Genomic DNA, 54,432 nt, shown 5'->3' on the forward strand with positions numbered 1-54,432 from the left:
AAGGCAACGTTTTCCTAAAGCCAAGATTTTAGTTTTAGAAAAAGGTATGTTACCCCAAGGAGCAAGTACAAAAAACGCAGGTTTTGCATGCTTTGGTAGTCTAAGTGAGATTATAGACGACCTAAAGACGCATTCTGAAGACGACGTTATTGAGCTTATTAAGAAGCGCGTTGATGGATTAAAATTACTTCGAGAGACCTTAGGGGACAAAGCTATTGATTACCAAAACTTAGGTGGTTATGAATTATTCTTAGAATCTAATGAGGAACTTTATGAGACCTGCCTTAAGAACCAAGACCTTGTCAATAAGCTTTTACAATCTGTTTTTAAAGATAATGTGTTTTCATTAAAAGATAACAGTTTCAATTTTAAGCACATCAAGTCTAAATATAGTTTTAATCAATTTGAGGGCCAGATTAATACTGGTAAAATGATGGAGGCTTTATTAAGTAAAGCACAAAAAGCAGGTATTAAAATATTGAATAATTGTACAGTTAAACAATTTGACGACGATAGAAATAGTGTAAAAATTGAAACTGATAATTTGAAATTTTCAACTAAAAACCTACTCATTGCAACCAATGGATTTGCTTCAAAATTGATAGAACAAGCCGTAAAACCAGCAAGAGCTCAAGTTTTAATTACAAAACAAATTAAGGGCTTGCATATTAAAGGGACTTTTCATTTAGACGAAGGCTACTACTATTTTAGGAATATTAATAATCGTATTCTATTTGGAGGTGGCCGAAATTTAGATTTTAAAACCGAAGAAACTTCTGAATTTGGTGAAACAGAAGTTATACAAAACAAACTCGAAGAACTTTTAAAAACTACAATTTTACCAAACACTAATTTTGAAATTGACCACAGTTGGTCTGGTATTATGGGTGTTGGTAAACAAAAGAAAGCCATTGTTAAACAACTTAGCAATCATGTGTATTGTGGAGTGCGTTTGGGCGGAATGGGTATCGCTATTGGTAGTTTGGTGGGAAAAGAATTGGCATCTTTGTTAGAATGAGTATAAAGCAAAAACTACATGGTAAATGCCAAGACTTTTTAAACAATCGTTTAGAGGTAATTCAACACACTATTTTAGATATTCAAAATTCGTTAGAATCCGAAACAAAGAGTAGTGCTGGTGATAAGCATGAAACTGGGAGAGCGATGCTTCAGCTAGAGCGCGAAAAGGCAGGTCACCAATTGGCCGAACTTCAAAAAATAAATGAGACGCTTCATAAAATAGAAGTTAAATCAAAACACAGCAATGTGGCTTTAGGAAGCCTTGTAATAACCTCTAATCGCAATTATTTCATAGCGATCAGTGCAGGTGAGTTGACCTTAGAGGGTGTAAATTACTATGCGATTTCTACTTTAACACCGATAGCACAATTATTACTTTCAAAACAGGTTGGTGATACGGTTCAATTTAGAGACACAAAATTTACCGTCACAGAAATTCAGTAGAAAAACGTTAAATCATTTTCTCTTTTTCACATTCTAACTTAACTTAACAGTGTAAAAATTGACATATGAAACGTTACTTATTTTTCTTCTTATTTTTCTGTTTTGTAGTAATTGGATTTTCACAAAACACCTCTAAGGTTGATTTTGTTATTAAGAATTTAGGAATTAATGTAGATGGTCATTTTAATTCGTGCTCAATAACAACTAAATTCAATGAGACCAATTCACAGTTAGAAAGTATTTCAGGTTCAATTACGGTTTCTTCAATAGAAACAGGTATTGAAAACCGCGATGAACATTTACTCGAAGAAGATTATTTTAATTCAGAAAAGCATAAGCAAATTATATTAAAAAGTGAATCTGTAACTAAAATATCTGCAACGGAATACAGCGTCAAAGCAAATCTCACAATAAAAGGAATCACTAAAGCAATTAATATAAATGTAAATGTCGAAAACATAGATGGCAGCAACAAGACATCTTCTAGTTTTGAAATAAATCGCAAAGATTTTAAAGTCGGTGGTAGTAGTTTTGTGATGAGTAACACTGTAAAGATTAATATAATTTATTATCAGAAATTATAGATGACAATCCTAAATTTTGACGTCATAATTATTGGTGGTGGCTTGGCAGGATTAACAAGCGCTATTAATTTGGCGAAAGCAAAATCTAAAGTTTTACTTATAGAGAAGCATACTTATCCAAAGCACAAAGTTTGTGGAGAGTATGTGTCTAATGAAGTTCTACCATACCTAGAATCTTTGGGTTTTAATCCCTTTGAATTTGGTGCGAAAATGATTTCTAATTTTGAATTAACAACGCACAATAACAAAAGTATATCTGCAAATTTACCATTAGGAGGTTTCGGAATGAGTCGCTACGAAATGGACTTTCAATTGTACAAATTAGCATTAAAAAATGGTGTTGAGGTCTTTAGCGATACGGTGAGTAATGTCAATTTTGAAGGAGATATGTTTCATGTTGAAACTAAATTAAATAGAATATTAAATTCAAAAATTGTCATTGGAGCTTTTGGTAAACGCTCTAATTTAGATATAAAATTTCAACGAAAATTTATTACCAAAAAGGCCCCTTATTTAGGCGTTAAGATTCATGTTTCAGGAGACTTTCCAGAAGATAAAGTCGCGCTTCATAATTTTAAAGGGGGCTATTGTGGGGTTTCAAAAGTTGAAAATGATTGCATCAACCTATGTTATATTACCGATTTTGAAGCCTTCAAGAAATATAAAGATATTGATACGTTTCAGAACGAAGTGCTTTTTAATAATTCAGCTTTAAAAGCTCTATTTAAAAACTCAAAACCAGAATTTGAAAAACCATTAACGATTAGTCAGATTTCATTCGAAACTAAAAACCCAGTAGAAAATCATATTATTATGTGTGGTGATACAGCAGGCATGATTCACCCTCTGTGTGGCAACGGAATGGGAATGGCAATTAGAAGCGCGCAATTAGCATCGCATTTGATTATTGATTATCTTCAAGGAAAAATTAAAACGCGAGAAACTTTAGAAAGCGAATATGTAAAACACTGGAAAAAAACTTTTAATTTAAGACTAAAAGTAGGTCACACCATAGCGTATTTATTCAGACAAGATTGGTTAGCGCCAAAACTATTGAGATTGCTAAGTTGGTTTCCTTTTTTAATACCGCAAATAATAAAAATGACGCACGGTAAACCTATGACTGTAAAATGAGCTTATTTATAGATACAACGTATCGTAGTGACGAAACCGAAATCATGGATGACTTTACCATGAAGGGAGAACTAATGCGAGATACATTAGATAAATTAGGAAGTATTAATAAATGGCTTGGTGGTAACAGCATCACTTTAGACGGTATAGATCAGTTATTAAAAGGACACTCTAAAAACAAAAGATATACCATCATAGACTTAGGTTGTGGTCATGGAGATATTTTAAGATTGGTTGCTGATTTTGGAAGAAAAAAAGACTATAATTTTAAGTTAATTGGTATCGATGCCAATCAAGATGCTATTGATTACGCTAATGAATTATCTGTAAATTATCCAGAATTGTCCTTTAGAAATGAAGATATTTTTTCAGAAGAGTTTCAGGAAATCAATTATGATATTGCATTAACAACATTGTTTCTGCACCATTTTAAAGAAGATGAAATAATAACCTTATTATCTAGTCTTTCAAATAAAGCAACCATTGGTGTCGTTGTAAATGATTTACAACGAAGTGAAATAGCTTATGGGTTATTTAAATTATTGGGTATAGTTATTTCGAACTATATGATAAAACAAGACGGGTTAACGTCTATTCTTCGTGCTTTTAAACGTGAAGATTTAGAACGTATCTCGCAAAAATTAAATTTTAAATCACAAATCAGTTGGAAATGGGCATTCCGTTACCAATGGTTAATTAGAACTTAGATGGCAGTAAAAATAACGGCAGTTGCAAAGGAACTGCCCAAATATACTAGAGAGACAAAAGACATTCTACCATTCGTAGAATTATGGCTAGATGGCCAAGAAGAGCGTTTTAAGCGCAAGGTCTTAAAGATTTTTGAAAATGCAGCGGTTGATAGACGGTATTCTATTATGAATCCAGAAGAGGTGTTTTTAAATACGTCTTTTGAAGAAAAAAATGACATCTATACAAGAGAATCGATTAAGCTAGCAGAAGCAAGTTTAATAAAAGTATTAGACAAGGCGAATTTAGAACCTACAGAGATAGATTATATCATTACGGTGAGTTGCACTGGCATAATGATTCCGTCATTAGACGCTTATCTTATTAACAGTCTTAAAATGAAACAAGACATTGTACGCTTGCCTGTTACAGAAATGGGTTGTGCTGCGGGTGTTTCAGGAATATTATATGCTAAAAACTTTCTAAAGGCCAACCCGAATAAGCGCGCTGTAGTTATTGCGGTAGAGTCGCCAACAGCAACATTTCAACTCAATGATTATTCAATGGTAAATATTGTGAGTGCCGCTATTTTTGGAGATGGTTGTGCAAGCGTTATTTTGTCGTCTTACGAAGATGAAAAAGGACCTGAAATTAAGGACGAAGCCATGTATCATTTCTTTGATGCAACACACATGATGGGCTTTAAATTAAGAAATACAGGATTGCAAATGGTTTTAGATCAAACGGTGCCTCAGACCATTGCAGAACATTTCCCAAAAATCATTCATCCTTTTTTAGAGCGAAATGATTTAACAATAGAAGACATTGATCATTTGGTGTTTCACCCTGGTGGAAAGAAAATAGTACAAACGGTAGAAGATTTATTCGGGGATTTGGGGAAGAACATAGATGACACAAAAGAGGTATTACGATTATATGGTAATATGAGTAGTGCGACAGTATTATATGTTTTAGAGCGTTTTATGGATCGTAATTTACCAAAAGGGGACAAAGGTATTATGCTTAGTTTTGGACCAGGTTTTTCTGCACAACGAATCTTGTTAGAATGGTAATATGAGTAAAGAATTTAAAGACAAAAATTATTGGGCACTCATCTTAGGTGGTAGCAGTGGTTTAGGGTTAGCTACAGCAAAAAAATTAGCGAAGCATGGTATGAATATTTGTATTGTGCACAGAAATTCTAGAGTACAAGAAGACCAGATTAATCGAGACTTTGATATTATTAGAAACGAAGGTGTTCAGTTTAAGTCTTTTAATTTAGATGCTTTTAAACCTGAAAAGCGAGCATTCATAATTAACGAATTAAAAACAGTTTTTAGGGAGCATGCAAAGGTGAGAATTTTGGTACATAGTGTGGCAAAAGGAAATTTAAAACCCATGATTTCAGATGATAGTCCTACACTTAAAAACGATGATTTTGCTTTAACGATTAATGCTATGGCGATCAGTCTCTACGATTGGACAAAAGTCTTGTTTGACACTAATCTATTCGCCAAAGATTCGCGAATAATAAGCTTTACAAGCGAAGGAAATACTAAAGCTTGGCAAAATTACGCAGCAGTTTCGGCAGCTAAAGTAACGTTAGAAGCAATTACAAGAAACATAGCTTTAGAATTTGCACCTTATGGCATAAAAGCAAATTGTTTACAAGCAGGTGTTACAGATACCTCATCATTGCGAATGATTCCTGGAAGTAATAAGATTATAGAACATACTTTAAAACGAAATCCAAATAAACGCCTAACGCTTCCAGAAGACGTTGCAAATGCAGTTTATTTATTAAGTAAAGATGAAGCCGCTTGGATTACAGGAGCTATTATTCCTGTTGATGGTGGTGAACATTTAAGTTAAAATGAAAACAAACCAAATCATACAACTTTTGCCCTATCAACAACCATTTCTATTTGTAGATGGTATCGATAGTATTTCAGAAAATGAAATTATGGGTCATTACACATTCAAAAAAGAAGAAACCTTTTATGAAGGTCATTTTAAAGATAACCCAATAACACCAGGAGTGATTCTTACTGAATGTATGGCACAAATTGGTTTAGTTTGTCTCGGTATTTATTTATTGAAGGATCAAATTAGTGAAGCTACAAAACCGCAAATAGCATTAACTTCACATCAAATGGACTTTTATTTACCTGTATTACCAAATGAAAAGGTCACAGTTATTTCAGAAAAACAAGTTTTTAGGTTTAATAAATTGAAGTGTAAAGTGAAGATGCTCAATGAAAAAGGAGAGTTGGTATGTAGGGGTGTTATATCTGGAATGCTTAAAGTATGAAAAAAAGAGTAGTCATAACGGGATTAGGAGTTGTTGCACCAAACGGAGTTGGAGTGACTGAGTTCACTAAAGCTTTAAAAGAAGGCAAATCAGGAATCACATTTCATCAAGAACTGAAAGACCTAAATTTCTCTTGCCAAATCGGTGGAATTCCTAATATTTCAGACGAATTAAAATCGCAATATTTTACAGATTTACAACTCAGAGGTTTCAATAGCTCAGGTATTTTATACGGTTGCATAGCAGGAATAGACGCCTGGAAAGATGCTGGTTTTGATATGAATGCTGAAAGCGAACTCGATTATGACACAGGTCTTATTTTCGGTACAGGAACGTCTGGTGTTGAGAAATTTCGTGAAGCTATTTATAAACTAGACGATAAGCAGGTAAAACGTTTAGGCAGTACTGTTGTTGTGCAAACTATGGCAAGTGGAATTAGTGCTTATCTAGGCGGAATGTTAGGTTTAGGCAATCAGGTCACCACAAATTCTTCGGCGTGCACAACAGGTACAGAGGCTTTATTAATGGGTTTTGATCGTATACAAGCAGGTAGGGCGAAGCGTATGCTCGTTGGTAGTTGCAGTGATCACGGCCCTTATCTTTGGGGAGGTTTTGATGCCATGCGTGTTATGACTTATAAGCACAATGAAAACCCAGAAAAAGGATCAAGACCAATGAGTGCAACAGCATCAGGATTTGTTCCTGGAAGTGGTGCAGGTGCTTTAGTTTTAGAATCTTTAGAAAGTGCTTTAGAACGTGGATCTAAAATTTATGCTGAGGTTTTAGGTGGTGAAGTTAATTCTGGTGGTCAGCGTCAAGGAGGTACGTTAACAGCACCAAATGCGCAAGCTGTGCAACGCTGTATTAAGAAGGCACTTGAGAATTCAGGTATAGAGCCAAATAAAGTTGAAGTTGTTAATGGCCATTTAACAGCAACGTCTAAAGATAGTTTAGAAATTGAAAATTGGACCAAAGCTTTGGGCAGAAAAGGAACTGAATTTCCTTATATCAATTCTACAAAATCTATGATTGGTCATTGTCTGGCTGCCGCAGGATCTATTGAATGTGTTGCTAGTGTTATTCAATTAAAAGATCAATTTGTTGCACCAAATATTAACTGCGAAGACTTACACCCAGAAATTAAAAATTTAATTACTTCAGAGTCTATTACAAATCAGGCAATTGAATACGACTTTAACGTTATAGCCAAAGCTAGTTTTGGTTTTGGAGATGTTAATGCATGTGTTTTATTTAAGCGTTATATAGCGTAACTTTGCTTAACAAAGCAAAGCCATGACTAACGACCAATTAATTATTAAACTAAAAGCTATTGTCGCTCCATATGTACAAGATGAAGCCGCATTTGCAACCCTTAACGAAAACACAGATTTTGTAAAAGATTTGAAAATTAATTCAGCTAATCTCGTAGATATTATCTTAGATATTGAAGATGAATTTGATATTAGATTAGAAAATGAAGACATGGAAAAAATGCTTGATGTTAAAGCTGCCATGGAAATTATCAACACAAAGTTAGTCGCATAATGATAGGCAATGATATTGTTGACATTTCAGAAGCTAAGCAGTCTTCTAACTGGGAAAGACCTCGTTTTTTAGATAAACTCTTTACACCTCGTGAGCAACAATTAATTAAAAATTCTGATAATTTGTTTCTAATGGTTTGGAGATTATGGAGCATGAAGGAGTCTGCTTATAAATTATACACACAATTAAACCCAAGTCGTTTTTACAATCCAAAACAATTTGAATGTGAGATTAACGACTCAGAAGGGGAAGTTATTTATAAAGATTTTAGGTGTTATTTAAAGACTAAGACAACGTCTCAATATATTATGTCAGAAGCGCGTTTAGATGTTAAGGATATGATTTCTGAATCTATAAAATTAGATGATAGTTCACCAAAAAATCAAAGCGAAGCAGTTAAAAACAAATTATTTTCAAGAATAGCTGAACACTACATAATTTTAAAAAAAGATTTAAAACTTATAAAATCAGAATTTGGGATACCAGAGGTGTATTACAATTCTAAAAAATTAAATATTAGCATATCGATAAGCCATCATGGCAATTGTGGTGCTTATGGGATTTTACAGGTATGAAACGGTTACAGAATATTATAGAGGTTATCATAAAATTCAGAATAGCAATAATTATTATTCTAGCTATTTTAATAGGTCTTTCTGGCTATCAAACACTTCAGAAATTACGTGTAGATAATTCCCTTTCTATTTGGTTTTTAGAAGACGACCCAAGTTATAAGGCTTATATAAATTTTCAAGAAAATTTTGGGTCTGATGAAATTTTCATCGCTATGTTACCTGTAGATAACTCTATTGGAGAAAGCGAAATGGAAGCCTTGGAAAATTTACATAAGCAAATTGAAGCATTGCCTTATGTTAAAACAACGTTCAGTTTGGCAAAGGCTAAATATCCTATTTATGCCAATAATAAAATCAACTTTGATGATTTATATACTAATAAACGGAGTGAGAAAGGCTTAAAAAGCTTGTTTTCAAAATTGCCAAACATTACTTTCCAATTGGTAACTAAAGACTATAAAAATCAGTTTTTTTATATCCAATTAAATCCAACACCTACTATAGAAGAAAAGCGCCAAGCTATTGCTGGTGAAATACGGACAATTATAGAAAAACAATATTCGGATTATTATTTAACTGGTCCGCCTGTTTTAAATGAAGCTTATAGCAAAGGTATCTATAAAGAAAGTTTAACCTTTGGTATTCTAACAGTGCTTGTTATTACACTAATGCTTTTGTTCTTGCTGCCAAGTAAACGTTATTTAATAGTTTCACTCTTATCAGTAGCAATACCAGTAAGTTTGTTGTTTGGTCTTATAACATCTTTAGGATTTGCTTTGAATATGATTTCTATGCTTATCCCAACCATATTGATGGTATATAGTGTTAGTGACGCGGTTCATATTATTAACATCTACCATAAAGAAGGACTAATAAATAAATCATTGTCTAAAGCTGAACTTTTAGCAGTGGCAGTTCGCAAAAGTTTTACACCTTGTTTTTATACAACGCTCACCACTTTTGTAGGTTATTTTGCACTGTATTTATCACCGTTACCAGCCTTTGTGAATATGGGTGTGTTTACCTGTATTGGTTTGGTGCTTAGTTTTATTTTAGTCTATATTATAACCATTATAGGCTTTAGTTTTATGACTTTAGATTTTAAAAACGTCAAACCTGTTTTAAGTGTAAAAAAATATTCTCAAAGGCAATTTATAGAATGGCTCAATGGTATTACATCACACTATAAAAACACAATTATTATAGGTTTTACAGCGGTACTTTTATTTGGCACATATTCTATATTTCAAGTGAAAGTAGATACCAATTCGAGAAACCTTTTAGCTGAAGGAAAAGCAAAACAAGATTTAAGAACAGTTGAAGTTGCACTCGGCGGAAGCAATAGATTACAGATCAATATTTCTACTGCTAATGGCGACGTTATATTAAATAAATATGCAATTAAACAGCTAGAGGTTTTTCAAAATAAATTAGAAGACAACCCTTTAATTTCTAGTCCGGTTTCGGTAATTACGATAAAATCGTTTTTAGAAAAACGGACTCCAGTTTTATTTCAATCTAATGTATCCCAAGACAAAATAAAAACTACGTTAGCCAAATTAGATGTTAATGATAACAGTTTCTTTAAATTATTTTCTGAAGACTTAACCACTGCTGGTTTCACATTAACGTTAATGGAAATGAAAACGTCTGAGCTCGAGCAGGTTCTTGATGATGTAAAACGCGATTTCGAAGCCTCTTTTGATACTTCTGCTTTCAATCTTAAAATCAATGGATTTGCGGTTGTTTTTTCTCAATTAAATAAGTTCATTTTAGAGACACAGTTTAAATCATTTTTTGCGGCATTCTTTGTGGCCTTTTTGTGTCTTTTGGTTTTTATAAAAAGTCTAAAGACCACGCTTTTAGTCCTTATCCCAAACCTTCTACCACTAACCGTATTGGCAATTTTCATGAGTCTTTTAGATATTCCGTTAGATGTAACAACAGCGATGATTACACCTATAATGTTGGGAATAGCTATGGATGATACGATTCATTTAGTGTATAAATATAGGCTGAGTAAAACCGTATCAGGTTCACCCGAATTACGAATGAATAATGCGATGCGTTATACAGGAGGTGCTTTAATTTCTACAACCATTGCATTAGTTGGTGGCTTCTTAATTATAGCTTCGAGTGCTACACCATCTGTTAGAGACTTCGGGTTGCTTTGTTCAGTAACTGTTGCTATTGCTTTAATTACGGATATCTTTTATTTGCCTGCGCTTTTGAAGAAGTTTGATAAATAGTTTATTTATCAATGTTGAAGTGTATTAACCTTTCTTTTTGTAACTCAGAATTGTGCTCAATAAAAACAGATTCAGAATTATACTCAGCCTCAACCAACCAAGAATTGCCATTAAAATAAGTGTGTTTTACAATCGCTTTTAAATCGGATTGTTTTACGATTTTAAGCTGATGTGCATAAACTATTCCGTAGGGTTCAATAACATTAAATTCGCCAAAAAATGATGCTATTAAAGGTGATTTAGGATTTTTATAAATTTGCTGAGGTGTATTCTTTTCAATAATTTTTTTGTTGTGAAGTACAATTATTTCGTCTGCAAAGCCAAGCACATCATTTCTGTCGTGTGTGGCAACAATACAAACGATATTATTTTCTTTGAGATAATTAAAAACACTCCGTCTTAATGATTGCTTTTGAAAATTATCAATATGACTAAACGGTTCATCTAATAATATGATTTCGGGTTGTTTAGCCAATGCTCTAGCTATGGCTACGCGTTGTTTTTGTCCGCCACTAAGGTTTTTAACCTTTGTTTTAGCAAAGGCTTCGAGTTCTACAACTTTTATGAGTTCTTCTGTGCGTTTTTGTTTTTCTTCAGGATAAAAGCGAGACAAATATTTTCCTATGTTTTCTTCAACAGTAATAAATGGCATTAGGTCAAATTCTTGGGCGACATACTTCATGAAGTCGTAGCCGATTACCAGATTGTATTTTGGACCAAGAATTTCTTCATCTTTCCAAAAGATTTGCCCTTGTTTTAAATCGGATTCACCGTAAATAAGTTTGAGTAATGTGCTTTTCCCTGAGCCACTTTCACCAATAATAGCTAGGTTTTCACCTGCTTTAACATTAAAGTCAATTGCATTGAGAACAGTTGTTTTAGAATATCCAAATGTGACATTTTTAACTTGTAACATTTTACAAAAATACCACAAAAAAACCGCTTGATTTCTCAAACGGTTTTTTTAATAGTTGTATTGAAACTTATTTTTTTATAAACTTTCGCCTCATGCTTTTTCCTTTAGACTCTAGTCTTAAAAAATAGATTCCGCTTGTTAAATTAGAAACTTGCAAGGCATTTGATACTAATTTTTGACTATGAACTTTTCGTCCATTGATATCAAAAATGGTAGCTACTCTGTTGGTTAAATTTGCAGAAGTTTCTATCGTTAAAATATCATCTACAGGATTAGGGTAAATTACCATATCATTTAAGGTGTCGTCTTCAATATTTAAGAATGAACCTTCTACAATAGTTTCTGTACTATTTATTGTAGGATTAGGTATAAAATCTATTATGCCTGATGGCCAATAAACAGTAATATTATTAATAGTCGTTTCTGTACCAATACCAAAGTGTGTATTTAAACTGCTCATAAATTCAAAACCTTCACCACTTCTTACGTCTCTTATCTGAGTACCTGCACTTGTTGTGATTTCAACTCTAGCACCAATACCGTTGATATTACTCACTGTCCCTACAGTATTTATTTTTATCCAATTATTAGCATTAGTATTATTAATATGTATTTGACCACTTCTAAATACGTCTAAGAAACCGTCATTGTTAGCATCTCCAATAGCACCAGTAGGCGGTACGTTATCTGAATAATTAGTAAATGTAAAATCACCATCATTAAATAGAATGTCACCGTTAGATAAAATATCTACGAAGCCATCATTATCAAAGTCGGCAGGTGCATTTTCAATACCTAATTGTGCATCTAATACGCCAGACCCTGCAGTTACATCTGTGAAGGTACCATCACCATTGTTTCTCATTAATTTAGAATCTCCATTGGAAGTACTACTTGCGCCTACATAGACATCCATATGCCCATCATTATTAAAATCTGCCCATGCAGAAGACCATGTTTGTACGTTGTCCCCAAGGTTAGAAGAGTTGTTGTGACCAATACCAGGATAATTTGTATCGTACCATCCGTTACTGTCTGCAATATTTGTAAAAACACCATTGCCATCGTTTCTCCATAATTCGTTTGTGCTTATCGTTGTAGAACCACCACGACATTTCGCTATGAATAAATCCATATCTCTATCGTTATCAAAATCAATCCAAACCGTTCCATAGTTTCCACCACCAGGAGTTAAGCCTAAACCGTTAGGTACAACACCAGTACTTTTACCTTGGTAGAAGTTTAAACTACCAGAACCGTTATTTATATAATAAACATTTGCTTGCACATCGTGGCATACAAATGCATCGAGGTTACCATCTGTATTAATATCTACAAAATTTGAACGTTGTGAGAATACATATTCACCACCAGATATTTCTGTATATGAAGTTCCGCTACTATTAGCTTGCATAAATGTTACTCCACTACCAGAACCATAGAGTAAATCATTATAGCCGTTTTTATCAAAATCTCCTGCTGCTAAGCTCCAAGTCGGTAAATTATCTGCTGAAGTTGTAGTGATGTTAGTCGCATTAAAACCACCTGAAGATAATTGATAATGTACGTTTATATTAGTTGAACCAATAGAGACAATATCGTCTAAAAAATCACCATTAAGATCTACCAAAGCAATGTCATAACTTCCGGTTGTTGCAATGGGGTTTGCCGTAAATGTAACTGGGTAACTAGATAAATCTGTACCTGTTGTAAAACTGGCAGTTTCCCAATTACTAAAACCTTCAACTAAGCAATTTGCTCTTATATAAACAATATAATTCGTTTCTTGTGTTAAACCAGTGAAATTAGAAAACATGTTAGTTGTGGTTGATCCAGATGCTGGGACACCACTTGATGCTAACTGTATTGCAACCTCCCAAGATGTTTCATCGCTACCAATAACCCAACTTACTTGAGCGTTATTTGCAGTAACACTACTTGTTATAACATTTGATACACTTGGGCAAGCAGGAGGAATAGACGAGCTGATTGTTGGAGAATCTATACAAAACCCCCAACCAAAGGACGTATTGTCATCGTAAAAGATACGGTATTTAAAGTTTTGTAATTGGTTCGGTGTAAAAGATATAATATTTAAATTTTCACTAGTATATGCACCAGGTGTACTAGTACAAAAATCGTCAGTAGCACTAGAGTTGTCTGGAATTGTATTTCCCCAATTTACCCATTGGTTATTATCTGCATCCCAATATTGCAAACTTAAAGTTTGATCACTTTGATAGATATTATAAACATAATTGAAAGTAACCAATATATTTGTTTCACTAACACCTGGTGCAGCAGAAAGATCTATTACTGGTGATTCTGCTGCAATATTATTTACTGACGAGCCACCTGCATCATCATCATTAAAAGAAAAAGAAGACGAACCACCTATTGTGGTTGGGTCTGCATCTAAATAATCTGAATCGTAAGAGCCAGATAACGACCAATTTTCATTTGGCCAGCTAGCAGGTTCATTAATTACTTGTGCTTTAGCGGTAAAGCAAAACAAAGCAAAAGCAAAAGTAAGGAGTAATAATTTTTTCATAGTATTTAATTTAATTGCAGTCGGTATTTAAGTTGTCTATCCACTCTTCAATAAGGTTAACACCTTCAACATGTCTTAATGTTCTTCCTAAAAGTGGCATCCTGTAAGATTGTTCTAATGAGTTTAGTCTAAAATGTAAAACGGAATTACGAGCATCTCCAGGTTCTACAATACGTGCAAGCCCCTCTCCAAGATCTGTATCTGGATCTACGCAAACACCCATATTACTTGAGTCTTCTGTATCGTTATAATCAAATCGTAATGGACGATAAGCGCAATGTGTTTCTTCAGAATGGCAGTGCGCACAGTTAATGTCTAAATAAGCTCTAACTCTTAATTCTAGTGGCTCTGTAGTATTATTATAATCTGGTATGCGAGCAATTGCACCTGGCAATGAATTTTCTAAATACCCGACACTAATCAATTTATCTAATTGATTTTCTGGGCCATTAGAATAGTCATAGGTTAGGTTTAAATTTCTTGGTTTTGGTCCAATAGGTTGTGAAACCTCCATCACTTTATGGCATGTATGGCATTCTGGGCCAGCAGGTATTCTGTATTGCACAGAATTTAAGTCACCATTTTCTAGCCACTGTAGATCAACAAAACTACCACTCAAATCTAAAATTGTTGCATTTTGTTCTTCATTCCAAACATAGTTTGCGAAAATCCAACCATCACTTTTTTTAATCATTAAACGTGTTTCTAAAATACGCGTTTCGTTATTTGGTACCGTATTATCGTAATAAAAGTTCTTAATCAATACAGCACCAGTTGGGAAATTTAAAGGAACATCATCATTGATGTAAGTTGCTTTTGAATTGTTTGGCATCCAAACAAAACGCTTCTTTTTAGCGTAATCACTAAAGAGTTTGGCATTTAACGTATATGGCACTACACCATAATTAGGATTTAATTCTTTTATATCTCCTTGAAAAAAGTTGTATTCTGCAAGTGTTTGATAAGGTACATTCTCTAAATTAAAGGACACAGTTGATGTAGAAGTAATAGTTAGAGCAACAGTTTCTGTTTGGCAATTATTTAAAGTGTCGCAAATGGTATATTCAAAAGAATCTTCACCTGTAACATTTGGGTTAGCAGAATAAATGACAATGTCATCATTTGGATTATTAGGGGTGTTATTAGGGTCACTAATAATAGCCAAACCTTTAGACGGGTTGGTTATGGTTACACCACCGTTATTTGGAATATTTAAATCATTTTGAAATATGAAAATCTCAATAGTTGTGTCTTGGGATAATACGACAGAATCTTGCGTTGTCTCAATAATTAACGGAGTCATAGAGTCATCCGTTCCACATGAAAACATGAACAGAAATGAAAGTAAAAATAAGTTAATTGCGTATTTTTTCTTCATACAATTATACACACTGTATTAATTAAACAACTAAGTAGATAAAAACCCTACTAATTATTACAATTTATTATCAAAACTAGTGTTTTTTTATTAAAACACTTAAGTTCCTTAATATGACTAAAGTCAGGTACTTTTAACTTTTATTTAAACGTATTATATTTTAGCAGAAAGAAGCGATTTAAAATCCTAAATCTTACGTATTTATTAAAACGAAAGTATAAATAAATTAGAGGCATTGGAGCTAAGAAAGCTATCACTTTGTTTTTTTTATGTAACATTGGTTTTAACTTCACGAGATACCTAAAATATTTTTCGGGTGTCATTAAAAAATGCATAATACTTTTTATAGGATTCTTTATTTTTGGCCTTTCATAAGATATACCAACCTGGTTGTCAGCTACATTTTGATAAAATCCTTTGCTTAATGCTTCTAAAAATTTAAGCTTTCTGTTGTTTTGAAAAAGTCCAATTTTTAGCGCTAGTTTTGAAATAGATTCTTGCACAAGGCTAGTGTCATAACATATAGATTCTAAATCCACTAAAAGAGACTTATGTAAATCAAACATCTCTTTTTGGTGATCTTTTATGTGGTTATCATAGAGCCATTTTTCTTCTGGCTTGTGGTACTCTAAAGTGAAATCTTTAACATCTAAACTATAACCCAATACACTGCCATGATCTGCAGCAGAAAACTGTTCATAAAGCTGCATATTAGCCATTAAAACTTTATCGTTATAATTTGTATATGGCATTACCGAAAAATTAAGACCATAACGTTTCGTTTTTGGTTCAATATTGTAAATCTCACCTAAACCAAGGTAATAACCAGTGATAGAAATTTCTTTCTGAAAGAATTTATATAGTGACTCTTGCATGGTTCCACCCCATCCAATATCGACTAATGCGATCCCTTCATTTTTAATATCGGTATTAAAAGATTCTAAATATGTTTTAAAGGCTTTATGGTTTGATGCTCTGTGTGAATCGTAATACGTTCTAAAAGTTTTATTTGTTTTAAGTTGCTTAATTTCTGTTGATTTAAAAAAACCGTTAATTGTAGTCTTACTGTCAACATTGAGTTCGTTAACAATTTGTCTTTTTAACTTTACAGGACAATTAAATGTGACCAAAAAATCATCTATTGATATGTTACTATGTTTTTTACTGAGATAGCCAAACTTTTCTATTTCAATATCTTGTAAAGAAAATTGTAATGAGGCTTGTCTAGATATTTTTAAATAATGTGTATTTATTTTCTGACTTTTATCTATAAGTGTGAATTCTTGATAAGAGTCGAACAGCTTTTTTAGATATTGACCTTCTCTAGAAAGGAAATATAAATTTTTTATATTTTCCTTTTTGCATGTCTCATACATACGCTCAACAAATACGTGATAAAAAACAATGTATTCAGTATAGGGTATAGCAGAATTTTTATTGGTTAGTTTATAAAGATTATTTATAACATGCTTTAGCTTCTTCTTATCATTACCAAAGTTGTTACGTTTATTCTTTTTTAAATATTTTTTGTGCGGAAGGTGATAAGCGTTTAAGCCATTTTTTGTAGCATTAGCGTAATCACTTCTAAGATTGTCACCAATCATCATTGCGTCACCAGCGTTAATTGATAACTCAGATAATAGTTGCTTATAAATATCGCCTTTATGTTTGCTTTTTTCTAAAGCTGCTGAGCTATAGATACCGTCAAATAAATCAATAATACCATGATGTTTTAGTAACTTTTCAAAAAGTGACTTAGAACCGTAAAAATCTGAAACAAGATAAACTTTACCTCCATTAGATTTAAAATACTTTAACGTGTCTAATACATCTTGGTTAATATATTGAACACTACTTTCTGCTCTTACATCAGCGTCTTCGAATAGATTTATAAAGGCATTCTTCTGTTCATATTGTATAACATTAGAATTTATAAGACGTTTACAAATTTCTTCTTTTAAAGCGTTATATGGAATTTCAAAATCTATTTTATCTAATTTATCTACGAGGTAACGTATAGATTCTTGTCTAATAAAGTAAAGCTCATCAATAGACATAGGTAGGCCTAATTCTCTAATCATTAGTTTAGCCCATATTCTTAATGCATAATTAGGGTGAACCTTTCTATGAACGATAGTGTCATAGTAGTCTGTAAAAAGAAACTTAATGTTCTTTTCTTCAAGTTGTTTATGTAGTTGGTTAAGTGACAAAAGATTTAATTTGGTTAATAGCTAAAAAAGGGATTCTATCCTTTTACTTTTTCTTTGGTTTTACTTGGTAATATATCGAAACCCATAGTGTATAATGTAAAACCAAAAATATCAGCATATTGCTCTATGGTTTTACTGACAGGTGTTCCGGCACCATGACCAGCATCAGTTTCTATTCGTATTAAAGTTGGGTTGCTACCTGTTTGCTTACTCTGTAATTGTGCAGCGAACTTAAAACTATGCGCTGGTACAACTCTATCATCATGATCTCCGGTAGTAATCATTGTTGCAGGATATTCTACACCTTCTTTTACATTATGCACTGGGGAATAACCTTTAAGATATTCAAACATTTCTTTACTGTCTTCTGCGGTTCCGTAATCATAAGCCCAACCTGCTCCGGCAGTAAACGTATGGTACCGTAACATATCTAAAACACCAACGGCTGGTAATGCGACCTTCATTAAGTCTGGTCGTTGCGTCATAGTCGCGCCAACTAATAAACCACCATTAGAGCCACCTCTAATCGCTAAATAATCTGACGACGTGTATTTTTCTGTGATGAGATATTCGCCAGCAGCTATAAAATCATCGAAAACATTTTGCTTTTGCATTTTTGTACCTGCTTTATGCCAAGCTTTTCCATATTCACCACCACCTCTTAAATTCGCAACAGCGTAAATACCACCTTGTTCCATCCAAACGGCATTTGCAATACTAAAACCAGGTGTTAAAGGAATATTAAAACCACCGTAACCATATAGAATAGTTGGGTTTCTACCATTAAGCTCTAAGCCTTTTTTATGTGTAATAATCATAGGTATTTTAGTACCATCTTTAGATGTATAAAATACTTGCTGACTCTTAAAATCATCAGAATTGAAATCTATGCTAGGCTTTCTATACAATTCAGAAATCCCTTTTTCGATATCATATTTATAAATACTTCCTGGAGTTATGTAATTGGTGAAAGAATAATATAATTCTGATTCTTTTTCTTTTGCACCAAAACCACCAGTACTTCCAACACCAGGTAATATAACCTCTCTTATAAATTTACCGTCATAATCATATTGTAATACTTTTGAAACTGCATCTACCATATAATTAGCAAAAAAGTAACCTCCACCAGTAGATGGACTCAGTACATTTTTGGTTTCTGGAATAAAATCTACCCAGTTATCTGGCGAAGGATTAGACGCATCAACCGTAACTATTTTTTGGTTTGGTGCATTAAGGTTCGTCATTATGAAAAGTTTTGAACCTAAATTCTCAATAATATTTGAATCTGAATCAGTGTGGCCTAAAATTTCAACTAATGTTGAATTAGGAACCGTTAAATCTTTAATGTATAGTTTATTTCCTGAAGTTGATATTCTTGGTGTAATCACTAAATATTTGTTATCTTCTGTAACTCCGCCATAAATGTAGCGATGCTTTTCTTTGGCGCTGCCTCCGTAAATTAATTGGTCTTGAGATTGTTGAGTACCTAATTTATGATAATATACTTTGTGTTGGTCTGTTTTGGCTGAGAGCTCGCTCCCTTTTGGTTTATCGTAACTAGAATAATAAAACCCTTCGTTTTTATACCAAGACATACCACTAAACTTTATATCTACTAAAGTGTCTTCAATAACTTCTTTTGTTTCTGCATTCATTATTAAAATTTTACGCCAATCACTTCCACCTTCAGAAATTGCGTAGGCTAAAATTTTACCATTTTTTGAAAAACTCATGCCTCCTAATGAAATGGTACCATCTTCTGCAAATGTATTCGGGTTTAAGAAAATTTCTGCTGTTTTAGAATCTGTACCAGTTTTGTGCCTGTATATAACAGATTGATTTTGTAAACCGTCATTTTTAGAAAAATAGGTATAACCACCTTCTTTATAAGGAGCGCTAATTTTTTCGTAATTCCAAAGTTTAGTAAGGCGCTCTTTTAGTTCTGCTCTGTAAGGAATATGTTCTAAATAATCTAAAGTAACATCGTTTTGAGATTTAACCCAAGACTCTGTTTCCTCACTCCTGTCATCTTCTAACCAGCGATATGGATCTGCAACAGTTTCGCCAAAAAAGATATCTGTGGTATCAACTATTTTTGTTTCAGGATAATTAACGTTAAGAGTTTTCAATTTTTCTGTTTCATTTTTACAAGAAACAAAAATACTGAGTACTATAGTAATTAGAAGTATTTTTTTCATAGTTCGTATCTTGAAATAAAACAATGCTGAATTAAAATATAAGTACTTAAATCTTAATTTCTTAAATACTTGAATAAAACAATAGAGCAATATATGTACAAAATCAACTAAAAAATCAATTAATTAGTTGAAATACAAAATTTTACTGCTATTTGGAAAGTCTATAAAATGCTTTAGACTAAAGATTTACTAACCAAGTATTCAGCGATTTGTACTGTGTTTGTTGCAGCTCCTTTTCTAAGATTATCGCTTACAATCCATAAATTTAGTGAGTTGGGTTGAGAACCATCTCGTCTAATTCTACCAACAAATACATCGTCTTTTCCATTAGCATACATTGGCATTGGGTACACATTTGCGTCTAAATTATCTTGTACCGTAACTCCGTCAGTATTGTTAAGTAGTTCTCTAACTTCATTGAGGTTAAAATCTTCTTCAAATTCTACATTTACGGCTTCGCTATGTCCACCAGCTGTAGGGATTCTTACCGCAGTTGCCGTAATAGCAATCGCACTGTTATCTAATATTTTTTGAGTTTCTCGAACCAATTTCATTTCTTCTTTAGTGTATCCGTTTTCTTCAAAGACATCACAATGTGGAATTGCATTTTTATGAATCGGATAAGGATAAGCCATTTCTCCTTCTACACCAGCAATTTCATTTTCCATCTGCTCAACTGCTTTTATACCTGTACCAGATACAGATTGGTAGGTGGATACAACGATACGCTTTATTTTGTATTTTTTATGAAGCGGAGCAAGAGCCATTACCATTTGTATTGTAGAGCAGTTAGGATTTGCAATAATTTTATCATTTTTTGTTAATTCAGCAGCATTAATTTCTGGAACAATAAGCTTTTTTGAATGATCCATTCTCCAAGCAGATGAATTATCAATTACAGTTGTACCAACCTCAACAAACTTTGGCGCCCATTCTAAGGATGTTTCACCTCCTGCAGAGAACAGAGCAATATTTGGACTTTTTTCTATAGCGGCAAACAAACTAATAACGGTATAATCTTTATCTCTAAATTTTATTTTTTTCCCAACAGAGCGTTCTGAAGCGACTAATAATAATTCATCTATTTGGAAGTTACGTTCCTCTAAGACTTTAAGCATAACACCTCCCACTAAACCTGTTGCACCAACAACTGCTATTTTCATTTGTATTCCATTTAAAATAATGACGATAAAAGTAAGTATTAATTACAAGTAATATTTTAAAGAATTATTAAAAAAAGAACCGCTTCAATAACTTGAAGCGGTTTAAATAATAAAATATATAGTGTAGCGGTGTCGCTACATGTTTTATTTTTTTAGAGCATCTCTAATTTCAGTTAATAAATCAACCTCAGATGGTCCTGCTGGTGCAGCTTCTGCTGGTGGAGTTTTAGTTTTGTTATATGCTCGTACAATTATAAACATTACTAAACCAACAATTAATAAGTTAATTATGGTATTAATCCATGCACCGTAAGCAATAACCGCAGCACCTGCTTCTTTAGCAGCGGCAAGCGACACATATTCAGTTCCGTCCATAGCATAATGAAGATCTTCAAAATTCATTCCGCCAGCAAAATGACCAATAAAAGGCATAGCAATATTAGAGACAAAGCCATTAATAACAGCGCCTAAAGCACCTGCCATAATTACCGCAACGGCAAAATCAATCACGTTTCCGGTCATGATAAAATTCTTAAATTCTTTTAACATAATTTAGTGTTTTTAATAGTTAGTTGATGTTAGTTGGACACTAAAGTAGTTAAAAAAGTCACAATTTTTAATTACACGATTGTTATTTTAAGAATATGCGACTTACACGTTGTGATATCGAAGTAAGAATTTCATAAGAAATTGTATTAGCAGATTCAGCCAATTGAGATGCTTTGTGATTAGAATCAAATACAATAACTTCGTCTCCTTCTTCACACGAAATACCTGTTATATTAACCATTATCATATCCATACAAACGTTTCCGATGATGGATGCTCTTTTGCCATTAATTATTACAAATCCTTTTCTATTACCATAAATACGACTTATTCCATCCGCATGTCCAATTGGTATAGTAGCTGTTTTTTCAAATTTTTGAGATTTGTAGGCCCTATTATAGCCAACAGTTTCATCTTTTTCAATAGTATGAATTTGAGAAATTACAGATTTTAAACAAGCTATAGGTTTAAGGTTCGCGTCTTCTTTTGTAGAATTACCAAAACCATAAAGTCCAATGCCACAGCGTACCATGTCAAAGGTTGCTTTAGGGTAATTTAAAACACCAGAAGTATTACAGATATGCATCCATGGTTTATAACCAATTTTATTCTCAAATTCTGAAGCAATTGTTTTAAAAGTTTCAATTTGCTTAGTCGTAAACGTGAGTTCATTTTCATCTTCGCTAGCTGCTAAATGAGAAAACACCGATTTTGCTATAATAGAGGTAGTCGCTTTTAATTTTGAAACAATATAATCTACATCATTTTCTTGAAACCCTAAACGATTAAGACCTGTATTAAATTTAATATGCACAGGATATTTCGACTGCGATTGCTCTTCAGCAATTTTTATAAATTCAGTTAAAATCTTAGTACTATAAATACTAGGTTCTAAACAGCGATCAATAATCATTTTAAAATTTGTTGATTGTGGGTGTAAGACTAAAATAGGTGTGGTAATACCAGCATCTCTCAGAATAACACCTTCTTTTGCGTAGGCAACAGCAAAATAATCGACTTCTAATCTTTGAAGATGTTTAGCAACTTCTACTGAATCACTCCCGTAAGCAAAAGCTTTTACTACAGCTAAAAATTTTGTTTTTGGTAGTAATTTTGATTTTAGATAATTGAAGTTATGAGTAAGTGCACCTAAATCAATTTCTAATATAGTTTCTAAGGCTTTAGGCATCAGGCTTTTTTTCTTTAGAATCTATTTCTTCAGCTTCATTCACTTTCATTTGTCTTACTTTGTCGCGCACCATACTTTTATAATATGCTGCTCTGCTTAGTGGCTCATATTCATCTACTTCTCCAAGTAAAACTAAATCATCGCTTTTTGATTTTCTATAACTGTATTGTGCCAGATTACCTGTTTTTGTGCAAATAGCATGTACTTTAGTAACATATTCTGCAGTTGCCATTAGGTATGGCATTGGTCCGAAAGGATTACCTTTAAAATCCATATCTAAACCAGCAACAATGACTCGCACACCTTTATTGGCTAAGTCGTTACAAACACGTATTATTTCGTCATCAAAGAATTGTGCTTCGTCAATACCAACCACATCACAGCCATCAGCTAGTATAGGAATGTTAGCAGCAGCAGGCACAGGTGTAGAACGAATTTCATTTGCATCATGAGAAACGACCATACCTTCATCATAACGCACGTCAACAGAAGGTTTAAAAATTTCAACCTTTTGTCTAGCAAATTTTGCGCGTTTCAATCTACGTATCAGTTCTTCTGTTTTACCAGAGAACATAGATCCGCAAATCACTTCTATCCACCCAAATTGTTCTTTAGGATTTACCGTATTTTCAAGAAACATTTCGTAATTTTAGCACTAAAACGTAGTATTAATTCGTTTGTATAAAGGTCAATCAAATTTATCAAAAATCAAAAGCAAAATGAAAAAGAAATTAGAATCAGAATTAGTTAGTATAGCACATAGAATTCTAAAACTGAAAGGTAGAGAAGATGTGGATAAGATGCATGACGAGGTTTCAGTATTATATGAAAAACTTACCGTCCTAAAGTTTGCACAAGAAAATTTTGAAGATGATATGCCAACTATAGGTAATGACTCTTCGTTTTTTGATATGTTAGATACCGCGTTTAATAATAAGGTAAGCGATAATATTGAAGTTGAAAATAAAACATACATCAATTTAGATGAGAATGAAGATGATGGTATTATAGAGCCTGTAATGGAAAAGATCAAAGATATGGTAGCACAAATGCCTGAGGAGACTCAGCAAGTAGATGCTCTTATAGAAAAGACTTTTACTAAGGAAGCTCCAACCACCATAGAATTTGAAAACATATCATCTGATTTTGCAGAGATACCTGAATTTGAACCTATAGAAGATGCTCAAAAAAGAGAAGATGAATTAGGTAAGAAATCCCTAAATGATAAATTAAAAGGAAAAAGTCTGCAGATAGGGCTGAATGATAAATTAGCATTTATTAAGCACTTATTTGATAGCCAGAGTGAAGATTATGACCGTGTTATTTCTCAAATTAATACCACGCATTCGTTTTCAGAAGCAAAAAAATTAATTTTAGAAATGATTAAACCAGATTATAATAATTGGGACGGTAAAGAAGAATACGAAGATCGATTTATTGAGATTGTAGAAAACAAATTCAACTAAATTGATGAGAATAAAGCAAATTATGTATTGGCTAAGCACTGCTGTATTATGTAGTATTTTTTTGTACTCAGCTTTTATGTATTTTACTAATACTGAAATGGTAAAAGGCTTTTTTGAAAACTTTAGTTATCCAACATACATCGTAATTCCTTTAGCAGTTGCAAAAATTATAGGTGTAGTAATCGTGCTTTGGAGACCAAGTCAATGGCTTATAGAATGGGCTTATGCAGGCCTCTTCTTCAACTTAGTTTTTGCTACCGCTGCACATCATTATGCAGGTGATGGTATTTTAGGTTTTTCACTATATGGCTTAATTGTTATTTTACCTTCTTATTTTTTAGGTAAATATATTAGAGTCTAACAGTTTATATATAACCACCCAATTATAGAATCGAGTCCGTTTATTTTTAAGATATAATAATAGGTACCTAATGGCATTACTTTATCTTGCTTAAGAATTCCCATATTTGCTCTTCCATTCCAAGTATTATTATAGTTACTAGCTTCAAAAATTTTAACTCCATATCTGTTGTATATTTTGAGTCTATTCTGTAGATAATCTTTTACACAAGCCATTATCTATGATAGCAGTTGCCGTATCTTCATTATTAGCGGAGTCTCTGTCTTTTGTGCCTAAATTGATTATTGTTATTGTAACTTCTTCTCCAATTGAAACTTCAGGAGGGAACACATCTTTTAGAACTTCAATATTAGCATCACTTGGGTCTTCTATTACTGCTAGAGTTGCACTGTTTTGGGACGTATCGATATTAAAAGTATCTGTAAAATTATTAGTATCGTTTAGGTAAGAACCAACAATATTTGAGGTTACCAACACAGCAAATGTGCAAGTGTTTACTCCTTCTGGAAAGGATAAATCCATAGCACCAACAGGGGCATCTCCTGTTGTTCCTAAGTTTACACAGTAGATGCACAATATTAAAAATAGTTGTGTTAATGTATCTTAAAAGATTGTAAATTTGATTAATAGAAACGTATTTTATGAAGCTCTACCTAGTACCAACACCAATAGGGAATTTAAAAGACATCACTTTTAGAGCTATAGAAGTTTTAAAAGAAGTCGATTTAATTTTAGCTGAAGACACAAGGACTTCAGGTAAACTTTTAAAACATTTTGAAATTACTACACAAATGCAAAGTCACCATATGCATAACGAGCACAAAACGGTGAATCATCTCATTGAAAAATTAAAATCTGGCGTAACCATTGCTGTCATTAGCGATGCTGGTACTCCAGCTATTTCAGATCCTGGTTTTTTATTAGTTAGAGCATGCGTAGAGCATAATATTGAGGTAGATTGTTTACCAGGCGCAACTGCTTTTGTTCCTGCTTTAGTTAATAGCGGATTGCCAAACGATAAGTTTGTTTTTGAAGGATTTTTACCTGTAAAGAAAGGTCGTCAAACAAGATTATTGTTATTGGCAGGAGAAACTAGAACCATTATTTTTTATGAAAGCCCACATAAGTTAATTAAAACTTTAGGACATTTTTGCCAGTATTTTGGAGAAGATAGACAAGTCTCAGTATCTAGAGAAATAACAAAACTTTACGAGGAAACTGTCCGTGGAACGGCTAAAGAAGTCTTTGAACATTACACTAATAAACCACCAAAAGGTGAGATTGTAATTGTGGTTGCAGGAAAGAAATAAACCTATAATGAGTATTTAATTAGTTTTACGTAAGTTAGAGTGTCAAGCTTTTTCGCTTGTTGTATCGAGAACTTTTTAATATGGAAGATCTACTTCACAATATAAGTCAATGCACAATATGTAAAGCACATTTACCTCTTGGTCCAAGACCGGTTGCAACTGCACATATAAATTCTAAAATTGTAATTATAGGTCAAGCACCAGGAACTAAAGTCCATGAATCTGGAATTCCATGGGACGACCAAAGTGGAAAGAAACTAAGACAATGGCTCAATGTTACTGACGAGCAATTCTATAACACCGAAAACTTTGCGATTATACCTATGGGATTTTGTTATCCTGGGAAAGCAAAAACTGGAGACTTACCACCAAGGCTAGAATGCGCACCACAATGGCACGAGCAATTATTAGATAAAATGCCAAAGGTTGAGTTGATAATTTTAATTGGCGCTTATGCGCAGAAGTATTATTTAAAAGATAAAGCGAAGCGAACATTAACGGAAACGGTTGGAGATTACAAATCGTATTTACCAAAGTATTTCCCGATTCCGCATCCATCACCTACTAATCGTTTTTGGAGAAGTAAAAATCCCTGGTTTGAGGAGTTGATTGTTTCGGAGTTGCAGAAGAAGATTGGGTATTTGATAAAATAAATGTTATTGAAAACCCACATGAAACACAAGTAAGATCTGTTCTATTTATTCCAATTGATTATATTATCTCTTTTTGTGTTCTTCTCAAAACTTTGAATCTCCTTTATAGTTGCCTCAGGGTATAATTTTTTATGTTGCTTTAACCTGATAAGTTTACCTAAACTTAAAACGTTACATAATCCGATTATCAAGCTAGATATAGCACCAATAATTAAATAAGTTTCCATTTTCAAATAATTCTTAAGCTAAAGTAAATAACAATATAGTATCTGTTAAGATATGAACATTTATACTTTAGACTTGTTATTTAATGCAAGCTATGACTAGGGTTTATTCTAAAAATGACGGATAAACTCTTTGACATATCAGTGAAATTAATTCATCTTATTTTAATTTTGTTGTCACATGGCTCTAATGCTTGAAATTAGCTCATCCTATCTATGCTATTGTGAAAAATTGTAGTTTTTCATAAAGTTAAATCATAGATTAGTAGTTCTTCGTTTAAAATTAGACTTACTGTTTTTAGATATTATGTAGCATTGTTATCTTTAATTTTAAGAAAATGACAATAAAAAACCTTCGGTATTTATAAAAGGTTCAATCTAATTTATCTAAAAGCAAAGCGCTCTAAAACTTTAATAAACAACTTAAAATGATACGTTCTTGTACTACAAACTTTTATAAAAATTAGATTTTGTATCTTTATAACTCAATAAGAAAAGCTAAATATTATGTATAAATATGCTTGTATACTGCTTATTGCATGTCTTTTGCAATCCTGCAGTAAAGATTCTGAAGTTAATGATGATAACACTATCATTCTTGAATTTAGCCCATCACCTATTGCATTAAACGAAATTGATGCTTCATTTGCTAATGATATAGCCTACGGTCCTGATGAAAGAAATACTTTTGATATTTTTATGCCAACTTCTGATGAGCCCACAGCTTTAGTTATCTACATTCATGGAGGTGGCTTTTTGGGAGGGGAAAAGGAAAATGCTTATGAGCCTCTTTGGAATGACAGCTGGGATGTGCCTAGTGAAATTAGGATATTATTAAGCCAAAATATTGCCTTTGCTTCTATCAATTACCGCTTATTGGCATTTGAAGGAGATCAAGAAGGAGTGCTCAAATCATTGAACGATAGCAAACGTTGTCTTCAATATATTCGTACAATTAGTAATGTGCTCAATATCGATTCAAATAATATTGTTCTTTGCGGTAGTTCTGCTGGAGCAGGTACTTCGCAATGGTTAGCTTTTTCAGATGATATGGCCGATCCAGATAACGAAGATCCCGTTTTGAGAGCATCTACAAGAGTTAAGGCTATAGCCGTAAAGGCAACTCAGGCTTCTTACGATTTACTGCGTTACGAAACAGATATCTTCTTAGAGTATGATTTTAGTTGGTTGTCTTATTTTCAGATCGATCCTAGTATGAAAGCGAGATTTATGTCTTTTTATGGGATTAATGAGCTCTATGAATTTAATTCAGATGACATTACATCTTACAGACAAAAAATAGATATGTTGGCCATGTTAAGTGAGGATGATCCAGAATTTTGGGTGTCTAATCCTCAAAGTCCAACTGTAATGCCAACACAATCAAATATATTAAACCATCATGGTTTTCATGCTAGAATATTAAAGCAATTTGGCGATAATGTAGGGGTCCCTAATGTGGTTTACTATGCTGATTACGACGATCCGACTGGGGAGGGGTTTGTGGAGTTTATGATTAGAAAAACACAAGAAGACTAGTTCTTTGCATGTTGTAATTTTTGCTACGCTGGATAGTAATCCAAGTTGTTTTCGTGTTTTATAGCTATCGCATTATAAAAACGAATTCAACAAATTCAAACTTAGTAGACGAACTAACTAAAAACTGAAAACTAATACTGCAATCCATCATGTTTCCCAACTTCAAAACCATGTTTCCCAAGGTATTGGTCACCACTTTCAATCGCACTTTCTTCCATAGTTGTTCCCATAGAATCATTCCAACGGTTTAGATATCCAAACAATGAAATAACACCCAACATTTCAACAATTTCTCCTTCATCCCAATGGTCGTATAGGCGTTTTTTAATATCAGCATTCACAGCATTGGGTAGTATAGAAGCTGCTAAACTAAAATCTAAAGCAGCACGTTCAGCATCAGAAAAGGCAGCATGTGTTCTGTATTCCCAAATATTATCTAACTGCTCTTGTTCTGCACCATAACGTTCTGCAGCTCTAATTGCATGGGCTTGGCAATAACGACAACCAGTTGAGTTACTGCTTACCCAAGCAATCATACGTTTTAAGGCTGAAGTTACACGACCTTCATTAGCCATAACCGCCTTATTTAAATTAATAAACGCTTTAGATATAGCAGGTCTACGTTGCATAGTTAACACCGAATTCGGACAAAACCCAAGGGTTTCATTAAAAAATTCTGCCAATTTTTTTGTTTCTAAATCGTGGTCTGCAGACAACGGAGTTACTAATGCCATAGTTGTTTTTTTAGTAGTATTTTTGAATGTACAAGATAATAGTTCTAACTTTTAAATTAAAAGAAAATGGCTGATAAAATTACAACACACTGGCAAGGAGGATTAACGTTTGAATCTGATAATCCTAGTGGTAAATCGGTAAAAATGGATACAAATATTGAAGGTCAGGACGAGCGTTTCGGACTGTCTCCAAAAGCCTTGATGTTATCCTCTCTAGCAGGCTGCTCTGCATTAGATGTTATTTCTACCTTAGATAAAATGAAACATGGAATAGATGATTTTAAAATTGAAGTTTCAGGCGAATTAACAGACGAACATCCAAGATATTATCATTCTGTTGTTGTAGACTATCACTTTTATGGTTCTGACTTAAGTAAGAAAAAATGCGAACGCGCAGTAGATTTATCGGTTGAAAAATATTGTGGTGTTATGGAAATGTTTAGACGTTTTGCAAAAGTTGAAACAAACATTTTTTATCATATAGCTACAAAATGATAATTATTAACCAAACTCTTATTAAGTAGCTTTGGAATTTATAATTTTAAAAATTGAGATTTATTTTCACAGAAAATCATGCGTTGGACTCTAAAACCAAAACCAAAAGCTTCAAAAATTGAAGACTTAAAAAAATCACTTCAAGTAGATACTACGGTTGCAACACTATTATTACATAGAGGTATTGAAACGTATGAAGCTGCTAAAACGTTCTTTAGACCAAGCTTTGAAGATCTTCACGATCCATTTTTAATGAAAGATATGGATGTAGCCGTGGCACGAATAGAAAAAGCGATTGCTCAAGGTGAAAACATAATGGTTTACGGAGATTATGATGTAGATGGTACAACGTCTGTCGCATTAATGTCTTCCTATTTGATAACAAGAATAGAATCAGTTGCCACTTATATTCCAGACCGTTATGACGAAGGTTACGGTATTTCTTATAAAGGGATTGACTTTGCGCACGACAATGATTTTTCATTAATAATCGCATTAGATTGTGGTGTAAAAGCTATTGATAAAGTAGCTTATGCTAATGAAAAAGCTATTGATTTTATTATATGTGATCACCACAGGCCAGGAGATAAACTTCCAGATGCAGTTGCTATTTTAGATCCAAAACGAGACGATTGCAACTATCCTTTTAAAGAATTGTGTGGTTGTGGAGTTGGGTTTAAATTAATAACAGCATTAGCGTCAAACCAAGGTCAAACAGTTCAAGATTTAACAGAATATCTTGATTTGGTAGCCACAGCAATTGGAGCTGACATCGTTCCGATAGTAGATGAAAACAGAGCACTGGCTTATTTCGGATTACAGGTTATTAATACCAACCCCAGACCTGGAATGAAAGCTATTATTGCTGAGGTTAAAAAAGACGTACTCACCATTACAGACGTTGTTTTTATAATTGCACCTAGAATTAATGCTGCTGGTAGAATGAAACATGGAAACCATGCAGTAACACTTCTAACAGAAACTGATTTTAATCTTGCAGCACAATATGCCGTGGATATAGATCAGTTTAATACAGACCGTCGTGAAACCGATAAACGAATTACAGAAGAAGCTTTAATTCAAATTGAAGAAAACAATGAGCAGGAAGGATTTACAACTGTAGTATATCGCGAAGATTGGCATAAAGGCGTCATCGGTATTGTCGCTTCACGATTAATAGAAACGTATTACAGACCAACACTGGTATTTACAAAGAGTGGAGACAAATTAGCAGCTTCGGCACGTTCTGTTTCGGGCTTTGATGTTTATAATGCTTTAGAAGCGTGTTCTGAATATATCGAACAATTTGGAGGACATAAATATGCAGCTGGTTTAACAATGCGACCTGAAAACTACGAAGCCTTTAAAGCAAAATTTGAAAGTGTAGTTAAAGAAACCATTGACCCAAAATTATTGATGCGTGAGTTAAAAATTGATTCAGAAATAGAATTAGGCCAAATCAATGATAAATTAATGCGAATTCTAAAACAATTTGCACCCTTTGGACCAGGTAACTTATCACCAACGTTTATGACGCAAAATATAAAAGATACTGGCTATGGCAAATGTGTTGGTGAAGACGATAATCACATAAGACTTACAGTAACACAATCTTTTAATGACAAAATCGTCTGTATTGGTTTTGGCTTAGGTGATAAAATAGACATCATTAAAAATAAAAAACTATTTAGCGCGGCATATTCTATTGATGAAAATCATTGGAACGGTAATGTGAGTTTACAGTTAAAATTGAAGGATATTAAAGAATAAAAATTAGAACACTTCGTTGATTATACATGAAACAATTAATCCTTATTCTCTTCTTTTCCCTAAGTCATTTTTTGAATAGTCAAAATCTAGTTCTCAATCCAAGTTTTGAGGAGAACTCGTCATATAAATGTATAGTGATTTTAGGTGATTTTAATCGTTCGATAACGGATTGGTCCACACCAAATTATGGGTCTACTGATTTTTTTGATTCTTGCAGTATCGACATGGGAATTAAAAACTATAATGGTTTTCAGAAACCAAAAACAGGCACCTCTTATGCAGGTATGTATTTTTATACAGACAAAAATTACAGAGAGTATGTACAAGGTCAACTGTCTAAAATATTAGTTGCAGGAAGGACATATCGCATGAAATTTTATCTAAGTCTTGCAGACAAATCTTCTTACGCCTTAAAAGATATTCAAGTTTTAATTACTGAGGAAAAATTGAAACCGTGTCATGGTTCTAATAATTGTGAAAAAGCGATTAAGCCATCAAAAGCTACTCAAGGTAAGTTTAAGATGTTTTCTAATTCAAAAGAGATTTACTTTTCTGAAAAAGAAACATGGATGGAGTATATCTTTTGAATTTACAGCCGAAGGTTATGAAAATTACTTTTCAATCGGAAATTTTTATAGAAACCCTAAAACTAAAAAACAAAAAGTACTTTCTAGCAGTCCATTTTTATTTTCATATTATTACATCGATGCTGTTTCCATAAAGTCACTAGAAAAAGAGAAATCTAAAGATATAATTGAAGTACAAAACGATTCGGTTATTAAGACGAACGAAGTTTATACGTTTAAGAATGTGCTATTCAATTTTGATAAAGCGGAATTGTTAGATATTTCAAAGAAAGAGCTTAAAGAACTGTTTGTCCATCTCAGAGAAAACCCAAATTTGAGTATTGAAATCTACGGACATACAGACAACGTTGGCTTAGGTTCTAGAAATAAAGAATTATCGGAACAACGCGCAAAAGCTGTTGCAGATTATCTAATTTCGCAAGGCTTAAATAGGTCTAGAGTTGAGTCTTTTGGGTTTGGAAGTTCTAAGCCTGTTTCTGATAATGAAACGGAAGAAGGAAGACAATTAAATAGACGTGTTGAGTTTAAATTGACAAAAAACTAAAATAAAAATATTTGTTATTTTAGAATTTAACAAAAAACTAAAATAAGAATTACTCTTATTTTAGTTTTTCTTATTTTTGTAAAATAAGAAACATTCTTATTTTAAGATTATGAAAAACTTTACATCAGGACATTTTGTAAATCAAGGCCATTATAAAAGTTTTGAACCTAATTCGATTAATAAGGAATGGGAAATTTTTGATATGCAAATACTTACTTTATTAAGTAAGGCAGATAGGCATTTAGGCCGATTAGATATGTACTCTGAATATGTAAATATAGATTTATTCGTGAGCATGCATATTGCTAAGGAAGCTACACAATCATCTAAGATTGAGGGTACACAAACAAATATGGAAGATGTTTTTTTGGATAAAGAAGACGTTGTCATAGAAAAGAGAAATGACTGGGAAGAAGTACAAAATTATATCTCAGCGATGAACGAAGCTGTAAATATGCTGCATAGTTTACCTTTTTCTTCAAGACTAGTAAAACAGACGCATAAGATACTATTACAAGGGGTAAGAGGAGAGCATAAATTACCGGGTGATTATAGAAAAAGCCAGAATTGGATAGGTGGAGCTTCAATAAACGATGCAGTCTTTGTTCCACCTAATTACAATTCAGTGAATGATTTAATGTCTGATATCGAAAAGTTTGCAAATGATGAATTGAATCCTTTACCAGATTTACTAAAAATTGCGATAATACATTATCAGTTTGAAACGATACATCCTTTTTTAGACGGTAACGGCAGAGTTGGTCGATTATTAATAACATTATACTTAGTTAGTAAAGGTATTTTAAAACAACCTATACTGTATTTGTCTGATTTTTTTGAAAGACATACAAGTCTTTATTATGATAATCTAATGCGTGTAAGAACCCATAACGATTTATCGCAATGGTTAAAGTTTTTCTTAACAGGTATTATTGAAACAGCACAGAAAGGAGTAAAAACTTTTGATGCAATTTTACGACTGCAAAAGTCAATTGATGAAAAGATGAAAAGTTTAAAGGGTAGAAGTTCAGATGCAAAATTAATTATTTATTATTTGTTTACAAAACCCATTATAAATGCAGCAACTGTAACTAAGGTGATTAACAAATCACCAGCGTCAGCTTATAAGTTATTGAAATCTTTGGAAGATTTAGAAATCATCAAAGAAATAACAGGTGCTGAAAGAGGTCGCTTATATATGTTTACAGACTATCTAGATTTATTCACGAGTAAAGATGTCTAAAATAAAAAACGATCCATACGCAGCATTACGAATCAAAGAATTCAATATTTTCTTATTGGTGCGCTTTGCATTAATTTTTGGGTGGTCTATGCAATTTATAGTTATAGAATGGCAGGTTTATGCTCTAACTAAAGATCCTTTGTCACTAGGAATTATTGGATTAATGGAAATCATACCTGCTTTAGGAATGGCTTTATTCGCTGGCCATATAGTAGATCAGCGGGAAAAGCGGAATCTCTTGGCGATTTGTATTGCGGCATTTTCACTTATAAGTTTTGGGTTATTTTGGATCACCTCTGACGCTGTTGAAGAGTCTTGGTCCAAGACTACTATTCTATATGCGATATATGGCTTGGTATTTTTTGGTGGTTTTTTACGTTCGTTTTTTGGTCCAACCATATTTTCGTTAGTCGCATTAATTGTACCTAAAAAGATTTATCCAAATGCTGCAACTTGGAACAGTTCTACGTGGCAAATGGCTCGCGTCTTAGGTGTTGGTTTTGCAGGCTTTTCTATTAGTTGGATTGGTGTGCACTGGTCTTTATGTATCGTTTTTGGGCTGGTTATGTTTTCGCTACTCGTTTTATTTAAAATTGAAAAGAAACCGATTCTTAACCCTAATATTGGTGAGCCCATGGTTAAAAGTCTTAAAGAAGGTGTGAATTTTGTATTTAAAACTAAGGCTGTTTTAGGGGCTTTAACCTTAGACATGGTCTCAGTATTATTTGGTGGTGCCGTGGCTTTATTAGCTATTTTTGCGCAGGATATTCTAAAAGTTGGCCCTCAAGGTTTTGGTATTTTAGTTGCAGCACCTTCAGTAGGAGCATTTTTAACCATGTTGATAACGGCCTATATTCCGATTAGTAAAAATGCGGGGATGAAATTACTTTTTGCCATTTTTGGTTTTGGGGTGTGCATTATTGTATTTGGATTATCATCTACTTTCTGGATTTCTGTGGTTGCTTTATTCTTTAGTGGAGTGACTGACGGAGTCTCAATGGTGATAAGACAGACGATACTTCAATTAAAAACACCAGATCATATGCGAGGTCGTGTGTCTTCTGTAAACTCTATGTTCGTTGGGTCCTCAAATGAGTTGGGTGCTTTTGAAAGCGGTGTAACTGCAAAATTAATGGGAACAGCAACAGCAGTTGTTTTTGGAGGAACGATGACATTAATAACCGTAGTTACTACAGCATTGGTTTCACCTACATTTAGAAAATTAGACTTAACAAAAGATATTGAGGCGCACGAGGCAGAAGAGTAGGGATTTAATATCTTTTCAATTCAAAATTTTCACCATCAAAAACACCATAGGTATAATACTGAATCCAATCACCTAAATTGATATACATAGACGTTTCATTCAATTTAATTTCTAATGGTAAATGCCGGTGACCAAAGACAAAGAAGTCGCGGTGTTTGTCTTCAAGCTTTTTCCTACTATAAACGGCTAGCCATTCATTCTCTTCCCCTAAAAATGTAGCATCATCATTACCAGAAATCATTTTGTTTTTAACAGAGAAGTACTGTGCAATTCGCATGCCTATATCAGGATGTCCCCATTTAAATAACCACTTAAAAAAAGGGCTTATAAAAACCTTTTTCATGCGTTTATAACCTTTGTCACCAGGACCTAATCCGTCTCCATGGCCAATAAAAAAAGAGTATTTATTAAATGTAAACTCATGAGGTTTGTGATATACAGGAATTCCTAGTTCTTCTTCAAAATAACCATTCATCCATAAATCGTGGTTTCCAACAAAGTAGTGGATTGGAATACCAGAATCACTGATTTCCGCCAATTTCCCGAGCGTTCTTGTAAATCCTTTTGGGACTACGGTTTTGTATTCAAACCAAAAATCGAATAAATCTCCAAGTAAAAAAATTGCTGCTGCATCGTGTTTTATTTCATCTAACCAGGCTACAAATTTTTTCTCACGAGGTCGGGAAGCTTCCATAGTTGGCGCTCCCAAATGATTATCTGATGCGAAGTAGATTTTTTTGCCTTCAGCAATAGTTATGTGGTTAGTTTTAGTCATTATCTGAAGCAAACCATTCTGCAAAACTCGTCGCAGTTTCTTGAAGTTTTAATGAATGGAGTTTTATACCTTTTGGTAAACGTTGTTTAATTTTTGTTGAAAAATCAATCACCATCATTTCACTTGTTGGCTGGTAGTCAACTAGTAAAACATTGTGGTCCCTATCTGCGAGTTCTTTTGCTAACTCTACATGAGGTGTATTTTTATTAAATACTGTAGCGTGGTCAAAGACATCAACAATTTCTTCTTTTACAATTTTCTTTAAATCGGTAAAATCAATCACCATTCCAAATTTTACATTGGTATTATCAGAAATAGGTGTACCAATTACAGTAACGTCTAAACGGTAGCTATGTCCATGCACATTTTTACATTTTCCGTCATAACCATAAAGGGCATGACCTGTCTCAAAAGAGAACTGTTTTGTAATACGTATGTTACTCATTATCTTCTTTTGTTTCGGTTATAGAAATACACGATGACCAGAACAATTCCTAATATTAGAAATAATCCATTTCCACCTAAAAAACCAAGTATATCCATGTTATTCGTCTTTTATTCTATTCTTATTATATCTGTAAATTACAAAGGCAATAATAACTAGAATTACAAAAGGTAAGAAAGCACCAATAAAAAGACCCACTTCGTAACTGTCGTCTGGTGCTTCGGCTAATTTTTTATTAATATCAACCTCTTGTAATATTATAATTAATTGGTTCATTTATAATTATAGATTCATTTATTAATCAAATTTAAGTGTTTTGGGCTAGAGGTTTAAATGTTTTTCTAAATTTTATAATTAATGGTATTCCTCGCGCAATAATCCAAAGCGTAAAAGCTATAAAAACACCATAAAGTTTCATATCCAAAGTATCTGTCCATTTTATAATAGGGAAAAATACTAAAAGGGTAGTTAGCAACAATAGATTTCGGAGGTATTTCATTTCACCTAAACCTTTAAAAACACCATCAAAGATGAAGGCTAAGGCACAAAAAGGTTGCATAGCTAAAACAATCCAAAATACTTTATAAAATTCATCTAATACGTTTTGGTCATTAGAGAAAATTCGACCTATTGGATAATAAAATAAGGCTCCAATAATTGCAATGGTTAAGCCAACTATGATTCCATATTTAATTAATTTGTTACTTAAATCTATAAGATTACGATAGTCTTTTGCACCTAATAATTTACCAGATAGGATATTGCCAGCACTAGCATAACCATCAATTATAAATGCTCCTAAGAACCATAGATTAATAGCAATAGTATAAGCGGCTATATACTGTTCACCATATTTTGTTGCAGAGCTTGTTGCTAAATAAAGGGCAAAATTCAGTGCTAATGTTCTTACAAAAAGATTAAGAATCATTAGTGTAAAACGTTTAATTTCAGGATTAAAAGGAAGCTTAATAATAATTTGAATATCTGTTTTTCTAATAATATAATATGCCGAAAGTAGTGCCATTATTAATTGCGCAATAACGCTGGCATAAGCTGCGCCTTTTATATGCATTGCAGGAATAAAATCTTGTATACCGTAGACTAGAATTATGTCTAGAATAATATTTGCAAATGCTCCAACAATTGCAATTAACATAGGGTAGTACGTGTTCTGTAAGCCTCTAAATGTTCCAAAAATGGCAATTGTGAAAAGCGTAAAAGGAAAGCCAAAAACACGAATTTGATAATAATCTACGCTATAAGTTAAAATATCTCCTGAGGCATTATATAGTTTAAAAATAGATTCAGCAAAAGGAAATGTTACTAGAATTATTACTAAACTTAAAGATGTAATTAAAAATATAGCCTGACCAGGAAGGTTTTTAACCGCTTCTAGATTGTCCGCACCAACATACTGTGATACAATTGATGAGATAGCACTACGTGTTTGTCCTAGTACCCAAATAAGCATTGATAAAAATGTAGTAACAATACCAATAGCAGCAATAGATGTTGTTGCATTATTATCCATATTACCAATAATGGCTGCATCTGTTAAAGATAAAATAGGCTCAGACACACCAGCAATTAATGCTGGTACAGCAAGTTTGTTAATTTGTTTTAATGTAATTGTAGTGCTCAAAGGACTAATTCATAACAGTGAAAAGGGTATTCACTTTGTTTTGGGAAGTAAATATCACCTAGTTGTTTGTAGCCGCGAAGTTCGTAAAACTTTTGGTTTCTTTTGTTCTGAGAAAAGGTATCTAAACGAATAGAGGTATAGTTGTTTTCTATTGCAAATTGTTCTGCAAAATCCATGAGTTGTTGCGCATAGCCTTTTCCTTGTAATTGCGGGTGAACAGCTAAACGATGAATGTAAATATTAGTGTTATTTTTAGTTAACCAGTTTATAGGAATATATTCGCTATCCATGTGTTCTGAGATAACAATAGAACCTTTAACTTCCTCTTTAATTTCTAGGACGAAGAGTTCATTGTGTTCTACATCCTTTATAAATGCAGTCTTGTTTGGGTAATGTTCATTCCATTGGTAAATACCAGTAGCTACCATTGCTTTTGCGCAAGCTTTCGTTATCGCTATTATTGGGTCTATATCGTTGCTATTACCTTTACGAATCATTTATAATGTTTACTTTTGTTTCAAATTTTTAGATATGAAAACTATATTAGTACCTGTAGGGTCTTCAAAAAACGCAAAATCTCACTTACAATATGCAGTAGACTTTGCAAAAGCTTTTGGTGCAAAATTGTATGTTGTTCAAATATATAATGTTTATACCAAAGCAGGAACAATGATAAAAATAGATCATATTCTTGAACGTGAATCTAAGGTGTTTCTCGATCAGCACGTGTCATCTATAAACACAAAAGGTGTTGAGGTTTATACAAGAACGTTTAAAGGAAAATTAATAAATACTTTAGACCAGGTATGTAATGCTTTAGATGTTGATTTAATCATTTTAGAACCACGTACAAATTCAATTAAAGATGAAGTTTATCTAGGTAAGACATCAGGAAAAATAATTAAACGCACGCAAATACCTGCACTTATTGTTCCTGAAGGCTATGTTTATAAACCTATTGTGAAAATTTTAATAGCATTAAAATCTGCTGTTATAAAAAAAGAAGGTGTGCTTAAGCCGCTGTCTTCAATTAAGAATCAATTTAAAGCCGTAGCAAATATATTATTAGTAAAAACTCCTTTTCATTCTAAAGAAGACTTTGAACTTAATGATGAGCTATTAGAAATCATTACTAATAAAACTATAGCAGAGAGTCCAACGACTTTTCAAGCTGTTTTAGAACATGCCAAAGCTAATTACCCAGATATGTTGTGTGTTGTTCGCAGAAAGCGAGGTTTTTTTAGAAATTTATGGGAAAACGATACTATTTTAAAGAAAGATTTTCATAGTACAACAATGCCTGTATTAGTGTTGAGTGGCTTAAAATAAGCGAATCATATTTTGGGGATGTAGCTCAGTTGGCTAGAGCGCTTGACTGGCAGTCAAGAGGTCGTCGGTTCGAATCCGATCTTCTCCACTTTTTATATTGAAGTAAAATTTACAATAGAATTTTTGACGTTGTCTAGTTCTGGTGACAAATTATTATAAGCCCAAGGATGCTTAGTGTTAAATACATGATCAGCATTTTCGACGGTTTTAAGTTGACTAATTGGATTCCACTCATGTAGTTCTTTTGCCTCATTTATAGATACTGAGGTGTCTTTATTGCCATGAATTATAAGCATTGGAATATCTAATCGTTTTACAGCAGATTCTATATTAAGGCGTTTTTCATTGGTTTTAAAATCTTTGTAGAATTGGTAGTAATGTGGCATTTGTTGCTTTGTTCTGCCGTTTAAAACATATTTTACGCCACTATCTCTCCATTCTTCTATGTCTCCAACCGTTGCTGTACGTCTTCCAAAATCACTTACACTTGCTAAAGTGATGAGCTTTTTAATTCTACTGTCTTCTGATGCTTTTAGTATTGCTATTCCACCACCACGACTATGCCCAACCAAGCAAATTTTATTAATGTCTGCAAATGCGCTATTATTAAAATGATTTTCAACCCAGTCAATGACGTCATTTAAATCATCAAGCTCTGTGGTGTAGTTATTATTGCCAAAGGCTTCTAAATCCGGAAAGTCAATAGGGTTTTCAATAGTCCCACCATTATGAGAAAAATTAAATTTAATAAAACAGAACCCTTCACTGGCTATAGATTTCGCCATCAGTTTCCAAGCTCCCCAATCTTTAAAACCTTTGTAACCATGACAGAAAATTAAAATGGGATGATTGGTTTTATTTTCTGAACAAAATGTATCAATTAAGATGGGTTTTTTATCTTTTCTATTTAGTACTATGTTTTTTTTAATGATCATTATGAGAGTTTATTTTCAATAAAATCAAGTTGTGGGTTGCAAATTTCTACGATAAGTTTTTTAAGCTCTATTTCAAAATTCTGTAACGTTTCTTCAGTTACAAGCTGATCTTTAGTTCTACTATGCGTCGATGGTTTTTTACCAAATTTCAGTAATCCTGCACCTAGGTTTTTAAAAGAGATAATTCCTGCTTCAATAGGAAATTCTAAGCGTTTATTTTGATGCATCATATAGGCATAAGATAAAATCTGAAACGACTTACTGTACTTGTCATAATCTGTAATTAGGTTTTCCCAATCTGCAATTTCAACTTTACTTTGTTCAACTTTACCAGATTTATAATCAATAACGCGTGTAATGCCGTTACATTCATCTACGCGGTCAACTTTCCCTGTTAGTTTAATGGGAAAATTTAGTTCTTCAATTTTAATGTCTATGGTGTTTTTAACCTCTATAGCGATTATTTTTATATTGTTACCGTTGTTAAGACTTTCAATTTCTGAAATTATAAAATTTAAAATATAACGTTGTGCAATTTTATAAATAATGAGGTTCTTTCCTTTTGTAAAATCACCGTCTTTATAAAGGTTTTTAAAGTGACGTGTTACAGTTTCCTTTATTCGGTTTTTGAAATCTTTAAGAATGTCAACGGTTAAAAAATGGCCTTCAAAAGGTTTATAAAAGTCTTCTAATGTATCATGAATTACTGTTCCTAAAGTATTCGCTGCTATATTTTCTTCAACGTCTTCAAACGTTTTTATATCTAGTATTTTTTCATAATAAAAGTCAATTGGGTTTCTTATATAATTTGTTAAAGAAGATGGAGAAAACCCCCTTAAGGCTACAGCTTTTAATTTCTCTAAGACTAAGTTGGTTTTTGTTATTTGTTTTAATTTTTGTTTTATTAATGGTACTTTAGAAGACAATATGCTATGTTTAATATCATGGATCTCTTCTATTTCTAATTGTGTAATAAACCTACTTTTTTCACCACCTTTTAAAGCATCAACCTCTGTGTTATAAAGTATATACACGTTTTTTGCACGTTGCAGTAGTCTGTAAAAGTGATAGGTGTAAACGGCATCTTTTTCTTTGTAAGTTGGTAAACCATTTTCTATTTTGACGTCAAATGGAATAAATGAGTTATTAGTTTTCCCTGATGGTAGTATACCTTCATTTACAGAGCTTATAATCACAGTTTCAAAATCTAAAACACGAGATTCTAACATCCCCATAATTTGTAACCCTTCTAATGGTTCTCCTTTAAAATCTAAAGTTTCTGAACTTAAAAGTTCAATAAATATTGAATGCAATACAGCTATTGAATTTAGGTGCTTGTGACTATTATTTAGCAGAGACAACTGATTAAATAATATATTGAAGCGATATAAATACTCTAACTCTAAGCTATTATTAGTTTTATTATTATCATAATTCGTTTTAATACTAAAAATTAGTTTTGAGCAATTTTTTAGAGCTATATCTGGATTATCTTCCCAGTTTCCGAAGAGCAAGCTTATTAATTCAGAATCTAATTTACACAGTTTTTTAAGGTCATTTGGTTTTACGTAAACTAAATTATTTTGCTGAATATGCTCAATTATCTTGTCACAGCCATTATCATTTTCTTCATCGTTTAATAAATTATATATTGAAGGATGTGTAAGGATGTCTATAATATCTTTGTAATAAAGATGATCAGGATTACTCTTGTGTAGCGAAAATAAATACTCAAACAGTGATGCTAATGGTACAAATTTTAAAGGCAGACCCATAGTTACATTTAGCGCTTTGATTTGTCTAGGGATTGAATTTAGTACAGGTATTAACAAATTTTCTTCACCTAAAATAACAGCAACGCTAGACAGGTTTTTGTTAGTAGTACTAATCTCTTTAAGTAGTTGACCAATATGTTTTGCTTGTCCTACAAATTTTGGAATTCCAATAACTTCAATATTTTTATCTTCAGTATAATGAGAGGAAACCCAATTAAATGGTTGTTTTTGAAAATAGTTCCATTCCTTTAGATGTTTTCTTGTAAATAGACCAGCATCATGGATTGGATCTTCAATAAATACTTTGTCTATGTCCCAGTATATGTGAGCTATATCGTTTTGTAAAAGGCCTTGTATTATTTGAGATTCTGCAGTATTTAAGGCATTGAACCCTAGGAAAACATGATTCTTGGTTGAATTATGTTCTATATATACTTCTAGATTTTCTGCTGCTTCTCTATAAATAAGTCCTTGATAGCCTCTTTTAGATTTTAATAAATTATCTCTAAAATCCTTATAGTATGTTTTAAGTTTATTCCAGAATTTTAAATGCGTTTTAATTAAATCTGTCTGGTTATTATTTAAAGACCAATGGTTAATCTCTTTAATGGCTTTTAAATAATCAAAGATGTGTTGTTGTGGTACAAGGTATCTATCTATCTCGTTAAAGTCTTGTAAAAGTATTTGAGCCCATTTAGAAAAAGATTCGAATGACTCTAGTTCATTAGCATTAGTTGAGCTTTTATAAGAAGTGTATAGCTCAAATAGTAGTTCTACGTTAGTAATGGTTTTTAACCCAGACAATTCTTCTACAAACTCTTCGATACTTACAATTTGAGGAACAAAAACAGGTACTGTTAATAGATGCGCAAGTTGATGTTTTAAGAATACACCTGCACGTTTACTAGGGAGTATAAAATTTAAATCTTCAAGATTTAGATTCTTTTTCTGTAGATCTGTTAATACAGTTTTTATAAAACTATCCATTTTATAAAAATAGAAAAACGCCTCGGACAACCGAGGCGTTTTTTAGAAAATATATTATAATCTATATATTAATTTTTAGGAATAAGAACAACTTCTACACGTCTGTTGTTTTTTCTACCATTTCTAGTTTTATTATCTTCAATTGGATTATCTTCTCCAAATCCTCTAGTATCTAATCTATCTGCTGCAATACCGTTAGCAATTAAGAAATCTCTAACTGTATTAGCTCTTCTTTCAGATAATAATTGATTAGATGTTTTAGCACCTACGCTATCTGTATGGCCATCAATATGGAACTTAGAGTTTGGATATTCTTTTAATATCGCTGTGATGTTCATTAGTACATTTTCAGATTCATCTTTAACAGATGCTTTACCTGTATTAAATAATATGGTCTTAGCATATTCATTTAATATATCCATTTCAGCTTTACTTGGAGCTTGTCTTGGACAACCGTCTAAAGCAACTTCACCTGCTTCGTTAGGACATTTATCATCTTTATCTAAAACAGTATCACCATCAGTGTCAGCCCAAGGACATCCATTGTTAGCAACAGGACCAGCTTCATTAGGACATGTATCATTACCATCAGCAACACCATCACCATCAGCATCTGGACATCCCATTAATGCTTTAAGGCCAGCTACGCTAACACATTTATCATCTTTATCCATTACGCCATCACCATCTGAATCAGGGCAACCGTTAAATTCTGCTAAACCAGGAGTGTTAGGGCAATCATCTTTAGAATCTTGGATACCATCATTATCAGAATCAGGACAACCATTAAAAATTTCTAATCCAGCTTCTTCAGGACAAGCATCGTCTTGGTCATATATACCATCATTATCAGTATCTGTACCACCAAATTTAAATATAACACCAACTGAATGTTGCCAGTGCTTTGGTAAATAATCCTCGAATGAGTGCTTGTAGCTTGTTTGTGCTTCAAGGCCTAACTTTTCATTGAACCAGTATTTTACACCTAACGTTCCGTTTAATGTACCAGCACCAATATTGTCTACCCAAGTGTAACCACCACCAACTCCTAAAAACGGATCGATAGTTTTAGATTTGATTGTACTCATGAAACTGTAAGTTACAGCAGCATCTAAAGCATAATAAGATAAATCATCTGCATTAACTTGTATAGACTCTCCACCAGGTACATCAATTGAACCTAATTTAGAAATTTTGTTTACCGATCCTCCTACGTTTAATGTAAAACCATCACTAAGATATCTTGAAACACCTATTCTAGAAACAGAAGGAAAAACATTCCAGTGATCTGTTGCGTTAAAAAATTCGTCAAAATAATCACCTCTTGGCGCGTCTTCACCGACTGGGTAAAGATCCACGGCATTTATACCAAAGCTAAGTGCCCATGGGTTGTTTTTATCTTGCGCATTTGAAGTGCTGAAGCTCACCAAAAGCACTGTTACAAATAATAATCTGCTAAGATTTTTCATACTCTAAATAATTTAATTTTAAGTGTTAATTGTTGGTAAAAGTAAGTTGTTAAATATTATTAACAAAGACAAATATATAAAAATATTGTTACAACGCCCTAAAATAGTGTGTTTGGAACGATTTTAAATAATTTCTAGCATTTTACCTACCTTAATAAATGCAGAAATAGCTTTATCTAATTGGGTTTTATCGTGAGCAGCGGATAGCTGCACCCTGATTCTTGCCTTATCTTTAGGTACGACTGGGTAAAAGAAACCAATAACATAAACACCTTCTTCTAAGAGCATATTAGCCATAGTTTGAGAGAGTTTTGCATCATATAGCATTACAGGGACTATTGCTGAGTCTCCGTCCACAATATCAAAACCAGCCTCTTTCATACCTTTTTTGAAATACTTTGTATTCCAATCTACTTTGTCTCTTAAAGTGGTATCGTTTTTTAACATATCAAATACCTTAATCGAAGCGCCTACTATAGCTGGCGCTAAAGAATTTGAGAATAAATAAGGTCTAGAGCGTTGGCGTAGTATTTCAATAACCTCTTTGTTTGCTGTGGTATAACCTCCCATTGCACCACCCATAGCTTTGCCAAGCGTACCTGTAATGATATCTATTCTTCCTAAAACACCTTTTTCTTCTAGTGTGCCAATACCTGTTTCTCCTATAAAACCAGTGGCATGACACTCATCTATCATTACTAGAGCATCATACTTGTCAGCTAAATCACATATTTTATCCAAAGGAGCTACCAAGCCGTCCATAGAGAATACTCCATCTGTTACTATAATTTTAAAGCGTGCGCCATTTTCATTTGCAGCTATAAGTTGTTGCTCTAGATCTGCCATGTCGTTATTTTGATAACGATATCTAGCAGCTTTACACAATCTTACGCCATCTATTATAGAGGCATGATTTAAAGAATCTGAAATTATAGCATCTTCTTTAGTAAGTAAGGGTTCAAATACACCACCATTAGCATCGAATGCAGCAGCATACAATATAGTGTCCTCAGTACCGTAGAAATCAGCAATTTTTTGCTCAAGTTGTTTATGTATATCTTGTGTACCACATATAAAACGAACTGAAGACATTCCGAAACCATGAGAATCTAAAGTGTCTTTTGCGGCTTGCACAACATCTGGGTGAGATGAAAGTCCCAAATAGTTGTTCGCACAAAAATTTAATACTTTTTGCCCTGTATTTAAAGTAATCTCAGCTCCTTGAGGAGATGTTATAATACGTTCCTCTTTATAAAGACCAGCGTCTTTAATAGATTCTATTTCTTGTTGTAAGTGTGTTTTTATACTTCCGTACATGCTTTTGGTGTTAGTTATGAAACAAAGATAGTATGTAAAAATTAGACTTCGATAACATCGATTGATTCATTTATGTAAACTAAAATTTTCTTAATCACAGTATAATTCATTTCATTTAAGACTGTCGTGTAATCATTGAGTTGTGATTGATGATACGATTTCTTTTTACCTGTTTTATAATCTATAAGAATAGCTTCGTTATTTGAATTTATATTTAATCGATCTGGTCTTAAAAGCTGTCCAGAACTCGTAATAATATCACGTTCATTATAAATTTTGAAATTATCTTGAAAATAGAGATTAAGTTTAGGGTGCTCTAATACATTTAAGACGACAGACCTTAAGTCACCTATCGTCTCATTACTAATATCTCCAGTCATTAATAAATCATCAAAAGCAAAATCGACATCCTGCACTGATTTAATTTTAGACAGAATTAAATGTACTAAATTCCCTCGTTCTATTGCTTTTTCTTGTTGGGTATCCCAAAGTAAACCAGATTTGGTTATAATGCTTAGGTCATGGTCTTCTTTTGGTACAGATATTAATTTAATCGGCTCTAAAGACTTATTTTTCAAAGGTTTATCTTTTTTATTTGATTCGCCAAAACTATAAACGAGAAGATTGTCAGACCAAACACTAGTATTTTGTAAATAAGATATAAGCATTCCCGAGTAAGTTTTATCACTCACTTCTCCTTTAGAGCTTATATCTTTTTTAGAAATAATATAGAGTTGCTCAACGGCTCTAGTTAATGCTACGTAAAGTAAGTTGATGTTATCTAGTTCTAGTTGAGATTGGTGTGTATCGTAAATATGTTTTCCTTCGTCTCCAAAATGTTCTAAATCCTTATTGTAATTAAGAAGTAGTGTTTCAAAATTATTATAATTGTCTTTGTCTGTAGGAAACCAAACCTTGGGATCTAATTCTCTGTAAATATTTAAATCTGCAAATGGGAATATAACCACAGGAAACTCTAAACCTTTAGATTTGTGTATGGTCATTATCCTTACAGCATTCATATCATCAGGCGAAACCACGCTGAGGCTGTCTTCTTTCTTTTCAAAATATCTAATAAATGCAGATAAATCTATATTTTGTTTTTGTGAAAACTCTAAAACAAAATCTAAATAAAATTGCAGATAAGCATCAGATGTATTGTTGAGTTTAAATACCCGAATGAGTTCTTCAATGAGTTCATATAAAGGTAACTGAAGTAGCTTTTCTTTATTCGTGTAAATATTTAACGACCTGAGACTTTCAAAAATATCATTTATACTTTTCTTTATATGTATTGAAAAGAACAGATGTTTATCTTCTATTTTATATTGCTCAGCTAAAAAAGAAAGTACGTTAACTTTTAGACCACTATTTGTAGGTTGTAATAGTAATTTTAAAAATGAATTAAGGAAAATAACTTTGTCTGAGTTTTTTAAGAGTAATGTTTCGGAAGAAGTAATGGTTATGCCATGTTCACTTAAGTACTTTGCTATGGCAACTCCTTCTTTTCGTTTTCTAACAATAATACAAATTTCATCTAAATTATAGCCATTTGTTTGGCATAACTTTATAGTGTCTAAAGTTTGTTTGGCATATAGTTCAGTACTATCATCTTCTCTTTGAATATCTAAAAAATTAAGACTTACATAGCCTTTAGATATATTGTGTAAATTTTGACTAGCGTTTTTATAGAGTTCCGAATATGCTGAATTACTAAAATGGTGTTGACTTAAGAATTCAAAAAATGAATTATTGAATTCTATGACTGCTTCGGCACTTCTATAATTGGTGTCTAGAGTAAGTACTTTAGCTTCAACCTGAAAAGGTTTTTTTGTTTTATTGTAAAGCTCAATAAATTGTTCGGCTTCTCCACCACGCCATCTGTAAATAGCTTGTTTAGCATCACCAACCAACATCGCAGAACCGTTTGCAGAAGACAGAGCGTTATCTAATAATGGCACAAGGTTTTCCCATTGCATTTTAGAGGTGTCTTGAAACTCGTCAATAAAATAATGTTTAAATTTTTCGCCTAAACGCTCATATATAAAAGGTGTGGGTTGATCTTTAATTTCGTTACTAATAATACTATTGAATTCTGAAATTAGCATTTTATTCTGCTCTTCTTTTATGGTATTCACTTCTTTCTGAATCGCATTTAAAACAGAAAGCGGTGTTATGTTTTTGTAAAACCCTTTTTTAAGTTTTAAATCAAAAGCTGAAGTTTTTGTTTCCTTAAAAGCTTCAGCTAAATTAGACTGTATACTTTCAATGGTAGCCGCAATTGTCTCTGTAACACGTTTTGGATATAATGTATTGCCTTCAATTAAATCCTTTTGCCAAGCGGAATTAAAATTTAAATCTATTTTTTTTAATTTTAAACTTTCAAAATGTTTCGGGAGTGATTTTCTGTTGAAGTCATCAAATTGTAAACCAGACTCGTCAATTAAAGTTAGAGCATAAGTAGCAATATTTATAATATTCTTTTCTAATTGGTCAATCTCTTTAGAAAGTTCTGTTTTTAATTTCTGAAAATCATCTAATGTTTTGTTATCTAATGTTTTAATTGCGGCAATGTCATTTTCGTTAACAAGTAGCTTTGAAATTTTGTTAAAATCATAACTAATATCCCAACTCTTATCATCGTCGGCTTTTTCTATTGCAAAATCTACTAGAATTTTAGTGAGTTCTTTATCGGTACCAGCTTTAGCAATTAGACTATCAACGGCTTCACTTAAAAGGCGCTCTTGGTCTAATTCAACTTCAAAATTTACAGGAAGCTTTAAATCGTGAGCAAAGGTTCTAATAACCCGGTGTGTAAAACCATCTATCGTAGAAATATCAAAAGCACCATAATTATGAATAATATGTTTTAGCAGGTGCTTAGATTTATTATGAAGCTTTTCTTTTGAAATAGACAATTCATCACAAATTGCTGTAAACATTGGATGCGGATTACTTAGGCTCTCTTTAGATGAAAATAGTCGTAACATAGCAATAATGCGCTCCTTCATTTCCCGAACCGCTTTATTGGTAAAGGTGAGCGCTAAAATGGACTTAAATTGATAATAATTGTCTGACTGAATTAAAATTTTTAAATAGGATTTTGCTAGCGTGAATGTTTTTCCGCTACCTGCAGATGCATTATAAATTTTAAAAGGAGAGTTTTGCAAAAGATAAATTTTATACCAAAATAGGGAATCTTAATAATTTATTTGGAGTTTCTTGTTTTCAATATTGTAAATTTGTTAAAATCGATTTATTAATACTTAAAAAATATAATATTATGGCTTTTGAATTACCAAAATTAAAATACGCTTATGATGCTTTAGAACCGAACATTGATGCTCGTACAATGGAGATTCATCATTCTAAACACCATAATGGATATACAACCAAGCTTAATGCAGCATTAGAAGGCACAGATTTAGAAGGTAAATCTATCAAAGATATTCTTGCAAATTTAGATATGAGTAACGGTGGAGTAAGAAATAACGGAGGAGGATTTTACAATCACTCTTTATTCTGGGATGTAATGAATCCAGAAGACAGAGGTTATCTTTCTGGGGATTTAAAAGACGCTATTGAAGCTGAATTTGGATCTAAAGACGCATTTATTGAGGCATTTAGTAAAGCGGCAGCTACACAATTTGGTTCTGGTTGGGCTTGGCTATGTGTTCATAAAGGCGGAAAGGTTGAAGTTTGTTCTACACCAAACCAAGACAATCCATTAATGCCTGGCGTAACTTGCGGAGGAACTCCAATTTTAGGCTTAGATGTTTGGGAGCATGCTTACTATTTAAATTACCAAAATAGAAGACCAGATTATATTAATGCATTTTTTAATGTGATTAATTGGAACGAAGTTGAAAGGCGTTATGCTGAAGCAAAGTAGTTAAAATAAGATACTATAAAAGGAAAATCCAAGTCGTAAGGCTTGGATTTTTTTTATGTTGTAATATGTGTTATAAGTTTTTTGAAATCTTTCCTTTTCGAAAATATTGGACATGAAAAAGGATGAACAGATGTTCATCCTTTTTGCCCCAAATCTACCATAAACTTAACCTACTTATGTTATGGTGAATCAAATATAAGTGTACATTAATTTAACTAATCAATTTTTTGGACAAACGACCTATATATTAGTCTAAAAGTGGAAAGTACTATGTTTAGTTATTAATAAGTGCCATATAAATAAAGAAATTAGAGACTTACTTAAAGTAATACTTTAAATTATATACATAAAAAAAGGTGAACTAAGTTCACCTTTTTTTGCCCCAAATCTACCATGAACTTAACCTACTTATGTTATGGTGATACCAATGTAATTTAATTTGTTAAAAAATCGTTATATATCGGATGAAACGCAATATTCTTCGACATTAGACGTATTTTATCGGATAAAACGTTATTTTGAGGTGTTATTTAGTAAGCACGTTCTTTATTTCCTTCATAAAAATTGATAAATGCTTTATTTACCACTCTATTGCCACCTGCCGTAGGGTAATTACCAGTAAAATACCAATCGCCTAAATTTTTAGGACATGCTTTATGTAAATTTTCAACAGGTTGAAATATTATCTTTACTTCGGCATTAACGTCTTCATCGCTTAATAATTCAGCAATCTTATCAGAGATCTGTTCAGCAGAAAAGTTATTATAGATTTCCTTGACGTAGTTAACTACTTTTTTGTCTTTCAGGTTAACCTGACTTAAACATTTTTTATAAACTTCATCAACAATATGATATTGATTGTTATCTTTTAATAATCCTAATGCAGCTCTAAAAGCGACTAAACCTTCGAGATTTGCCATATCTATACCATAGCAATCTGGGTAGCGTATTTGAGGAGCAGAGGAAACCACAACAATTTTCTTAGGCTTTAACCTGTCCATCATTTTAATGATACTCATCTTTAATGTTGTACCTCTTACAATACTATCGTCTATAATAACCAAGTTATCTGTTGGTTTAATAACACCATAAGTAACATCATAGACGTGAGCTACTAAATCGTTTCTGCTACTATCTTCTGTAATAAAGGTTCTAAGCTTAACATCTTTTATTGCTATTTTTTCAATACGAGGTCTTTCAGATAGAATTTCTGTAACTCTTGCGGCCGAAAGCTTTGTACCTCCGTCAAGAATTGATTTCGTTTTCTTTTGGTTGAGATGTTCTTCAACGGTATCAATCATTCCAAAGAAAGAGGTTTCAGCTGTATTTGGTATAAATGAGAATACAGTGTTTTCTGTATCGTTATCTATAACCTCAAGAACTTTTGGCATTAATAGTCGGCCTAGTTCTTTTCGTTCCGCATAAATTTCGGCATCACTACCACGAGAAAAATAGATGCGTTCAAAAGAACAAGCTTTTCGTTCTAATGGTTGTAATATTTTTTTAATTTTTGTTTCTCCAGATTTTTTTGTGATAATGGCGTGGCCAGGATCTAGTTCTTTTACAGCTTCAAACGGTACATTAAAAACGGTTTGTATTACAGGGCGTTCTGAAGCGACAACAACAACTTCATCATCTTTATAATAATAAGCAGGTCTAATACCAGAAGGATCTCTAAGCACAAACGAATCACCATGACCTAATAAGCCAGCCATAGCGTAACCTCCGTCCCAATTTTTAGCGGCTCTTTTAAGAATCTTAGCAACGTTTAAACGCTCTGCGATTAAAGGGGAACATTCAATTTTGTTATAACCTTCCTTTTTTAAATCTTTATATATTTTGGCAACAGCATCATCTAAGAAATGACCAATTTTTTCCATTACAGTAATGGTATCTGCTTTTTCCTTTGGGTGCTGACCTATTTCAATTAAATTATCAAAAAGCTCATTAACGTTAGTCATATTAAAATTTCCGGCGACAATAAGATTTCTGTGTTGCCAGTTATTTTGTCTTAAGAATGGGTGTACACTCTCAACACTATTTTTACCGAAAGTTCCGTAACGTACGTGACCTAGCAATAACTCACCAACATAAGGCATGTGTCTTTTTTGTAGCGCCACATCATCTTGGTAATGTGGGTTTTTTAGAAAATCGGCATTTATGCGTTCATTAATCTGAGCGAAAATATCTTGAATAGGCTGTTGTGCAATAGAGCGGACTCTACTTATGTAACGTTCACCAGGTTTAGTGTCTAACTTTATACTTGCAAAACCAGCTCCGTCTTGACCACGATTGTGCTGTTTTTCCATCATTAAATACATCTTGTTTACACCATAAAAAGCACTACCATACTTTTCTTTATAGTATTCTAATGGTTTTAAAAGTCTAATAAGTGCAATACCGCACTCATGTTTTAAAGCATCACTCATTTTAGTTATTCGCTATTAGTATTAATAAATCTGAATATATTCAGAATAAAAAAACGCACTCAAATTTTGAGCGCGTTGGTTTATGTTAGTTCTATATCAAATTGCGTTAGACTCTTAAATTGGTCTAAGCGTTTATAAATTTCTTTATCTGTTAAGGTTTGCATACGTTCGGTGCCAAATTTTTCAACACAGAAGGATGCTAAGGTAGATCCGTATATAACGGCTTTCTTCATATTCTCAAAAGAAAAGTCACCTGTTTTTGCTAAATAGCCTGAGAAACCCCCTGCAAAAGTATCACCTGCACCAGTTGGGTCAAACACTTCTTCTAAAGGTAAAGCTGGAGCGTAAAAAATATTTTCATTATGAAACAACAATGCCCCATGTTCTCCTTTTTTAATCACAACATATTTAGGACCCATGGTATGAATTTTTCTTGCAGCAACAACTAAAGAATATTCTCCAGTTAATTGTCTTGCCTCTTCGTCATTTATTGTAATGACATCTACGTTTTTAATTACAGACAACAAGTCATCTAGAGCTATATCCATCCAAAAATTCATGGTGTCTAAAATAGCTAATTTAGGCTTTTTAGTCATTTGATTTAGTACACTTTGTTGAACTCCTGGGTGTAAATTACCCAACATTACTATTTCTGCATCTTTGTAGTTTTCTGGAACAACTGGGTTAAAATGTTCCAAGACATTTAATTCTGTAGCTAAAGTATCACGAGAGTTCATATCGTTGTGATATTTCCCACTCCAAAAGAAAGTTTTACCGTCTTTTATGATTTCGACACCTTCTATATTAATATTTTTATTTTTTAAAAGGTCTAAATATTCCTGAGGAAAATCACCACCAACAACAGAAACAGCTGCAGCATCTACTTTGAAATTTGAAGCTGATAAACCTATATAGGTTGCTGCTCCACCAAGAATTTTGTCAGTTTTACCAAAAGGAGTTTCTATAGCATCAAAAGCTACAGTTCCGACAATCACTAATTTACTCATTAAAGTAAGTTTGAATTAAGGTGCAAATTTACATAAAATATATTCCTTGTGAAATAACAGTGTGTCTTTAAAATAAGGATATTACTTCCTCCCAAAATCAGCAGGAATTTCACCCCAAGCCTTGGTTTCCCATTTAACAATAGTCGTAGAATAGTCGTTTGTTCTTAACCATTCTACAGCGCGATCTACTAAATCATAAACCGGTTTATTTTTTACACTACGTTGTAGTTTAGAGTTACAGATCTTTTTGCGTACCCAACTCATCGCAGTTCTAGAGTCTGTATACATAATACGCTCACTATTATGTTGTTTTAAAAATGCCAAGCCATGTACTAATGCTAAAAACTCTCCAATATTATTAGTGCCTTGTTCAAATGGCCCTTGTATAAAAAGTTGTTTTTTAGTTTTGGTATCAACACCTCTATATTCCATGATGCCAGGATTTCCACTCGAGGCTGCATCAACTGAAATAGAATTATAATTAGGCAAACCTATCTTTTTGAGTTGAATATTAGAAAGGCCACTTGTGAAAGTTTTATTTTTACCTATATAATCAAAGTAATTACCTTTTAGAGCTTTTTTAGCGGCTTCAAATGTTGTGAATGATTTATACTGTGCACCTTGAAAATCTTTAATTTGTGCTTTACAGTCATTCCAAGATTTAAATACTCCTATATGATGACCTTTCCAAACGGTATAATATTTCTTTTTACTCATTCAATAATTGATTGACAACTTTAGGAAAATGCTCAATCTCCAACAAATGAATCTTTCTAGCCACATCTTCTGCTGAGTCCGTAGGTAAAACATTACACTTTGCTTGAAAAATAATAGCTCCTTCATCGTAATTTTCATTCACATAATGAATGGTTATTCCAGTATCAGTTTCTTTATTGGCAACTACAGCTTTATGAACATTCATCCCATACATGCCTTTACCACCATATTTTGGTAATAATGCAGGGTGTACATTTATAACCTTTTTAGAAAATTGGTTTAAAATAAATTCAGGAAACTTCCATAGAAAACCAGCTAAAACAATAAGGTCTGGTTGTGCCGCTATCAGTATATTTAAGACATCTTCAGATTTTGAAAAGGCAATTCTATTAAATGATAAAGCGCTAACATTCAAATTTTTACAGCGATTTAAAACTTTAGCATGAGGGTTGTTAGTTAGTACCTGTATAACAGACGCTCTATCGCTGTTGTGAAAAAACTTAATTAAATTTTCAGCATTACTTCCAGATCCGGACGCAAAAATTACAATACGTTTCATTTACAGGTATATTTGTTCTATTAATCAAACAAAAAAAAGAATAATAATTAACAATTAGGGTAAAACCGAAAGACTTCTATCTTTTTTTGCTAAATTATAAGCACATTTTATCGGTAAAGATGATTTTTAAAAGAAAGTTTTTTATTTTTGCCATCTAATTAAAACTTAAAATTAAAAGATTATGTCAGACATTGCATCAAGAGTAAAAGCAATCATCGTAGATAAATTAGGCGTTGATGAAAACGAAGTTGTAAC

Annotated in this window: 51 protein-coding genes, 1 tRNA gene and 1 pseudogene; 27 read left to right on the forward strand and 26 right to left on the reverse strand. The window is 32.7% G+C overall.

Annotated features, from left to right (window positions below; translation table 11 throughout):
* The 12 genes from B2U95_RS00795 to B2U95_RS00850 all read left to right on the forward strand — a co-directional run.
* Positions 1-1,018 (forward strand): NAD(P)/FAD-dependent oxidoreductase (locus tag B2U95_RS00795; protein ID WP_296311405.1); only part of this gene is annotated, 1,018 nt, incomplete at its 5' end.
* The gene (locus B2U95_RS00800; protein WP_296311407.1) at positions 1,015-1,464 is read left to right on the forward strand and encodes a 3-oxoacyl-ACP synthase; all 450 of its coding nucleotides are present in this window, start codon (positions 1,015-1,017) and stop codon (positions 1,462-1,464) included. The genes B2U95_RS00795 and B2U95_RS00800, both read left to right, overlap by 4 nt.
* A 65-nt stretch (positions 1,465-1,529) precedes the next feature.
* Positions 1,530-2,048 (forward strand): YceI family protein, encoded by a 519-nt coding sequence (locus B2U95_RS00805; RefSeq protein ID WP_296311410.1) that lies wholly within the window; start codon positions 1,530-1,532, stop codon positions 2,046-2,048.
* Entirely contained in the window at positions 2,049-3,182 is a 1,134-nt protein-coding gene (locus B2U95_RS00810; protein WP_296311412.1) for an NAD(P)/FAD-dependent oxidoreductase, read from the forward strand.
* Positions 3,179-3,889: a methyltransferase domain-containing protein gene (locus B2U95_RS00815; protein ID WP_296311416.1), complete on the forward strand. Its 711-nt coding sequence runs from the start codon at positions 3,179-3,181 to the stop codon at positions 3,887-3,889. Before B2U95_RS00810 ends, B2U95_RS00815 begins: the two co-directional genes overlap by 4 nt.
* Entirely contained in the window at positions 3,890-4,942 is a 1,053-nt protein-coding gene (locus B2U95_RS00820; protein ID WP_296311418.1) for a type III polyketide synthase, read from the forward strand.
* 1 nt (position 4,943) lies between these two features.
* Positions 4,944-5,741: an SDR family oxidoreductase gene (locus tag B2U95_RS00825; RefSeq protein WP_296311420.1), complete on the forward strand. Its 798-nt coding sequence runs from the start codon at positions 4,944-4,946 to the stop codon at positions 5,739-5,741.
* Position 5,742: 1 nt separating this feature from the next.
* Entirely contained in the window at positions 5,743-6,180 is a 438-nt protein-coding gene (locus B2U95_RS00830) for a 3-hydroxyacyl-ACP dehydratase FabZ family protein (RefSeq protein WP_296311422.1), read from the forward strand.
* A complete protein-coding gene (locus B2U95_RS00835; RefSeq protein WP_296311424.1) occupies positions 6,177-7,451 on the forward strand; it encodes a beta-ketoacyl-[acyl-carrier-protein] synthase family protein in 1,275 nt (424 codons plus the stop codon). Before B2U95_RS00830 ends, B2U95_RS00835 begins: the two co-directional genes overlap by 4 nt.
* Positions 7,452-7,473: 22 nt before the next feature.
* Positions 7,474-7,725, forward strand: coding sequence for an acyl carrier protein (locus tag B2U95_RS00840; RefSeq protein ID WP_296311426.1), 252 nt, complete (start codon positions 7,474-7,476; stop codon positions 7,723-7,725).
* On the forward strand, positions 7,725-8,300 hold the full coding sequence (locus B2U95_RS00845; protein WP_296311429.1) for a 4'-phosphopantetheinyl transferase family protein: 576 nt from the start codon (positions 7,725-7,727) through the stop codon (positions 8,298-8,300). Before B2U95_RS00840 ends, B2U95_RS00845 begins: the two co-directional genes overlap by 1 nt.
* Positions 8,297-10,549, forward strand: coding sequence for an efflux RND transporter permease subunit (locus B2U95_RS00850; RefSeq protein ID WP_296311431.1), 2,253 nt, complete (start codon positions 8,297-8,299; stop codon positions 10,547-10,549). Before B2U95_RS00845 ends, B2U95_RS00850 begins: the two co-directional genes overlap by 4 nt.
* Position 10,550: 1 nt before the next feature.
* Here the strand turns inward: B2U95_RS00850 and B2U95_RS00855 are convergent, their stop codons facing one another.
* The 9 genes from B2U95_RS00855 to B2U95_RS00895 form a co-directional block, all read right to left on the reverse strand.
* On the reverse strand, positions 10,551-11,465 hold the full coding sequence (locus B2U95_RS00855) for an ABC transporter ATP-binding protein (protein WP_296311434.1): 915 nt from the start codon (positions 11,463-11,465) through the stop codon (positions 10,551-10,553).
* A 67-nt stretch (positions 11,466-11,532) separates the two neighbouring features.
* Positions 11,533-14,016, reverse strand: a complete 2,484-nt coding sequence (locus tag B2U95_RS00860; protein ID WP_296311437.1) for an FG-GAP-like repeat-containing protein — start codon at positions 14,014-14,016, stop codon at positions 11,533-11,535.
* Between the two features lie 10 nt (positions 14,017-14,026).
* Entirely contained in the window at positions 14,027-15,394 is a 1,368-nt protein-coding gene (locus B2U95_RS00865; protein ID WP_296311440.1) for an Ig-like domain-containing protein, read from the reverse strand.
* A gap of 140 nt (positions 15,395-15,534) precedes the next feature.
* Positions 15,535-17,604, reverse strand: coding sequence for an HAD family hydrolase (locus B2U95_RS00870; RefSeq protein WP_296311444.1), 2,070 nt, complete (start codon positions 17,602-17,604; stop codon positions 15,535-15,537).
* A 35-nt stretch (positions 17,605-17,639) separates the two neighbouring features.
* Positions 17,640-19,805 carry a prolyl oligopeptidase family serine peptidase gene (locus tag B2U95_RS00875; RefSeq protein WP_296311447.1) on the reverse strand — a complete coding sequence of 722 codons (2,166 nt, stop codon included), beginning with the start codon at positions 19,803-19,805 and terminating at the stop codon, positions 17,640-17,642.
* 173 nt (positions 19,806-19,978) lie between these two features.
* Positions 19,979-20,968 carry an aspartate-semialdehyde dehydrogenase gene (locus B2U95_RS00880; RefSeq protein WP_296311449.1) on the reverse strand — a complete coding sequence of 330 codons (990 nt, stop codon included), beginning with the start codon at positions 20,966-20,968 and terminating at the stop codon, positions 19,979-19,981.
* 144 nt (positions 20,969-21,112) lie between these two features.
* Positions 21,113-21,517 carry a large conductance mechanosensitive channel protein MscL gene (mscL, locus tag B2U95_RS00885; RefSeq protein ID WP_296311451.1) on the reverse strand — a complete coding sequence of 135 codons (405 nt, stop codon included), beginning with the start codon at positions 21,515-21,517 and terminating at the stop codon, positions 21,113-21,115.
* A gap of 82 nt (positions 21,518-21,599) precedes the next feature.
* The gene (gene alr / locus B2U95_RS00890) at positions 21,600-22,706 is read right to left on the reverse strand and encodes an alanine racemase (RefSeq protein WP_296311453.1); all 1,107 of its coding nucleotides are present in this window, start codon (positions 22,704-22,706) and stop codon (positions 21,600-21,602) included.
* A complete protein-coding gene (locus B2U95_RS00895) occupies positions 22,699-23,346 on the reverse strand; it encodes a thymidine kinase (RefSeq protein ID WP_296311454.1) in 648 nt (215 codons plus the stop codon). The genes alr and B2U95_RS00895 overlap by 8 nt, the downstream gene beginning before the upstream one ends.
* 79 nt (positions 23,347-23,425) lie before the next feature.
* Here B2U95_RS00895 and B2U95_RS00900 point away from each other — a divergent pair, with 79 nt between their 5' ends.
* A complete protein-coding gene (locus B2U95_RS00900) occupies positions 23,426-24,172 on the forward strand; it encodes a hypothetical protein (RefSeq protein ID WP_296311457.1) in 747 nt (248 codons plus the stop codon).
* A gap of 4 nt (positions 24,173-24,176) precedes the next feature.
* The gene (locus B2U95_RS00905) at positions 24,177-24,533 is read left to right on the forward strand and encodes a DoxX family protein (RefSeq protein WP_296311460.1); all 357 of its coding nucleotides are present in this window, start codon (positions 24,177-24,179) and stop codon (positions 24,531-24,533) included.
* On the opposite strand, the gene B2U95_RS00910 is transcribed toward B2U95_RS00905, so the two are convergent.
* Both B2U95_RS00910 and B2U95_RS00915 read right to left on the reverse strand, forming a co-directional pair.
* Entirely contained in the window at positions 24,530-24,748 is a 219-nt protein-coding gene (locus tag B2U95_RS00910; RefSeq protein ID WP_296311463.1) for a gliding motility-associated C-terminal domain-containing protein, read from the reverse strand. The two genes, B2U95_RS00905 and B2U95_RS00910, sit on opposite strands and share 4 nt — an antisense overlap.
* Positions 24,717-25,109 (reverse strand): hypothetical protein, encoded by a 393-nt coding sequence (locus B2U95_RS00915; RefSeq protein WP_296311465.1) that lies wholly within the window; start codon positions 25,107-25,109, stop codon positions 24,717-24,719. The genes B2U95_RS00910 and B2U95_RS00915 overlap by 32 nt, the downstream gene beginning before the upstream one ends.
* Before the next feature lie 65 nt (positions 25,110-25,174).
* Between B2U95_RS00915 and rsmI the strand changes: the two genes are divergently transcribed.
* The 3 genes from rsmI (at position 25,175) to B2U95_RS00930 (ending at position 28,259) form a co-directional block, all read left to right on the forward strand.
* Entirely contained in the window at positions 25,175-25,843 is a 669-nt protein-coding gene (gene rsmI, locus B2U95_RS00920) for a 16S rRNA (cytidine(1402)-2'-O)-methyltransferase (protein WP_296311468.1), read from the forward strand.
* Positions 25,844-25,923: 80 nt separating this feature from the next.
* Complete coding sequence (locus tag B2U95_RS00925) at positions 25,924-26,496, forward strand: uracil-DNA glycosylase family protein (protein WP_296311473.1); 573 nt, start codon at positions 25,924-25,926, stop codon at positions 26,494-26,496.
* A gap of 731 nt (positions 26,497-27,227) precedes the next feature.
* Positions 27,228-28,259, forward strand: coding sequence for an alpha/beta hydrolase (locus B2U95_RS00930; RefSeq protein WP_296311476.1), 1,032 nt, complete (start codon positions 27,228-27,230; stop codon positions 28,257-28,259).
* Between the two features lie 131 nt (positions 28,260-28,390).
* On the opposite strand, the gene B2U95_RS00935 is transcribed toward B2U95_RS00930, so the two are convergent.
* Positions 28,391-28,993, reverse strand: coding sequence for a carboxymuconolactone decarboxylase family protein (locus B2U95_RS00935; protein WP_296311481.1), 603 nt, complete (start codon positions 28,991-28,993; stop codon positions 28,391-28,393).
* A 66-nt stretch (positions 28,994-29,059) separates the two neighbouring features.
* On the opposite strand from B2U95_RS00935, the gene B2U95_RS00940 reads away from it, so the two are divergent.
* The 6 genes from B2U95_RS00940 (at position 29,060) to B2U95_RS00965 (ending at position 34,899) form a co-directional block, all read left to right on the forward strand.
* Entirely contained in the window at positions 29,060-29,488 is a 429-nt protein-coding gene (locus tag B2U95_RS00940) for an OsmC family protein (protein ID WP_296311484.1), read from the forward strand.
* Positions 29,489-29,566: 78 nt separating this feature from the next.
* Complete coding sequence (recJ, locus tag B2U95_RS00945; RefSeq protein WP_296311490.1) at positions 29,567-31,258, forward strand: single-stranded-DNA-specific exonuclease RecJ; 1,692 nt, start codon at positions 29,567-29,569, stop codon at positions 31,256-31,258.
* A 26-nt stretch (positions 31,259-31,284) separates the two neighbouring features.
* Positions 31,285-31,845 carry a hypothetical protein gene (locus B2U95_RS00950; RefSeq protein WP_296311492.1) on the forward strand — a complete coding sequence of 187 codons (561 nt, stop codon included), beginning with the start codon at positions 31,285-31,287 and terminating at the stop codon, positions 31,843-31,845.
* Positions 31,733-32,389, forward strand: coding sequence for an OmpA family protein (locus B2U95_RS00955; protein ID WP_296311494.1), 657 nt, complete (start codon positions 31,733-31,735; stop codon positions 32,387-32,389). Before B2U95_RS00950 ends, B2U95_RS00955 begins: the two co-directional genes overlap by 113 nt.
* Positions 32,390-32,498: 109 nt before the next feature.
* Entirely contained in the window at positions 32,499-33,632 is a 1,134-nt protein-coding gene (locus B2U95_RS00960; protein WP_296311497.1) for a Fic family protein, read from the forward strand.
* Positions 33,625-34,899, forward strand: coding sequence for an MFS transporter (locus B2U95_RS00965; protein WP_296311499.1), 1,275 nt, complete (start codon positions 33,625-33,627; stop codon positions 34,897-34,899). Before B2U95_RS00960 ends, B2U95_RS00965 begins: the two co-directional genes overlap by 8 nt.
* A 4-nt stretch (positions 34,900-34,903) precedes the next feature.
* On the opposite strand, the gene B2U95_RS00970 is transcribed toward B2U95_RS00965, so the two are convergent.
* From B2U95_RS00970 to B2U95_RS00990, 5 genes are all read right to left on the reverse strand, one after another.
* Positions 34,904-35,656 carry a UDP-2,3-diacylglucosamine diphosphatase gene (locus B2U95_RS00970; protein WP_296311544.1) on the reverse strand — a complete coding sequence of 251 codons (753 nt, stop codon included), beginning with the start codon at positions 35,654-35,656 and terminating at the stop codon, positions 34,904-34,906.
* Positions 35,657-35,666: 10 nt separating this feature from the next.
* Positions 35,667-36,119, reverse strand: a complete 453-nt coding sequence (locus B2U95_RS00975) for a 6-pyruvoyl trahydropterin synthase family protein (RefSeq protein WP_296311504.1) — start codon at positions 36,117-36,119, stop codon at positions 35,667-35,669.
* Between the two features lie 99 nt (positions 36,120-36,218).
* Positions 36,219-36,395, reverse strand: coding sequence for a hypothetical protein (locus B2U95_RS00980; RefSeq protein ID WP_296311507.1), 177 nt, complete (start codon positions 36,393-36,395; stop codon positions 36,219-36,221).
* A 31-nt stretch (positions 36,396-36,426) separates the two neighbouring features.
* Positions 36,427-37,761 carry an MATE family efflux transporter gene (locus tag B2U95_RS00985; protein ID WP_296311509.1) on the reverse strand — a complete coding sequence of 445 codons (1,335 nt, stop codon included), beginning with the start codon at positions 37,759-37,761 and terminating at the stop codon, positions 36,427-36,429.
* On the reverse strand, positions 37,758-38,258 hold the full coding sequence (locus B2U95_RS00990; RefSeq protein ID WP_296311512.1) for a GNAT family N-acetyltransferase: 501 nt from the start codon (positions 38,256-38,258) through the stop codon (positions 37,758-37,760). The genes B2U95_RS00985 and B2U95_RS00990 overlap by 4 nt, the downstream gene beginning before the upstream one ends.
* 34 nt (positions 38,259-38,292) lie before the next feature.
* Here B2U95_RS00990 and B2U95_RS00995 point away from each other — a divergent pair, with 34 nt between their 5' ends.
* On the forward strand, positions 38,293-39,090 hold the full coding sequence (locus B2U95_RS00995) for a universal stress protein (protein ID WP_296311515.1): 798 nt from the start codon (positions 38,293-38,295) through the stop codon (positions 39,088-39,090).
* A gap of 14 nt (positions 39,091-39,104) precedes the next feature.
* Positions 39,105-39,178: transfer RNA gene (locus B2U95_RS01000), tRNA-Ala, on the forward strand.
* Between the two features lie 4 nt (positions 39,179-39,182).
* On the opposite strand, the gene B2U95_RS01005 is transcribed toward B2U95_RS01000, so the two are convergent.
* The 5 genes from B2U95_RS01005 to B2U95_RS01025 all read right to left on the reverse strand — a co-directional run bounded on the left by B2U95_RS01005 (position 39,183) and on the right by B2U95_RS01025 (position 48,743).
* Positions 39,183-40,025 carry an alpha/beta hydrolase family protein gene (locus B2U95_RS01005; RefSeq protein WP_296311517.1) on the reverse strand — a complete coding sequence of 281 codons (843 nt, stop codon included), beginning with the start codon at positions 40,023-40,025 and terminating at the stop codon, positions 39,183-39,185.
* Positions 40,025-42,787, reverse strand: a complete 2,763-nt coding sequence (locus tag B2U95_RS01010) for a PD-(D/E)XK nuclease family protein (protein ID WP_296311520.1) — start codon at positions 42,785-42,787, stop codon at positions 40,025-40,027. Before B2U95_RS01010 ends, B2U95_RS01005 begins: the two co-directional genes overlap by 1 nt.
* A gap of 68 nt (positions 42,788-42,855) precedes the next feature.
* Positions 42,856-44,256, reverse strand: coding sequence for an OmpA family protein (locus B2U95_RS01015; protein WP_296311524.1), 1,401 nt, complete (start codon positions 44,254-44,256; stop codon positions 42,856-42,858).
* 123 nt (positions 44,257-44,379) lie between these two features.
* Positions 44,380-45,573 (reverse strand): glycine C-acetyltransferase, encoded by a 1,194-nt coding sequence (gene kbl, locus B2U95_RS01020; RefSeq protein WP_296311526.1) that lies wholly within the window; start codon positions 45,571-45,573, stop codon positions 44,380-44,382.
* 41 nt (positions 45,574-45,614) lie between these two features.
* On the reverse strand, positions 45,615-48,743 hold the full coding sequence (locus B2U95_RS01025) for a UvrD-helicase domain-containing protein (protein ID WP_296311529.1): 3,129 nt from the start codon (positions 48,741-48,743) through the stop codon (positions 45,615-45,617).
* A 113-nt stretch (positions 48,744-48,856) separates the two neighbouring features.
* Here B2U95_RS01025 and B2U95_RS01030 point away from each other — a divergent pair, with 113 nt between their 5' ends.
* On the forward strand, positions 48,857-49,465 hold the full coding sequence (locus tag B2U95_RS01030) for a superoxide dismutase (protein WP_296311533.1): 609 nt from the start codon (positions 48,857-48,859) through the stop codon (positions 49,463-49,465).
* 530 nt (positions 49,466-49,995) lie between these two features.
* Here the strand turns inward: B2U95_RS01030 and B2U95_RS01035 are convergent.
* The 4 genes from B2U95_RS01035 to B2U95_RS01050 form a co-directional block, all read right to left on the reverse strand.
* Positions 49,996-51,894: an amidophosphoribosyltransferase gene (locus B2U95_RS01035; protein ID WP_296311536.1), complete on the reverse strand. Its 1,899-nt coding sequence runs from the start codon at positions 51,892-51,894 to the stop codon at positions 49,996-49,998.
* 80 nt (positions 51,895-51,974) lie between these two features.
* Positions 51,975-52,901: a PfkB family carbohydrate kinase gene (locus B2U95_RS01040; RefSeq protein WP_296311539.1), complete on the reverse strand. Its 927-nt coding sequence runs from the start codon at positions 52,899-52,901 to the stop codon at positions 51,975-51,977.
* Positions 52,902-52,982: 81 nt separating this feature from the next.
* Complete coding sequence (locus tag B2U95_RS01045) at positions 52,983-53,618, reverse strand: ribonuclease H family protein (protein WP_296311540.1); 636 nt, start codon at positions 53,616-53,618, stop codon at positions 52,983-52,985.
* Positions 53,611-54,177 carry a phosphoribosylglycinamide formyltransferase gene (locus tag B2U95_RS01050; protein ID WP_296311541.1) on the reverse strand — a complete coding sequence of 189 codons (567 nt, stop codon included), beginning with the start codon at positions 54,175-54,177 and terminating at the stop codon, positions 53,611-53,613. The genes B2U95_RS01045 and B2U95_RS01050 overlap by 8 nt, the downstream gene beginning before the upstream one ends.
* Before the next feature lie 181 nt (positions 54,178-54,358).
* On the opposite strand from B2U95_RS01050, the pseudogene B2U95_RS01055 reads away from it, so the two are divergent.
* Positions 54,359-54,432: pseudogene (locus tag B2U95_RS01055) on the forward strand (acyl carrier protein); the annotation flags it as partial.

The organism is Winogradskyella sp. UBA3174 (assembly GCF_002364335.1).
GTDB lineage: Bacteria > Bacteroidota > Bacteroidia > Flavobacteriales > Flavobacteriaceae > Winogradskyella.

Coding starts and splice junctions, on each gene's coding strand:
- B2U95_RS01005 (WP_296311517.1), bottom strand. CDS start 40,025: ATGATCATTAAAAAAAACATAGTACTAAATAGAAAAGATAAAAAACCC.
- B2U95_RS00840 (WP_296311426.1), top strand. CDS start 7,474: ATGACTAACGACCAATTAATTATTAAACTAAAAGCTATTGTCGCTCCA.
- B2U95_RS00960 (WP_296311497.1), top strand. CDS start 32,499: ATGAAAAACTTTACATCAGGACATTTTGTAAATCAAGGCCATTATAAA.
- B2U95_RS00900 (WP_296311457.1), top strand. CDS start 23,426: ATGAAAAAGAAATTAGAATCAGAATTAGTTAGTATAGCACATAGAATT.
- B2U95_RS01045 (WP_296311540.1), bottom strand. CDS start 53,618: ATGAGTAAAAAGAAATATTATACCGTTTGGAAAGGTCATCATATAGGA.
- B2U95_RS00865 (WP_296311440.1), bottom strand. CDS start 15,394: ATGAAGAAAAAATACGCAATTAACTTATTTTTACTTTCATTTCTGTTC.
- B2U95_RS00835 (WP_296311424.1), top strand. CDS start 6,177: ATGAAAAAAAGAGTAGTCATAACGGGATTAGGAGTTGTTGCACCAAAC.
- B2U95_RS00895 (WP_296311454.1), bottom strand. CDS start 23,346: ATGTTTCTTGAAAATACGGTAAATCCTAAAGAACAATTTGGGTGGATA.
- B2U95_RS01040 (WP_296311539.1), bottom strand. CDS start 52,901: ATGAGTAAATTAGTGATTGTCGGAACTGTAGCTTTTGATGCTATAGAA.
- B2U95_RS00990 (WP_296311512.1), bottom strand. CDS start 38,258: ATGATTCGTAAAGGTAATAGCAACGATATAGACCCAATAATAGCGATA.
- kbl (WP_296311526.1), bottom strand. CDS start 45,573: ATGTACGGAAGTATAAAAACACACTTACAACAAGAAATAGAATCTATT.
- B2U95_RS01015 (WP_296311524.1), bottom strand. CDS start 44,256: ATGAAAAATCTTAGCAGATTATTATTTGTAACAGTGCTTTTGGTGAGC.
- B2U95_RS00975 (WP_296311504.1), bottom strand. CDS start 36,119: ATGAGTAACATACGTATTACAAAACAGTTCTCTTTTGAGACAGGTCAT.
- B2U95_RS00820 (WP_296311418.1), top strand. CDS start 3,890: ATGGCAGTAAAAATAACGGCAGTTGCAAAGGAACTGCCCAAATATACT.
- B2U95_RS00875 (WP_296311447.1), bottom strand. CDS start 19,805: ATGAAAAAAATACTTCTAATTACTATAGTACTCAGTATTTTTGTTTCT.
- B2U95_RS00965 (WP_296311499.1), top strand. CDS start 33,625: ATGTCTAAAATAAAAAACGATCCATACGCAGCATTACGAATCAAAGAA.
- B2U95_RS00940 (WP_296311484.1), top strand. CDS start 29,060: ATGGCTGATAAAATTACAACACACTGGCAAGGAGGATTAACGTTTGAA.
- rsmI (WP_296311468.1), top strand. CDS start 25,175: ATGAAGCTCTACCTAGTACCAACACCAATAGGGAATTTAAAAGACATC.
- B2U95_RS01035 (WP_296311536.1), bottom strand. CDS start 51,894: ATGAGTGATGCTTTAAAACATGAGTGCGGTATTGCACTTATTAGACTT.
- B2U95_RS00825 (WP_296311420.1), top strand. CDS start 4,944: ATGAGTAAAGAATTTAAAGACAAAAATTATTGGGCACTCATCTTAGGT.
- B2U95_RS00935 (WP_296311481.1), bottom strand. CDS start 28,993: ATGGCATTAGTAACTCCGTTGTCTGCAGACCACGATTTAGAAACAAAA.
- alr (WP_296311453.1), bottom strand. CDS start 22,706: ATGCCTAAAGCCTTAGAAACTATATTAGAAATTGATTTAGGTGCACTT.
- B2U95_RS01030 (WP_296311533.1), top strand. CDS start 48,857: ATGGCTTTTGAATTACCAAAATTAAAATACGCTTATGATGCTTTAGAA.
- B2U95_RS00830 (WP_296311422.1), top strand. CDS start 5,743: ATGAAAACAAACCAAATCATACAACTTTTGCCCTATCAACAACCATTT.
- B2U95_RS00805 (WP_296311410.1), top strand. CDS start 1,530: ATGAAACGTTACTTATTTTTCTTCTTATTTTTCTGTTTTGTAGTAATT.
- B2U95_RS01010 (WP_296311520.1), bottom strand. CDS start 42,787: ATGGATAGTTTTATAAAAACTGTATTAACAGATCTACAGAAAAAGAAT.
- B2U95_RS00860 (WP_296311437.1), bottom strand. CDS start 14,016: ATGAAAAAATTATTACTCCTTACTTTTGCTTTTGCTTTGTTTTGCTTT.
- mscL (WP_296311451.1), bottom strand. CDS start 21,517: ATGTTAAAAGAATTTAAGAATTTTATCATGACCGGAAACGTGATTGAT.
- B2U95_RS00995 (WP_296311515.1), top strand. CDS start 38,293: ATGAAAACTATATTAGTACCTGTAGGGTCTTCAAAAAACGCAAAATCT.
- B2U95_RS01050 (WP_296311541.1), bottom strand. CDS start 54,177: ATGAAACGTATTGTAATTTTTGCGTCCGGATCTGGAAGTAATGCTGAA.
- B2U95_RS00810 (WP_296311412.1), top strand. CDS start 2,049: ATGACAATCCTAAATTTTGACGTCATAATTATTGGTGGTGGCTTGGCA.
- B2U95_RS00910 (WP_296311463.1), bottom strand. CDS start 24,748: ATGGCTTGTGTAAAAGATTATCTACAGAATAGACTCAAAATATACAAC.
- recJ (WP_296311490.1), top strand. CDS start 29,567: ATGCGTTGGACTCTAAAACCAAAACCAAAAGCTTCAAAAATTGAAGAC.
- B2U95_RS00930 (WP_296311476.1), top strand. CDS start 27,228: ATGTATAAATATGCTTGTATACTGCTTATTGCATGTCTTTTGCAATCC.
- B2U95_RS00880 (WP_296311449.1), bottom strand. CDS start 20,968: ATGAAAATAGCAGTTGTTGGTGCAACAGGTTTAGTGGGAGGTGTTATG.
- B2U95_RS00815 (WP_296311416.1), top strand. CDS start 3,179: ATGAGCTTATTTATAGATACAACGTATCGTAGTGACGAAACCGAAATC.
- B2U95_RS00845 (WP_296311429.1), top strand. CDS start 7,725: ATGATAGGCAATGATATTGTTGACATTTCAGAAGCTAAGCAGTCTTCT.
- B2U95_RS00980 (WP_296311507.1), bottom strand. CDS start 36,395: ATGAACCAATTAATTATAATATTACAAGAGGTTGATATTAATAAAAAA.
- B2U95_RS00800 (WP_296311407.1), top strand. CDS start 1,015: ATGAGTATAAAGCAAAAACTACATGGTAAATGCCAAGACTTTTTAAAC.
- B2U95_RS00905 (WP_296311460.1), top strand. CDS start 24,177: ATGAGAATAAAGCAAATTATGTATTGGCTAAGCACTGCTGTATTATGT.
- B2U95_RS00855 (WP_296311434.1), bottom strand. CDS start 11,465: ATGTTACAAGTTAAAAATGTCACATTTGGATATTCTAAAACAACTGTT.
- B2U95_RS00950 (WP_296311492.1), top strand. CDS start 31,285: ATGAAACAATTAATCCTTATTCTCTTCTTTTCCCTAAGTCATTTTTTG.
- B2U95_RS00850 (WP_296311431.1), top strand. CDS start 8,297: ATGAAACGGTTACAGAATATTATAGAGGTTATCATAAAATTCAGAATA.
- B2U95_RS00925 (WP_296311473.1), top strand. CDS start 25,924: ATGGAAGATCTACTTCACAATATAAGTCAATGCACAATATGTAAAGCA.